Source organism: Streptomyces wedmorensis (assembly GCF_000716445.1).
Taxonomy (GTDB): domain Bacteria; phylum Actinomycetota; class Actinomycetes; order Streptomycetales; family Streptomycetaceae; genus Streptomyces; species Streptomyces wedmorensis.
This window is the reverse complement of sequence record NZ_JNWK01000044.1, coordinates 53,944-110,370: the sequence shown is the minus strand read 5'-3', so window position 1 is coordinate 110,370 and position 56,427 is coordinate 53,944. Positions and strand designations below refer to the sequence as shown.

Genomic DNA, 56,427 nt, shown 5'->3' with positions numbered 1-56,427 from the left:
CCCGGGGACACCTCCCCGGGCGCCCGTCGGCCTGCTCGGGCAGGCCCTGGAGCCCCTAAGGTGGACACATGAACGATCGCATGGTGTGGATCGACTGCGAGATGACCGGGCTCTCGCTGACGGACGACGCACTCATCGAGGTGGCCGCACTGGTCACCGACTCGGAACTGAACGTGCTCGGCGAAGGCGTGGACATCGTGATCCGCCCGCCGGACGCGGCCCTGGAGACCATGCCCGAGATCGTGCGCCAGATGCACACGTCCTCGGGGCTGCTCGACGCGCTCGCCGACGGGACGACTCTCGCCGACGCCGAGGCGCAGGTGCTGGCGTACATCCGCGAGCACGTGAAGGAGCCGGGCAAGGCGCCGCTGTGCGGGAACTCGGTCTCCACGGACCGCGGCTTCCTCGCACGGGACATGCCGGCCCTGGAGAGCCACCTGCACTACCGGATCGTCGATGTGTCCTCGGTCAAGGAGCTGGCCCGCCGCTGGTACCCGAGGGCGTACTTCAACAGTCCGGAGAAGAACGGCAACCACCGGGCGCTCGCCGACATCCGCGAGTCCATCGCCGAGCTGCGCTACTACCGCGAGGCGATCTTCGTCCCGCAGCCCGGCCCGGACTCGGAGACCGCGAAGCGGATCGCGGCCCGGCACGTCCTGCCCGCCGAATAGCCGCCCGCTCGCGCCCTCGAAAACCCGCTCGGGAAAACGCGGGCGCGAGCACCCTCCAGGACCCTGTAGACTTCTTCTCGGCCGGTCAGGGAAACCTTCGGGGAAACCGCCGGTCATGGTGGGTATAGCTCAGCTGGTAGAGCACCTGGTTGTGGTCCAGGATGTCGCGGGTTCGAGTCCCGTTACTCACCCTGAAGGCCGAGGCCCCGGTTCGGAAGAACCGGGGCCTCGGCCGTTTTTCGTGTGCCTCAGGTGCAGGTGAAGGCCGCCGGGGGCGGGTTGGTGCCCGTCCACCGGCCGGTGACGGCGTACGTGACGGAGCACACACCGGGGGCGGGCGGGGTGACCGGGCCGAACTGGCCCCCGGCGACGTCCGCGTACCCGCCGGTGAGCCTTCCCGAGGTGACGGCGGTGCCGAGGTGGACGCCGCGGGCGGCGGCGAGGTCCCGCAGCGGGGTGTCGGCGGCCGAGGCGGCGCCGGCGGGCAGGGTGGTGAGGGCGGCGGCCAGGAGCGCCGCCGCGGTGATCAGGCGACGGAGCACGTCGCGCCTCCGAGGGTGAAGGCGGCGGGTACGGGATTGGTGCCGGTCCAGCTGCCGGTGAAGCCGAAGGACGCGGAGGCGCCGGCGGCGACGGAGCCGTTCCAGGCGGCGTTCTGCGCGGTGACCGCGGTGCCGGTCCGGGCCGGGGTCGCGTTCCACATCTGGCCGATCCGCTGGCCGGCGGGGTAGTCCCAGCCGAGCTTCCAGCCGGTCCAGGCGGTGGTGGAGGTGTTGGTGAGGGTGACGTCCGCCTGGAAGCCGCCCTGCCACTGGTTGACGACCTCGTAGGCGACCTTGCAGGTGCCGGTGGGCGGGGTGCCGGGGTCGGTGCCGCCGTCCCCGCCGCCGGTCTCGGTGGTGTCGCCGTAGACGATGCCGCGTCCGTTGGTGGAGACGTACACCCGGCCGTAGACCCGGGGGTCGCCGGTGATCGCGCCGCCGGTCCAGCCCCACTGGTGGGCGTCGTCGTTGACGCGGACCCAGCTCGCGCCCGCGTCGGTGGAGCGGAAGATGCCGCGGACGCCGCCGATCCGCGCGCTGGTGTAGAGGGCGGGGTACGAGGCTCCCGGGGCGGCCTTGCCGAAGCCGACGGTGTCGGCCTGGTCGACTCCGGCGACGCGGGTGAAGGCGGCGCCGCCGTCGGTGGAGTGCCAGAGGCCGTACGTGGAGGCGGTGGATCCGCCGGCGAGCCAGATGTCTCCCTTCCTGCCGGGGACGGCCTTGAAGCGGGCCGGGCCCTCGGCGGGGAGGCCCGTGGCCTTCGCGGTGAAGCTCGCGCCGCCGTCCGTACTGACGTAGAAGGTGCCGGACTTGAAGCCGTAGAAGGTCAGCGGGTCGACGCGGTCGGACTCGACGGTCGCGCCCGCCGGGATGCCGGTGGAGGCCGTCCAGGCGCCTCCGGTGCCGGTGTGGACGCCGGTGCCGTCCGGACTCCACACGAAGCGGCTGCCGTCGGCGGAGGCGGCGACGGTGCCGCCGCCCGTGACGCCCGAAGGCTCCTGTCCGGCACGCCAGTTCGCACCGTTGTCGGTGGAGAAGGCGACGCGGGGGCCGCCGTCGAGGTGACCGGCCCGTACGACGGTGTCGGGCTCGGTCTCGGCGAAGTCGACGCTGGTGGTGGAGGTGAAGTTGGGTCCGGTGAACATCATCGACGGGACCTTGGTGAGGTCCGTGTGCCGGAAGCCCCCGATGTCGCCGAGGGCGCTGATGAGCGGTGCCCCGGTGGGCGGGGAGGCCAGGTCGAGGACGGCGGTCTCCTCGAGACCCTGGACCATCGGCCTGATGGTGAACTTCCCGCCCGTGTCCCACCGGGCGAGTTCGGTGGTGCCGTAGAGCGTGGCCCCGGTGCCGTACATCATGCGGTTCGAGTCGAAGGGGTCGATCTCCAGGGCCTCGGTCATCCAGCCGAGCTTCGGCGACTTCTCGGGCTGAGCGGGGCTGGCGCCCCAGGTCAGCCAGGGGGCGGAGGAGACGTCCATGGTGTAGCGCTCGGTCCGGTCGGGGTACGAGGTGTAGTCCCAGGCCCTGGTCCAACTCGCCCCGCTGTCGGTGGAGCGGAAGATCTGGGTGTCGGGATACCAGGAGCTGTAGCCGGAGACCATGACGGTGCCGGGGTGCTGCCGGTCGACGGTGAGGCCGCTGAAGCCGTAGTAGGTGTCGGCCTCGGCGGCGGGGCTGATGTTCTGCCACGCGCCGGTGGCGGTGGCGTACCGCCAGACCTGGCCCTTGCCGCCGTCGTACGGGCCCGCCCTGTCGCTGTACGCGAGGTAGAGGTGGCCGTTCGCCGCGTCGAGGACGCCCTTGTGGGCGAGGTGGCCGGTGGGCTGGCCGGGGAGCCGGGTCCAGGTGGCGCCGGCGTCGGTGGAGCGGTAGACGGCGTTGTCCTTGTCGCCGACGCCGGCGTAGATGGTGCGGGTGGCGGTGCCGGCGGTACCGGTGGACTCGTCGAACGTGACCCAGACGACGCCCTGTTCGTCGGAGTTGTAGCCGCTCGTGTCGGTCGGGTCCTGCTGGTGGTTCCCGGGGTTGGTGAAGGAGGTGACCTTCGCCCAGGTGGCGCCGGAGTCGGTGGAGCGCCAGAGGCCGTTGCCGCTGGGCGCGCCGAGGTAGAGGACGCTGTTCCGGTGCGGGTCGATCGCGAGGCGTTCGCCCATGCCGCGGCCCGGCATGTTGCCGCCGAGCTTGAAGGGGAGGTCGGCGCGCTGCCAGGTGGCGCCCCGGTCGGCGGAGCGCAGGACGGCGCCGTTGCCGGGGTCCCAGTCGTTGGTGTACGTGCCGACGGCCGCGTACACCCGGTTCGGGTCGACGCTGTCGGTGGCGAGGGCGACGACCCCGGTGTGGCCCCAGTGGTCCCAGTCGACGGAGTCGAGGAGCGGGGTCCAGGTGGCGGTGGCCTGGTTCCAGCGGTAGGCGCCGCCGATGTCGGTGCGGGCGTAGACGAGGTTCTTCTCGGCCCGGTTGAAGACGATGCCGGGGACGAAGCCGCCGCCGTCGATCCGGACGTTCTTCCAGCTGTACGAGGTGCTCGTGGCGGCGGGGTCGGCGGGTGCCGGTGCCGCCGTGACGTCGGGTGCCGCCGTCCCGAGGAGCCCGGCGGTGAGGGCGAGCCCCGCCAGGAGGTGACGTGTTCTGCGCATGGGGGTCCTGTCGAAGATTGAATGGGAGCGCTCCCACTATTGAGTGGACGTCAGAACACGGTCAAGGTCCCGACGTCGTCGAAGACGTTCGACGATCGTCGGCCGAACGGGTGAGCGGGAGCGGCGAGTTCCGCCCTCCCGGCGAGCTGTCCCCGGCCCCGCGGAAGGCGCCGCACTACGGTCGGGCGCCATGGGGTGGAGACGGAGACGGACGCGCGGCGGGGCGTACGGGCTCGCCCTCGCCCTCCTGCTCGGCCTGGGGCCCGCCGCCGGCTGCGCGATGGACCCGGCCGAGCCGCGCCCGGTCTCCGCGCGCGACCCGGTCGACGGCCGCGGGCGACCGGTCACCCTCACCGTCGGCGTGTTCGGCACCTTCGGCTTCCAGGAGGCCGGCCTCTACGACGCGTACATGCGGCTCCACCCGGACGTCGCCGTCCGGCAGACCTCCCTCACCCGCAACGACGTCTACTACCCGCAGCTGCTCACCCACCTCACCGCCGGCTCCGGCCTCGCCGACGTCCAGGCCGTCGAGGTCGGCAACATCGCCGAGGTGCTCGCCACCCAGGCGGAGCGGCTCGACGAGCTCGGCACGGCCCCCGGCGTCGACCGGCGGGCGTTCCTGCCGTGGAAGTGGGCGCAGGGCACCGCCGCCGACGGCCGCACGCTCGCCCTCGGCACCGACATCGGGCCGCAGGCCGTCTGCTACCGCAAGGACCTCTTCGCGCGGGCCGGACTGCCGACCGAGCGGGACGCCGTCGGGCGGCTGTGGGCCGGTGACTGGCGCAAGTACCTGGCGGCGGGCCTCCGTTACCGCGAGCGGGCCCCGGAGGGCACGGTCTTCACCGACTCCGCGTCCGGGGTCCTGGCGGCGGTCACCGGCAGCGCGGCCCTGCGGTACTACGACGAACGGGGCGACCTGATCGTGGCGGAGAACCCCGCCGTACGGGCGGCCTGGGACCTCGCGGCCGCGTTCGCCCGGCAGGGACTGACCGCCCGGCTCCAGCAGTTCACCCCGGGCTGGGACCAGGCCTTCGCGAACGGGACGTTCGCGACCATCGCCTGTCCCGCCTGGATGCTCGGCTACATCGAGGACAAGGCGGGACCGGCCGGGCGGGGCAGGTGGGACGTGGCCCCGGCGCCCCGGCCGGGCAGCTGGGGCGGCTCCTTCCTCGTCGTGCCGTCCGCCGGGCGGCGGCGCGCCGAGGCGGCCCGGCTCGCGGCCTGGCTGACCGCGCCCGCCCAGCAGGCGACGCTCTTCGCGCGGCGCGGCAGCTTCCCCAGCGCCTCGGCCGCCTACGCCCTCCCGGAGGTCGCGGACGCCCGGCACCCCTACTTCGGCGACGCGCCGGTCGGCGCGATCTTCGCCAGGGCGGCGCTCGGCGTCCCCCGGGCCCCCATCGGGCCGAAGGACGCCCTGGTCTCCCAGACCCTGGCCGACGTCGGGATGCTCCAGGTCGACCAGACGGGCCGCGCGCCGGACTCGGCCTGGCACGCGGCGATGCAGGCGATCGACAACGCGCTGGACCGGTGACCCGGATGACGGACGACGCGCCGGCCGGAGCGGCCGGCATGACGCGGACGAGGACCGCGACGGGACCGGCGGACGGGCCGGACCCCCGCGGCAGGGCCCGCGGCGCCCGCCGTGCGGGCCGCGGTGCCGCGCCCCGACGCGTCCGTACCGGCTCGCGCTGGACTCCGTACGTGCTCGTCGCGCCGTTCTTCGTCTTCTTCGGCGCCTTCGGGGTGTTCCCGCTGGCCGCCACCGCCTGGGCGTCGCTCTACCGGATGGAGCTGACCGCGCCGGACGAGCGGCAGTGGGTGGGGGTGCACAACTACGCGCGCCTCGCCGACGACACGTTCTTCTGGAACGCCCTGGCGAACACGGTCACCATCGGGATCCTCGCCACCGTCCCGCAGCTGCTGCTCGCGCTCGGCGTGGCACACCTGCTCGACGTGCGGCTGCGGGGCCGGGGGGTGTTCCGGGTCGTGGCGCTCGCCCCGTACGCCACGTCGGTGGCGGCGGCGACCCTGGTGTTCGCGCTGTTCTTCGGCCGGGACCACGGGATGGCCAACTGGGCGCTCGGGCTGGCCGGCCTCGACCCGGTGGACTGGCAGAACGGGCCGTGGGCGTCGAAGTTCGCGGTGGCGTCGATCGTGATCTGGCGCTGGACCGGCTACAACGCGCTGATCTATCTGGCGGCGATGCAGACCGTCCCGCCCGAGCTGTACGAGGCGGCGTCCCTCGACGGGGCCTCGCGGTGGCGCCAGTTCCTGCACGTGACGCTGCCGGGGCTGCGGCCGGCGATCGCCTTCACGGTGCTCGTGTCGACGATCGGCGCGACGCAGCTCTTCGGCGAGCCGCTGCTGTTCGGCAGCGGGGCGGGCGCGACGGGCGGCGCGGACCACCAGTTCCAGACGCTGGGCCTCTACCTGTACGAGCAGGGCTGGGTGAACCTCCATCTGGGGCGGGCCGCGGCGATCGCCTGGACCATGCTCCTGATCCTGGTCGTCGTGTTCGGCGCGGTCCGGGTGGCGCGGGCGCTGCTCGCACGCCGGGAGTCCGCACGCGAGGGGCTCGGACACGCGCGGTCCGGACGGTCCGGACGTGACGGGAGGCGGCGATGAGGACGGTGCGGGCCGGCTGGGGTACGTACACCCTGCTCACGCTGTTCGCGGTCGTCTCCCTGTTCCCGCTGGTGTGGACGGCGGTGGCGGCCTCGCGGACGAACACCCGGCTCGCGGCCACCCCGCCGCCCTTCCGGTTCGGGCGCAACCTGCCGCGGAACGTGGAGATCGCGTGGACCGACGCCCGGCTCGGCGAGGCGCTGGCGAACACCGCCGTGGTGGCCGGGACGGTGGCGGCCGGCACGGTGCTGTTCGCCACGCTCGCCGGTTTCGCCTTCGCCAAACTGCGGTTCCGGTTCCGGGGCACGCTGCTCCTGCTCGTGGGCGCGACGATGCTGATCCCGCCCCAGCTGGGGGTGGTCCCGCTCTATCTGCTGATCGCGCGGCTCCGCTGGACGGACGAGCTCCAGGCGGTGGTCCTGCCGTCGCTCGTGTCGGCCTTCGGGGTCTTCTTCATGCGCCAGCACCTGGGGCGGGCGCTGCCGTCCGAACTCCTGGAGGCGGCGCGGATGGACGGAGCGGGAACGGCGCGGACGGTGTGGCACGTGGTGCTGCCGGTGGCGCGGCCGGCGATGGCGGTGCTCGGGATGCTGTCGTTCGTGGCGGCCTGGAACGACTTCTTCTGGCCGGTGCTCGCGCTGACGCAGACCGGGAACCCGACGGTGCAGGTGGCGCTGACGGGTCTGGGGCGGGGGGCGGTGCCCGACCAGTCGGTGGTGATGGCGGGGGCGTTGCTCGGCACGCTGCCGCTGCTCGTGGTGCTCGCGCTGTTCGGACGGCACATCGTGGGCGGGGTGATGCGGGGCGCGGTGAAGGGCTGAGCGATGTCCGCGCCCTCTTCGTCCACGTCCGGTGCGCGCAGTGGCCGCGGCGACCCGCCTTCAGGCGTGAGGCGTTGCGGGGGACGGGTCCGGGCTCGCCGCTTGCGGTGCGCTCGATCGCGTCCACGTCGGCGTCAGTGCTTCAGTGCTTCAGTGCTTCAGTGCTTCAGTGCTTCAGTGCTTCAGTGCTTCAGCAGCAGCTTGAAGGCGACGATGAACAGGCCGAGCACCAGGTTGACCGTGGCGGTGACAGTCACCTCGCGCCATGAGGCTCCGACCCGGCGGGCGGCTGCCGCGGACCACCCGATCTGACCGGCGATCGCGACTCCGAGTGCCAGCCAGAGGGTACCGGCCATGTCCAGGCCCAGGAGCGGACTGACCGCGACCGCCACGGCGGGCGGGATCGCCGCCTTGAGGATCGGCCACTCGTCACGGCAGGCGCGCAGCACGATCCGGCGGCTCGGTGACCGCTGCGCCAGCCGCTCACCGAACAGCGTCGCGTGCACGTGCGCGATCCAGAACACGGCGCCGGTGAGCAGAAGGAGCACGACGAGCTCGATGCGCGGAAACTGGCCCAGGCTGCCGGCACCGACGACGACGGAGGCCGCGAGCATGGACCCGTAGACGGCGCCGGTGTAGTCGGCGTGCTCGCGACGCTCCGCCCTCCGGGCCGCACCGTCCTCGGTTCGGCGCATTCCGGCCTCCAGCAGGTTTCCGACCGCCGACTCCGCGGTGCCATCGACACGACTCCCCTCCAGCATGAAGGCCCACCGGAGAACCCGCCCGCCGCACGACCCGGTCGTTCGGACCCCCGCCAGGGCGGACCACCCGGGCGAGCACGAGCCCGCTCGGCGGGTCCGCCGCGTCGTCGGGCCCGGGCGATCTGCGACGACTACGACGACGAACGGGAGACCTCGCCCGTCTCCTGACGGAGGGCGGAAAGGGGTGCGCGCCCCGGTCGGCGGGTGGGGTGACTCCGACCGGGGCGCGCGGTGTGGGGGGCCTGGGGGGTGTGGGGGGCCTGGGGATGCGGGGCCGGGGGATGCGGGGCCGGGGGCGGCTACTTGTAGGCGGCGAAGGCCTTCGTGAAGGCCAGCGGCTGCTGGAGGATCGAGGAGCAGGTGGCGTCGGCGTAGTTCACGGCCCCCGCGGCGCACTGCTTGTCCCGGGTCGAGGACCACATCGAGAGCCAGCCGATGCCCTTGGACTTCGCGAAGTCGACCAGCTGGGTGGCGTCGTCGACCTTGAAGACCTCGCTCGCCACGTCGTTGACGCCGATCATCGGGGTGACGGCGACGGCCTTCCAGGCGGCCGCGTCGGAGAGCCCGAGGACCCCCTTGATCTGGGCCTGGGTCGCGGTCGCGGCCTGGATCGCGTACGTGCCCATGTCGGCGCTGTACGCCGGCCCGTAGTCCATCGCCATGATGTTGACCGCGTCGACGCGGACCCCGTTCCGCTTGGCGTCGGCGAGCAGGTCCACGCCGGGCTGGGTCAGGCCCTCGGGCATGACCGGCAGGGTGAAGGAGACGTTCAGGCCCGGGTGGGACTTCTGGAGCTGGGCGATCGCCTGGGAGCGGCGGGTGTTGGCGGCGGTGTCCGGGAGGGCCGCGCCCTCGATGTCGAAGTCGACCTTGGTCAGCCGGTACTGGTCGACGACCTTGCCGTACGCGGCGGCGAGCGCCGAGGAGGTCGAGCAGTTCAGGGCCAGCTCGTGACCGGCGGCGCCGCCGAAGGAGACGCGGACGTCACCGCCCTTGGCGCGCAGGGCGCCGATCTGGGCCGCGACCCTGTCGTTCGCCAGGTCGGTGACCCCGCCCCACAGCGGGGCGCAGGCGCCGCCGGAGGTGATGAAGGCGAGGTTGAACTCCTTGACGCCGGTGGCGTCGGCGGTCGCGAGCAGGTCGTACGCGGGGTAGAGCGAGGTGTCGACGTACGGGGCGTACTTCGCGGCCGAGGCGGGGGCACCCGTCGAGGTCGCGGTGGGCGTGGGCGTGGGCGTCACGGTGGCGGTCGCGGTCGGCTTCGGGCTCGCGGTGGCCGTGGCGGTGGGCGTGGGCTTCGCGGTGGCGGTCGCCGACGGGGAGGCGGTCGCGGTGGGCTGCTCGGTGGGGCGGCCGCTGGGGGTGGGGGCCGGGCCGCCGGACGAGCAGGCGGCCTTGTTGATGAGGCAGTTCGCCGGGTCGCCGGCCTCGCCCGCGGCCGCCGTGACGAAGCCGACGGTGACGGACTGGCCGGGTGCCAGCTGCCGGTTCCAGCTCGCGGGCTTCACGGTGACGTGCCGGCCGGAGACGGTGTGCTCGCCGTTCCAGAGGGAGCCGATGGTCGTGCCGGCCGGGAGGTCGAACTCCAGGGTCCAGTCCGACTGGGTGCCGGTCGTCTCGTTGGTGACGACGTACTGGCCGGTGTAGCCGCCGGTCCAGGAGCTGGTCCTGGTGTACGCGGCGCCGACGGCCGCGGCCTGCGCGGTGCCGGTCAGGGCGACGGCCGTGCCGCCGACGACGGCCGCCGCGACGACCGCTCCGAGGACCTTGGTCCTGGTGGTCGACCTGCGCCGGTGCGAACTCGTGCCCATCGCGTGCCTGCCTCTGCGTGCCGGGGGTGGTGGTGGGGTGCGGCAGCACGCTAGCGAGCGGGAACCGGACAAATGGGCGTAGCGGGACGCCGGCCGGGATTCTTACGGTCCGCTTAAGGAAGGCATCGGAACCAGGAAAGGTTCCGTGCCGGGCACGCCCCGCCGGTCAGCCGTCGACGGCCCGCCGGGTCCCCGTGCCGCCGCGCCTGCGCCGCGCCGGGCGGTGCCCGCGGCGGCCCGCGTCGGCGCCGCGGCGGCCGTCGAGCCCGATCCAGACGCGGACCTCGGTGCCGCCGAGGACCGAGTGGCCGATGCGGACGTCGCCGCCGGTGGTCTCCGCCATCCGCCGCACGATGTCGAGGCCGAGGCCCGTGGACCCGGCCCGGGCGCCGCTGTTGCCGCGGGCCAGTGCGGCGGCCGGGTCGGCGATGCCGGGTCCGGCGTCGGAGACCAGGACGATGACGGCGTCGTCGCCGTTGTGCAGGTCGATGGAGAAGGCGGTGCCCTCGGGGGTGTGGCGGAAGACGTTGCCGAGCAGGGCGTCGAGCGCGGCGACGAGTTCGGGGCGGGCGACCGGGATGCGGACCGGACGCTCGACGCCGGCGACCCGCACCCGGCGGCCCTCGTCCTCGGCCAGCGCCGACCAGAAGTCCATCCGTTCGCGCACCACTTCGGCGGCGTCGCAGCCCGCGCCGGGCCCGGTCGCCTGGGTCTGCGGCTTCGCCTCCCGGGCCGTGCGGATGATGATGTCGACCTCTCGCTCCAGCTGCTCGACGGCGGCACGGGTCTGGTCGGCGGCCGGGCCCGAGCCGAGTGAGGCCGCGTTGAGCCGGAGCACGGTCAGCGGGGTGCGGAGCCGGTGGGAGAGGTCGGCGGCCAGTTCGCGTTCGTTGGCGAGGAGTTGGACGACCTGGTCGGCCATCGAGTTGAAGGCGACGGCCGCCGACTTGAGCTCCGGCGGCCCCTCCTCGGGCACCCGCGCGCCGAGCCTGCCCTCGCCGAGGTCGTGGGCGGCGCCGGCGAGCCGCTGGGCGGGCCGGACCATCCGGATGCCGAGGCGGTCGGCGACGGCGACGGAGCCCACGATCAGGGCGGCGCCGACACCGGCCAGGACCAGCCAGGCGGTGGCGACCCCGTTGGTGACCTCGCCCTCGGGGACGAAGAGTTCGACGACGGCGACCTGGCCGCTGCTGAGCGCGGTGGGCTGGAGCAGCGCGAAGCCGCCCGGCACCTCGGCGATCGAGGCCCGGCCGAGGCTGCGGGTCGCCTCGAGCTCCTCGGCGCCGGCCCGCCGGGTGCCGATCTCCAGCGGTTCCGCGCCGGGTTCGGCGGCGGGCACGTGGATCGCGAGCCGTCCGGTGGCCCCGTCCTCGGTGGTCGCGACGGCCTTGTCCAGCTCGTCGCGGTCGGTGGTGATCGCGAGGACGGGGGCGAGCCCGGCGGCCCGCCGCTCGGCGTTGGAGAACGCCCGGTCGCGGGCCATCTCCTTCACGACGAGCCCGAGGGGTACGGCGAAGGCGACGACGACCATCACGGTGACGGCCAGGGACACCTTGACGAGCGCCCATCTCACGGCTGCGGCTCCCGGGGCGGTTCCAGCTTCACGCCCACCCCGCGCAGGGTGTGCAGATAGCGCGGCCGGGCGGCCGTTTCACCCAATTTCCGCCGTAGCCATGACAAATGTACGTCGATGGTCTGGTCGTCCCCGTACGACTGCTGCCACACCTCGGCGAGCAGCTCCTTGCGCGGGACGACCACACCGGGCCGCCCGGCGAGGAAGGCCAGCAGGTCGAACTCGCGCCGCGTCAGGTCCAACGCCGCGCCGTCCAGCTCCGCCTGACGGCGCAGCGGGTCGACGGTGAGCCCGCCGACCCGGATCACCCTCGACGGCGGCAGGTCCCCCGCCGAGGACCGCGCCCGGCGCAGGACGGCCGCCATCCGGGCCGACAGGTGGTCGACCGAGAAGGGCTTCACCAGGTAGTCGTCCGCACCGGCGTGGAGGAGCCGCACGATCTCCGCCTCGTCGTCCCGGGCGGTCGCGATGATCACCGGTACGTCGGTGATCCCGCGCAGCATCTTGAGCGCCTCCGACCCGTCCAGATCGGGCAGACCGAGGTCCAGGATCACGACGTCGAAGCGGAAATGGGCGACCTCGCGCAGCGCCTCCAGAGCCGTGCCGACGCTCCGTACCGTGTGGGAGGCCTCGGTCAGCTGCCGAATGAGGGCCGAGCGCACGAACTGGTCGTCCTCGACCACGAGCACACTTGCCATGGGGCGCACCGTACGCCATTCGGGGGAACGTGAGAGCAATCTCCACCCTCCGGTACGGCCCTTCGCCAGGTGGTGCACTATGTCCCGGTGCGAAGAGGACTCGTTCACGCCCTGGCCTGGTCGCTCGCCACCGGCGCGGCGGTCACCCTGTCCTGGTGGGGAGTGCACACCGTGCTGTCCGGCACCGTCTACGACCCCCCGCGCGCGCTGCCGCTGCCACCCGGCACCAGCGTCGGAACGGCCGCCTCCGGCAGCGACCCGCTGGCCTCGTCGCCCCACGGCCCCGGGCCCGCCGAACCCTCCGGTCCGGCCGCCCCGACGGCCACTCCGAGCGCGAGCCGTACGACCGCCGCCACCCCGTCCGCGACCCCCTCCCGCACCCCGAAGCCGACCACGGCGGCCCCCAGCACGCCCGCCACGGACTCCGGTTCCGACTCAGGCCCGGGGTCCGGGGACGGCGTGAAGAGCTATCCGGTCGACGGCGGCCGGGTCACCTTCGACCTCGGGGAGACCTCGGCCGAGCTGGTCTCGGCGACACCCGCCTCCGGCTGGCAGATGCAGGTGTGGAAGCAGCCCACCTGGATCCGGGTCACCTTCACCAAGGACGGCCGCGAACTGTCGGTCTTCTGCCTCTGGCACGACAGCGCCCCCCGCGTCGAGATCGAGGACCGGCAGGCGTAGCGCGGGCCCGGCGGTCTCCCGGAACCGGCAGGCGTACCGGCCCCGGCGGTCGCACGGGCCCGGCGGTCTCAGCGGAAGACGGACGCGGGCGGTACGGGCGACGGCTTGGCGCTCGCGTCGGTGACCGGCGCCGCTCCCCCGGCGAAGTCGGCGAGCGCCCGCCCGTGCTCCACCCGGCCCGGGTGCGGGTCGGTGGCGACCCGACGGGTCAGCTCGGCCACCGGGAGCGCCGTGTCCGAGGCGAGCAGCACGGCGTTGCCGAAGCGGCGGCCGCGCAGCACCGTCGGGTCGGCGGTCAGCGCCAGCTCCGGGAAGACGGCGGCGGCGGTGGCGATCTGGCCGCGCAGATGGGTCAGCGGCGGGCCGTCGGCCAGGTTCGCCGCGTAGAAGCCACCGGGCCGCAGCACCCGCCGCACCTCGGCGAGGAACTCGGTGCTGGTCAGATGGGCGGGTGTGCGGGCGCCGCTGAACACGTCGGCGATGACGAGGTCCGCCCAGCCGTCCTGGACCTTGGCGAGCCCGGCCCTGGCGTCGGTGGACCGGACGCGGATGCGGGCGCCCGCGTCGAGCGGCAGTTCCCGGCGGACGAGCTGGACCAGGGGTCCGTCGAGCTCCACGATCTGCTGGGTGGAGCGGGGCCGGGTCGCGGCGACGTACCGGGCGAGGGTGAAGGCACCGCCGCCGAGGTGCACGACCTGGAGCGGCCGGTTCGGCGGGGCGGCGAGGTCGGCGATGTGGCCGAGGCGCCGCTGGTACTCGAAGGCGAGGTGGGCCGGGTCGTCCAGGTCGACGTGCGACTGCGGGGCGCCGTCGATGAGCAGCGTCCAGCCGCGCGGACGTTCCCGGTCGGGTATGAGTTCGGCGAGACCGCCGTCGACGGTCTCGACGACGGAGACGGCCGCCGCCGCCCGGTCACGCTGCTTGTTCCTGGCCACGGCCCCATTATCGGGGCACTCGGGACGGACCCGCCCGAGATGGGCCCCGCCGCCGCACGGGGCCGCTCAGCGACAGCCGTCGGCCGCCTCGATCAGCCGCGCCGCCTCGCCGAGCGCCTCGCGCAGGACGACCGGGTCGGTGACCGGGTCGGTGTCGCCGGGGGGCAGCAGCCAGCCGGCCGGCCGTGGGGTGTCGCCCGCGGGCTCGGGCAGCTCCGGCAGCTCGGGAAGGCGCAGGCCGCGCCCCGAGGTCCGCGTACAGGCGCTGCCCGGCATGTCCCAGGCGGCGGCCGTACCGGGCGGCACCAGGAAGCCCAGGGTGTCGCAGGTCCCGTCGTGCACGACGGGACCGACGGCGGGGGCGCTGCCGCGCCGCAGGATGTCGACCGCCTCGAGTCCCTGGCGGACCGGCACCGTGACCAGGTCCCAGGGTTCGGCGGCGGACTGGGGGGCGTCGTCGTCCGGCGCGGACGCGTGCCGCGTGGCCGACTGCGAACCGATCTCCGACATGGGACCCCTCCTCGCTCCTGAGGAGACACGAGCCGTCTCTCCTTTACGGTTCAACGCCCGTGCGCGTCAACGGCTACGGCGCCATGCCGCCGCAAAGGATGGCAGTTCATGGCAGATCGCAGGCGAGATATCCGATTTGTAGCCAAACTCAGCGTACGCATCCGGTCACAGCAGGTACGTTCTTGCCGCCGGACACCCGGCAGCACCAGGAGAGGGCTCGCCATGGCGACGTCACGGGCAGTTCCCAATCTCGCCTTCCGCCGGCTTCGCGGACAGCACTCGCCGGCGGAGTTCGCGGCGGCGGTCCGCCGGGCGGCGCGGGAGATCGGCGAACAGGTCGCGTGCGACGCCCGTTACATCGGGCGCGTGGAAGCGGGGGAGATCCGCTGCCCCAACTACGCGTACGAGCGGGTCTTCCTGCACATGTTCCCCGGACTCGGCCTCGCCGACCTGGGGTTCTCCGCGCGGGAGACGGTGCGCGGCCGGCGGCAGGCCGTCCCGGCCGGGGCAGCGCCTCCCGCCACCATCACCACCCGGAACGATGAGGAGAGCGACGTGCTGCGTCGCGCATTCATGACGAGCGGCTCCGCCACCCTGGCGGCCGCCTCGCTCGGACTCGGCGGCCCCGCCGTCGCGATCCCCGCCCCCCGCGGCACCCACCGGATCGGCGAGGCCGAGGTGCGGGCCGTCGAGGACGCCGTACGGCGGATCCGTCTGCTGGACGACCGGCACGGCGCCGACGGGCTCTACAAGGTCGCCGCCCAGCCGCTGCGCACCGCGTACGCGCTGCTCGACACCGGCACCATGGGCCGCCGCTCCACCGAGGACCGGCTGCACGCGGGCGCGGGCGAGCTCTCCCTCTCCGTCGGCTGGCTGGCGCACGACTCGGGCCGCCACGAGGACGCGCGCTCGCACTACGCCGAGGCGCTCGCCACCGCGCGCGTGGCAGGGAACGCGGCTCTGGAGGCGCACGCGTTCTGCAACACCTCGTTCCTGGCCAGGGACACCGGCCGGTACCGCGAGGCGGTGCGGGCGGCGCAGGCCGGTCTGCGGGCGGCGCAGCCGCTGGACTCGGCGCGGCTGCGGTCGCTGCTGTCGCTGCGGGAGGCGGGCGCGTGGGCGGGACTCGGCGACCGCTCCGCCTGCGAGCAGGCCCTCGGCCGCGCCCACGGCTTCTTCGACCGGGGTCCGGCCGACGGCGACCCCGAGTGGATGTCCTTCTTCGGCGAGCCGGAGCGGGAGGCCCTGGAGGCGCAGTGCTGGTCGGCGCTGGGCGAATGGGGGCGGGCGGCCCGCCACGCCCACCGGGCCACGGTCCTGCAGAATCCGCACTTCGCCCGCAACCTGGCGCTCTATCGGGCCCACCTCGCCAAGGACCTGGCGTACGCCGGGCGTCTCGACGAGGCGGCGGTGGAGGCGCGGCGCGTGGCGGACTCCATGGAGGGCATCGCCTCGGCCCGCATCCGCGGCATGCTCGCCGAGACGAACCGGGTCCTCGCCTCGCGCTGAGGATCCGTACGGACCGGGGCGGACCGGGGCGGACCCGGGCGGACCCGGGCGGACCCTGCGGGCGGGGCCGGCCTGCGGGTCCGGGCGATCGACGTCGGGTGATCGGCGTCGGCCCGGTCCGGGCTCGACAGGGCGCCGGGCGCGCCGGGCGCGCCGGGCGCCCTCCGGTCCTACTCCAGGTGGCCGGTGTCGTTCCAGCGCTCGAGCGCCGGGGCGCCGTACGCCCAGCCGAGGACCGAGAGGCTCGTCGGGTCGAGGCGGATGCGGGACGCGAAGGACACGTCCTCGCCGAGCCAGCGGGCGGCGATGGAGCGCAGGATGTGGCCGTGCGCGAAGACCAGGACGTCCCCGTCGGCGGAGCGGACCCGGTTCACGACCTCGTCGGCGCGGTCCGAGAGCTGCCCGAGGGTCTCGCCGTCGGGGACGCCGTCGCGCCAGATGAACCAGCCGGGCTGGACGGCCTGGATCTCGGGCGGGGTCATCCCCTCGTACGCGCCGTAGTCCCACTCCATGAGGGCGTCCCACGGCTCGGCCCGCTCGCCGAAACCGGCGAGCTCACAGGTCTCGGCGGCCCGCACGAGCGGGCTGGTGCGGACCTCGACGCCCGGCAGTCCCTGCCAGGATCCGCGGTGCAGGCGCTCACCGAGCAGCTTCGCGCCGCGCCGCCCCTCGTCGAGCAGCGGGATGTCGGTCCTGCCGGTGTGCCGGCCGAGAAGTGACCACTCGGTCTGGCCGTGCCGGGCGAGCAGGATGCGCGGTGCCATGGGAAGGACGCTCCAGGGGTTCACGGTGCGGACGTGCCTCTCCCATCATCGCCCAGCCGAATTCCCGGTGACGCCCGGGCAACCCCCCGGGGGCGTCCGGCGTCCCCTCCCCGGGGCGGACATCTTCTGGGGGGACTTCATCCATGGGCAAGCCACGGTGGTGGGCCGAGCTGTCGCTGATCGCCGTCGTGTACGCGGCGTACACCGGCGGGCGGCTCCTCGTGCGCGGCGACGAGGCGGCCGCCGTGGAGAACGGGCTCGCGATCCTGCGGAGGGAGGAGGCGCTCGGGATCGACGCCGAGCACCCGCTGAACAGGCTGTTCACGGACGTCCCGGCGCTGGGGATCCCGGCGGACTTCGCGTACGCCTCCCTGCACTACCTCGTGACCCCGGCGATCCTCGTGTGGCTGTTCCGTCGCCGCCCCGCGCACTACCGGTCCGCCCGCACCTGGCTGATGGTCTCCACCCTCCTCGGCCTGGTCGGCTTCACCCTGCTGCCGACCTGCCCGCCCCGGCTGCTCGACCCGGTGTACGGCTTCACCGACACGATGGCGCACTTCAGTGCGTACGGCTGGTGGGGCGGCGAGGCCAGCGCGCCGCGCGGGCTCGGCGGGATGACGAACCAGTACGCGGCCATGCCCAGCCTGCACGTGGGGTGGGCGCTGTGGTGCGGGGTGATGCTGTGGCGGTACGGGCGGACGCCACTGGCGAAGGCGCTGGGGGTGGCGTATCCGCTGGTCACCGCGCTGGTCGTGATGGGGACCGCCAACCACTACCTGCTCGACGCGGTCGCCGGGGTGGCCGTCATGGGGGCGGGGCTGTTCCTCGCCGCGCACGTGCCGCGGGTCGCCGGGCGGCGGGGCCGGGAACCGGAAGCTCCCCCCGTTGTCAGTGGCGGATGGGAGACTTCCCCGGGTGAGCGCATCCCCGGACAGCGGTCCGTCCCTACCGCCGCAGACGACACGTCGATTGCTCGCTGAGCTGCGCGGACCGGCCGTCGTGCCGCGCCCGCTGGACGCGCGGGCCCTCGCGGCGCTGGCCGCCAACCCCGGCTGCCGGCGGCGGGCCCTCCTCGACGGCGCCGGGGTCGACAAGTCCGTGCTGGCCGCGAAGCTCGGCTCACCGGCCCCCTTCGGCCAGTCGCAGTTCGCGATCGTGCGGGGCAACTCCTTCGAGGCGAAGGTGAAGGCGGACGGCGGCCGTGAACTGCTGCGCCTGATCGGCGCCGAGGAACCGGGCGAGGTCTCCGTGCCCGATCTGGCGGCGGCCGGACCCGAAGGCCGCACGGCCCGCACGGCGCTGGCGCTGCGGGAGGCGACCGGGTCCGGCGGATGGACGCTGCTCGACCATCCGCTGCTCGCCCTGGAGGTGGCGGGCTCGCCGGTCTATCTGGAACCGGACGCCGTGGTGGTCCGCCCGGACGGCGGGTGGACGGTCGTGGAGATCAAGTCGTTCCCGATGATCGACGGTTCGGCCGACGCGGCGAAGGTCGGCGCGGCGGCCCGGCAGGCCGCGGTGTACGTGCTCGCGCTCGAACGGGTGGCGGCGCGCACCGAGGGCGCGCGGGTGGCGCACTCGGTCGTCCTCGTCTGCCCCAAGGACTTCTCGAACGTGCCGACCGCGTCGGTCGTCGACGTGCGCAAGCAGCGGTCGGTCACCCGCCGCCAGCTGGACCGGCTGACCCGGATCGACGAGATCGCCGCCGCCGTGCCGGAGGGCGTCAGCTTCGACGTGGCGGAGCGCTCGCCCGAGGAGCTGGCGGCGTCCGTGGAATGCGTGCCCCACCAGTACGCGCCGGAGTGCCTGGCCGCCTGCGAGCTGGCCTTCCACTGCCGGTCGCGGGCCCGCGAGGCCGGCGCGGTGGAGACCCTGGGCCGTTCGGTACGGGCCGAGCTCGGCGGCCTGACGACGGTCGGCGCGGTCCTCGCGGCGGCGCGCGGCGAGCAGGGCGATCCGGCGGACCCGGCGGTCGCGGCACTGCGCCGGGCGCGGTCACTGCGCGCGGAGGCGCTGGCGACGGCGGGGCTCCCGGGCGGGAAGGCCCTGGCGGGGACGGAGGGCCCGGGATGTCGCTGATCTCCATGCTGGCCCGGATGGAGGCCGTCGAGTCGGGCCGGGCGCAGCCCCTCGCGACCGTGCGGCACCGGCGTCTGTCGGAGCGGCCGCTCGTCCTCGTGCCGCTGACGACCGCCGGCGAGGCGGGCGCCCCGCTGGGCGCGCTCGTCGGCACCGATCCCGAGGAGCCGCGGCTGCTCGTGGTGGCCCAGCCCCGGGACCGGGACCTGCGGTTCGCGTTCCTCGCCGACCTGGCGGAGGAGGTCCTGCCGTACGTCGACTCGTTCACGGACGTCGTCGAGGCGGCGGAGCGCAACGAGGTCGACCCCGAGAGCGGCAAGAAGGTGAAGGTGGAGGTCGAGCTGTGCGCGGACGCGCCGCAGCTGATCGTGCCGAGCCGGGCGGGCATCGAGTACGTACGGCTGCTCGGGCGGTCCACCCGGTTCCGGCGGACGGCCGAGCAGGACCCCGAGACGCCGTTCCCCGCGCCGCCGCGGGTGCCGCTGCTCGGGCGCTGGCTGACCCACTTCGGCGAGCGGGCCCGGGTGCCCGGCTCCTCGCTGCTGCTCGCGGCGACCGACCTGCTCAACCGGCACTGGGCGACCGGCCAGTCCTCCCTCGAGGACCAGCACCTGGGCGCGCTGCTGGCCTGGATCGATCCGACCGAAGGGCAGCCGGGCGCCGAGGCGGCGCTGCGGGCCGAGGTGGGCCGGGACGCCCAGGGCCAGTTGCTGTGCCCGCCGGCCGGGCCCGCGACCGACCCGGCCTTCGACAACCGGCTCCTCGCACCGGCGATCGAGCGGTACGACCGGGCCCGGCAGGCGCTCGGCGCGGCCGAGGACGGCGAGGCCGCCGACCGGGGCCTGGGCGAGCTGCACGCGGCCGAGCGGGAGCTGCGCCGGCTGGTGGCGTCGCAGCTGAAGCCGACCTGGGACGCCGTGTGGCGGGCGGTCGGGCTGCTGCGGGAGCTGCCGGAGGGGTCCCGCGTCGAGGACCGCTGGACCCGCGACCGCTGGTCCTTCACCGGCCACCGCGACCGGGTCACCGCCGGTGAGCCGCCGCAGCCGCGCCGGGACGACGCCGTGACGGCGGCCTCCAAGCTCGCCGCCCGCGAGCAGGCGCAGGGCCAGCTGGAGGCGCAGGAGGCGCTGGACGACCCGCTGGTGCTCGCCGGTCGGCGGCTCGCGGGCGAGGCGTTCACCGCCGAGGTGGTCGAGGTGACGATGGCCTGGACCGAGTCGAAGCGGCCCGCGCCGCGTCCGCTCCTCGCGGTCCGCACGGACGACCGGCCGCACCTCGGCGAGAAGACCAAGGTGTTCCGGTCGCTCGACGGGAAGCCGCAGGCGGCGGAGTTCGTGCGCCACGAGGAGGACGGCTCCCTGGTGCTCCGTGTCCTGGACCGCATGGGCCGGTCGCGGGAGCCCGCGGAGGGTTCCGTGCCGGAGAAGGGCGAGCGGATCTCCTGGACGCTCTTCGAGCACGAGCAGCGCGTCGGCCCGAAGCTGCCCGATCCGGAGGAGACGCCCTGGACCCACGGCGGCCCACCCCGCACGGACGCCGTCGAACTGCCCGACGCCGTGACCCCTGAGGACGTGTTTTGATCCCCGAGGACGTACGTGACCCGCGAGGACCCGCGGTGCGGGTCGAGCCGTTCGACCCCGGTGCCGCCGCGGGCCGGGCTACGGCCGGCATCCTCGCGAACACCCTGCACGGCTCGTCGCGCGGTGTCGTCGTCGACTCGCCGCCGGGGGCCGGGAAGTCGACCCTGGTGGTGCGCGCGGCCCTCGAACTGGCCGCCGCGGGACGCCCCTTGATGGTGGTGGCGCAGACGAACGCGCAGGTGGACGACCTGGTGCTGCGGCTGGCCGCGAAGGAGCCGGGCCTGGAGGTGGGGCGGCTGCACTCGAACGACAGCGACCCGTACGACAAGGCGCTCGACGACCTGGACAACGTACGGAAGTCGGCGAAGGCGGGTGAGCTGGCCGGGCTGCCGGTGGTCCTGTCCACCTCCGCCAAGTGGGCGCACGTGAAGAACGTCGAGCCGTGGGCGCACGCGATCGTCGACGAGGCGTACCAGATGCGCTCGGACGCGCTGCTCGCGGTGGCGGGGCTGTTCGAGCGGGCGCTGTTCGTGGGTGACCCCGGGCAGCTCGACCCGTTCTCGGTGGTGGGTGCGGAGCAGTGGGCGGGGCTGTCGTACGACCCTTCGGCGAGCGCGGTCTCCACGCTCCTGGCGCACAATCCGGAGCTGCCGCAGCACCGGCTGCCGGTGTCGTGGCGGCTGCCGGCCTCGGCGGCGCCGCTGGTCTCGGACGCCTTCTACCCGTTCACTCCGTTCCGCAGCGGCACCGGGCCCGAGGACCGGAAGCTCTCGTTCTCGGTGCCGTCGGACGGGTCGGGGCCCGACCGGGTCCTCGACGAGGCGGCCGAGTCGGGCTGGGGCCTGCTCGAACTGCCGGCCCGGCGCACTCCGCGGACCGACCCGGAGGCGGTCGGCGCGGTCGCCCTGGTCGTGCGCCGGCTGCTCGACCGGGGCGGGGTCGCGGTCTCGGAGCAGTCGGAGCAGCCGGTGGCGCTGACTCCGGACCGGGTCGCGGTCGGGACCGCCCACCGCGATCAGGCGGCGGCGGTCCGGGCGGCGCTGGCCGCGCTCGGCGTGACCGGGGTGACGGTGGACACGGCGAACCGCCTGCAGGGCCGCGAGTACGACGTGACGGTCGTCCTCCACCCGCTGTCCGGCCGTCCGGACGCCACCGCCTTCCATCTGGAGACGGGCCGGCTGTGCGTCCTCGCCTCCCGGCACCGGCATGCCTGTGTGGTGGTCTGCCGCGCGGGCGTCTCGGAGCTCCTCGACGAGCATCCGTCGACGGAACCGGTCCAGCTGGGGGCCGCGGTCTCGTTCCCCGACGGCTGGGAGGCGAACCACGCGGTCCTCTCCCATCTGGCGGAACACCGGGTCAGCTGGACTCCCTGAGCGGGGCGGCCAGGGCGAGGAGTTCGTCGACCGACCACTGGTCGTAGACGTGTTCGCCGTACTTCACGGCGGCGACGCGGCCGTCCGGGGCGATCAGGAAGTCGGCGGGAAGGCCGAGGCGGCCGCCCGGCTGGGAGGTGGCGGGCAGCCGCCCCCGCCCTCGGAACAGCTCCCAGGCGCCGCGGAGCAGGGACCGGAGGATCGCCGGCCAGGCGCGCGGGTCGAGCAGGGCCCTGCGGTGGGCCTCCACCCCGAACTCGGCGTACAGCGCCTTGGCCGGATCCGCGACGACGGCGAACGGGAGATGGGCGACGTGCTCGCGGAGCTCGTCGGCGGGGGAATGGAAGAGGACCACCTCACGGATCCCGGCCCGTTCGATCTCCTCGTGCCGCAGGACCACCGACCGCAGGTGGAGGTTGCAGACCGGGCAGCCCGCGAAGCGGCGGAACTGCACGTGTGTGGGGCGCGCGGGGTCCGGTAGGGACAGCGGGGGGCCGAGGACCGGGGTGAGCGTCCGGGCGGGCACGGAACGCCCGGACTCCCAGCGGCCGCTGCGGAGCGGGCTGCCGGAGTGCTGGGACGTGCGGGACCGGGACGTGCGGGACCGGGGCGTGTGCATGGGGCACCTTCCTCGTGGGACACGGGGTCATGGAGGACAGCGGGGCTGGGAGGCAGGGCAGGGGAGGTCACGGACGCCTTGCGGCGCCTCGCCACTTCGTAGGCGTACGGCGTACCCCTAACAGCGTAGGCGTATGGCGTACGCTGTCAACCGTCATGCCTCGACCCCGCTCCCTCACCCTGGACCGACTGGCCGCCGCGGCCCTCGCCGTCATCGACCGCGACGGGCTCGCCGCCCTCTCCATGCGCACCGTCGCCAAGGAACTCGGCATGAGCCCCATGGGGCTCTACCGCTACGTGAGCGACCGCGAGGAACTGGAAGGGCTCGTGGTCGACCGCGTCCTGGGCTCCGTCGACGCCACCCCGCCCGCCCCTGACACGCCCTGGCGGGAGCGGATCGAGATCATGGTCGGGCGGTTGCGTGACGCCGTGGCCGGCCACCCGGAGGCCGTCCCGCTGACCCTCGCCCACCGGCACCACGCGGCCGCGGGCCTGCGCTGGTCGGAGACCGTGCTCGGCATCCTGACCGAGGCGGGGATCGACGGCCGGCAGCGGGTCGTCGCCTTGCGCGCGCTCCACGGGTACGTCACCGGGGCGATCCAGCTCGAACACCTCGGGCCCCTCGCCGGCGAGGGCACGGCGGTCATCGCCGGGCTGCCCGAGGACCGGTTCCCCCACCTGGCGGAGACGGCGCGGACCGCCGGCGAGGTGGGCCCCGACCAGGAGTTCTTCGGCGGGCTGCGCCTGCTGCTGCGCGGCCTCGACGGCTGACGGCCCCGGCCGGCCCGGGGATCGGAAGCTTTCCGGGGGCGCGCGGCGGAGGGTTCACGCTCTTGCGGGACGCGGGACAATGGAAGACGGCCCGGGATTCCGGGCCGTGCCTGTGCGAGGAGGAGAAGGACGATGGCGGAATCCGCGGAGCGGAGCGGACAGCGGCGGCTTCGGCCGGCCCCGCTGGTCTTCGAGCCTGCCGAGGCGACCGCCGATCCGGAGCACTTCTTCGACCTGGAGTCGATAGAGGACCCCCGGGAGCTCCTGGCCCGTGCGACCGAGCTGACGCTCGCGTTCCGCGCGGCCACGGACCGGGCGACCGAGTTCCAGGCCATCGCCGCGGCCCAGCTGGCGGACCCGCGCCGGTTCGACCGGCTGACTCCCGCGGCCGTCGCCGAGCGGGCCCAGTGGACCGAGGACTACGCGGTCAAGATGATCGAGTTCGGCCGCGACCTGATCCGTACGAACGGCCGCCCCGCGGAGGATCAGGCCTGAGCCCCCGGGGCGCGTGAGCCTCCGGGGCGCGTGAGCCTCCGGAGCACCGTGCGCCCCGGCACCCCCGGCGCCCCCGCGCGGGGGGTCGGCGCGTGTGCGTCCCGCACGCGCCCCCTGGCATATGCGGGGCGCACGATACTCCTCGCGGGGCCTTCGCGTCCGGGATTCCGGGAACCCTCGGAAACCGCCCGGTTACGGCGGGTAGATCTGGACGCATGACGACCTGGCTGCGCGACGAGACCCCGCACGACGTCTTCCGGTTCCTCCGGGAGGGTGACGAGGGACGGCACCAGACGGCCCGGGTGACCGCCGACGGGGCCACGTGGCTCGCCTCGGCCGCCGGGGGGCACGGGGCCGCGCTCACCCGCTGGGAGGCCCGTCCCTCCTCTCCGGCGGCGCTCCCCTGCGGGACGGTCTTCGACGTCGTCAACGTGGACCCGGTCTTCGGGCGCCGGATGCTGGACCGGCTGTGGGAGGAGGGTCCGGGCTCGGGGCCCGTCGCCATGCACCGGGGCCGGATGATGCTGTTCGCCGCGCCGGGAACGGCCCAGCGGCTGCCGGCCCTCCTCGACTGGGAGGAGTGGGGCGAGGCGGTTCCGCGGCCGCTGTGCCACGGCGTGGGGGACGCGGTGACCGTGCCGCCGCTCGTGCCGTCCTCCGACGCCTCCGGGCCCCGCTGGCTGGTCGCCCCGGACACCCGGCACCCGTGGCTGCCGGGACCCGAGGTCGTGCTGTGGGCCTGCGTGCGGGCCGCCCGGGCGGCCTCCGCCGCCGACGTGCGGGTATCGATTTTTCCTCCCGCCGATCCGGATGCTAATGTCTACGACGTCAGCAGGCGCCGCTAGCTCAGTTGGTTAGAGCAGCTGACTCTTAATCAGCGGGTCCGGGGTTCGAGTCCCTGGCGGCGCACAGACGGAAGAAGCCCCTCGCGAAAGCGGGGGGCTTCTTCGTGTTCCGGGCGCGGACGCCGACCGCGGCTCCTCAGCCGACGGCCGGCGGGGTGATCCGTACCGTCCAGCCGCCCGCCTCGGTCCGGTCCGTGACCTCGACGCGGACGCCGGTCCCGGGCACGGTGAGGGTCTCGCCCTCCTCCAGCGGGGCGTCCGCCAGCGGCGGGTAGACCGAGCGGTCCCAGCAGGCCTCGGTGCGCGGGTGCGCGTCGACGACCTCGACCGGGCCGTCGCCGGAGGCCGCGTCGGCCCGCACCCGGTAGACGAGGACGCCTTCGGTGCACGTCTCGGCGTCGTTGCCCTCGGCGCTGCGGGCCTCGACGGCGAGGACGCTGTCGGGGCCGGTGCGGACGACGGCGAGCCGGGTGCCGAGGGTGCCGCCGGCCGAGGGCGGGGCGTCGCTCGGCTCCAGGCTGACGACCCGGGTGCCGGCGCCCTGGACACAGCTCACCTGGGCCCGGGAGAGCCAGCCGAGCTTCCACTTGTGCCAGCCGAACATGTCGGGGGCGAGTCCGAACTGGCTGCCCATGACGTCCCAGTCCCCCACATGGGTGTCCCAGTCGCCCTTGCCGTCCACCGGCCGGTGGTAGAGGTCGGGCAGGTCGAAGACGTGGCCGGTCTCGTGGGCGAGGACGTTGCGGTCGGGCGGGTGCCGCTCGAAGACCGTGACGACCCGCTTGAGTTCGGTGCCGTCGACCTCCAGGGGCCGGTCGAGGTTGACGACCTTGGTGGCGTCCGAGTCCACGCCGGGCGCGTCCGGGTCGGCGACCAGGTAGACGATGTCGTACGCGGAGAAGTCGACGTCCGCGTCGGCGGCGGCGATCGCGTCGCGGAGGTACGCGGCGCGCTTCCCGGCGTCCCAGTCCCGCCGTATGTCGTACTCCCCCGACTCCTTCGGCATCCGGGTCCAGGCGGACCGGGGGTGCGGGTGCAGGGTGAAGCGCCCGTAGGAGGCCCGGTCGAAGAACTCACTGGTGGCGGGGAAGTGGTCGGCGGCGAGTTCGGCCGGCTCGGTGAGCGGGTCGGAGTCCGGGAAGGACAGGAAGATCATGACCGCGTCGAGGCTGCGGGCCGGGCGCGGGTAGGAGTCGTTCCAGGTGTCGAGGCCGAGCGAGTGGTGGGCCGCGGTACGGGGCAGCGCGCAGGGACCGGCCGTCGGCGCGCCGACGGCGGGGCCGGCGACGAGACCGGTGGCGGCCAGGGCGGCGAGCGAGGTGAAGGCCGCCGCTCCGGCACGCAGCCGCGAGCGTTCCACTCCCCCGGGTGGCTGCTGACCCCTCACGTGGACCTCCGGATCGGGAATGCGGGACACCCCACCCACCTTGTGATGATTTGCGAGGTTTCGCACGTTTCCGCTGCCCCGGTCGAGTGAGGGCGCACCGCGCGGTCGACGCAACACGGACGCGCTTCAGCTCACGGAAAGTCACATTCGGTCAGGTCGTCGTCGACCCGTGTCAGACCCGCGCAGAAACGATCGGGCGGCGCACGGGGGTGGGCTTCCCCACACGGGTGCGCGCCCTTCGCACGCGCCCCGGAGCTGGAAGGCTCCCCCGCACGGGCTCTATGATCGGCTCACTCTTCCTTGGCCGACCATCCCGACCACATGTGACCGGCCCGACTGCAGTACGGGAGCGAGCGGTGAACGGAACCCCCGAAGGACCGGTGCACCCAGAGCCGCCGGAGCAGCACGCGGCCGACCGGGCGCTCACGGAGCGTCACGCCCGGTACCCGGACTCCACGGGGCGGGCGGGTCGCACCGACGCCGAACTCCGCGACTGCCGGGCCGCCTTCCAGGTCTCCCGGCTCGCCATGGCGGTCGTCGACGAGGGCGGCACCGTCGTCGCCGCCAACGACTCCTTCGGCACGCTCCTCGGCACCGAACCCGGCGCGCTCCGGGACCAGGCCGCGGCCGACCTCGTCGACCTCGCCTCCGACGGCCGCACCTGGCACGCGTACCGCGAGGTGCTGGGCGGCCGCCGCTCGCGCTTCCGCTGCACCCGGCGCCTCAAGCACCCCGACGGGCGCTCCCTGTGGGCGGAGATCACCGTCGCCCCCGTGCCCGACAGCCGGCGCGTCCTGCTGTCGATCTCCGACATCAGCGACCGGCGCGAGCTCCAGGCACGGCTGCGCCACCTCCAGATGCACGACCCGGTGACCCGGCTGCCCAACCGGGCGCTGTTCTTCGAGCGGCTGTCCGCCGCCCTGGAAGCCGCCGTGCCGGACGCCCCGGAGGAGGACGAGTCGGTCGCCTCCGCCCACCGCCCGGACCGTTCATACGAGTCGTACGGGTATGGCAGAACAGGGCGGATCGGTCTCTGCTACCTCGATCTCGACGGCTTCAAGGCCGTCAACGACACCCTCGGCCACCGGGTCGGAGACCGGCTCCTCGCCGCCGTCGCCGCCCGTCTGACGGAGTGCGCGGACCGCGACGGCTACACCCGCAGCGGCGGCCACCTCGTGGCACGGCTCGGCGGCGACGAGTTCGCGATCCTCGTCGAGGACTCCACCGGCACGGAGCAACTGGCCGATCTGGCGGGCTCGGTGCTCGGCGCGCTCCAGCACCCGTTCGACCTCGCGGGCCAGCGGCTCTCGGTCTCCGCGTCGATCGGCGTGGTCGAGCGCTCCGCGCGCGGGACGACGGCGACCGCGCTGATGCAGGCCGCGGACACCACGCTCTACTGGGCCAAGGCCGACGGCAAGGCCCGCTGGACCCTCTTCGACCCGGAGCGCAACGCGCACCGGATGACCCGGCAGGCGCTCTCCTCCACCCTGCGGCCGGCCGTGGAGCTCGGCGAGTTCGCCCTGGAGTACCAGCCCCTGGTGGACCTGGCGGACGGGGCGGTGCGCGGGGTGGAGGCGCTGGTGCGCTGGAACCACCCGCAGTTCGGCTCCCTCGCGCCGAATCGGTTCATCGGGATCGCCGAGGAGGACGGCTCCATCGTGGAGCTCGGGCGGTGGGTGCTCGACACCGCCTGCCGTCAGGCCCGCCAGTGGCAGAAGGACCATCCGCGCGAGCGCCCGATCTTCGTGAGCGTCAACGTGGCGGTCCGCCAGGTCTGGGACTCCGACCTGGTCGCGGACGTCGCCGGGATCCTCGCCGAGACCGGGCTCGCCCCGCACCTGCTCCAGCTGGAGCTGACCGAGTCCGCCGTGATGGGCTCGGCCGGCCGGCCGCTCCAGGCGCTCCAGGCGCTGAGCGACATGGGCGTGCGGATCGCCATCGACGACTTCGGCACCGGCTACTCGAACCTGGCGTATCTGAGCCGGCTCCCCGTCTCCGTCCTCAAGCTCGACGGCTCCTTCGTCCGGGGCTTCCAGGACGAGGAGCACGCCAACCCGGCGGACGAGCTGATCGTCGAGGCGCTCGTCCACCTCGCGCACCGGCTCGGCCTCACCGTCACCGCCGAGTGCGTCGAGACCTCCGGTCAGGCCGACCGGCTGCGGCGGATCGGCTGCGACACCGGCCAGGGCTGGCTGTACTCGCGCGCGGTGGCCCCGGACCGCATCGCCGAACTCATCGGCTCGGAGCCGCTTCCGGTCTGACCGGGCCCGGGCATGGAACTGCCCCCGGCCGGAGGGACATTCCGGGCGGGGGCAGTGGTCATGCGGGGTTCGGCCGGTCAGGCCGGAGGGAGGTCAGGCGCTCAGCAGGCGCCGAGGTCCTGCCAGACGCCCCACTCACCGGTGGTGCCGGGGGTCTCGTTCTGCGTCCACCACTTGGCCTTCCACTTGCGGCCGTTGTGGGAGACCTCGTTGCCCGCGTTGTAGACCGTGCCGGCCACGTACGCCGGGACCGAGCCGCAGCCCGTGGTGGGCGGGGTCGTCGGCGGCGTGGTGGGCGGGGTGGTCGGCGGCGTGGTGGGCGGGGTGGTCGGCGGCGTCGTGGTGGGCGGGGCGGTGGTGCCGCCGAGCGCGGTGTTGATCTGCTTCAGCAGGGTGGCGTTCTCGTCCAGGCCGAGGAGCGAGTACATCATCGCGCCGGCCAGGCCGCGCTGCTTGGCGTAGTCCACCCGGGCCTGGATGGACCGCTGGTTCAGGCCGGTGAAGAACTCGCCGTCCTTGTAGAAGTACGAGGACTTCGACTGGTCGTCCCAGAAGGTCGTCGACGCGTTGTCGACGATGCCGCCGAGCTCCTTGTAGTGCGCGATGCCGGCCTGCTGGCTGAGCGGGCGGGCGTTGGAGCCGCCGGTGGCGGTCTGGGCGAGGCCGTTGGTGGTGCCGGCCGGGACGCCCTTCCAGCCGCGGTAGTAGAACTCGTAGCCCAGCGTGAGCTTGTTGGCGGGGAAGCCGCCGGTGATGCCGTACGTCGGGTTGCCGTCGATCCAGGAGTCGATGGCGGAGTCGATGCTGTACTTCTCCGTGCCCGGCGCGATCACGTCGGTCGGGTCGTTCGGGGAGGGGTACAGCGGGGACTGGTGGTACGTCGGCCCGTCGCCGTCCCAGGCGCCGTGCATGTCGTACGTCATGATGTTGGCGTAGTCCAAGTACTGGCCGATCTTGTCGGTCTCGATGTACTTGATCTTGTCCTGGCCGGCCGGGAGGGCCGAGGTCAGCAGGTACTTCTTGCCGCCGTTGGCGGCGCCGTACTCGTCGAGCTGCTTGCGGAACTCGGCGAGGAGCAGCGTGAAGTTCTGCTTGTCCTCGGGGCCGTAGTGGTTGCCGAGGTGGCCGCCGGAGGAGCCCGGGTACTCCCAGTCGATGTCGATGCCGTCGAAGATGCCGGCGGCCGTGCCCGCGCCGCCGTAACCGCCCTCGACGGGCAGGTTGCCCTTGATGTACTGGTCGATGCAGGAGGCGACGAACTTCTTGCGGCTCGCGTCCGTCAGGGCCGCGTCGTGGAAGTACTTCGAGTAGGTCCAGCCGCCGAGCGAGATGTTGATCTTCAGGTGGGGGTACTTCGCCTTCAGTTCCTTGAACTGGTTGAAGACGCCCACGATCGGCTGGTCCCACTTGTCGGCGACGCCGTCGACGGAGTCGGCCGCACTGAAGGACTTCTGGTAGTCGGCGTACGAGTCGCCGGCACCGTCACCCGCGTTGGGGTTGTTGTCATCACCCGCGGCCTTGTTGGCCTCGAAACAGGTGAGGTTGGTGGGGTGGATGTTGCCGAACGAGTAATTGATGACGTCCAGCTGGCTCGCGATGCCCCGGGTGTCGAGGTGCTTGGGGTAGAACGCGTTGCCGTAGACGCTCCACTGGTCGTAGTACGCGATGCGCACGTTGCCCGCAGAGGCGGTGGTCGACGTGTCGGCCGCCTGGGCGGAACCGAGGCCGACCGTCGCGGCGAGCGCGCCGGCGGCGAGGGCCGAGCTGAGCAGCGCGGCGATCAAGGGCTTACGGGGGTGCACGTGCGGCCTCCGATGGGGGGAGTACTGGGTGGTGCCGTACAAGAGCTGAGGAAGTGATAGCCGCCGCGTGAACGGCACGTCAATGGTCTGAACCAGATTGAGGACTAGACCAATTTGACGGCGAAAGCCCTTGTCAGAGGGGTGCAGCACAAAAAGAAACCGCCCGCCACCATCGGTGACGAGCGGTTTAAGGTTCACTTAGGGGTGCGGCGGGGGCGGTTCCGGAACGAACCAACCCGCTGCCGGAATCCGGGATTCGGGCCGGATCTACCCCTCCGGAAGCTCCGGCAGCTCCGGCAGCTCCGGCAGGTCGTACGCGTCCGCGATCAGTTCGTAGCTCCGCAACCGGGCGTCCCCTCCGTGCGCGTTGGCCGTGATCATCAGCTCGTCGGCGCCCGTCCGCTTCCGCAGGTCGTCCAGGCCCGTACGGACCTCGTCCGGGGTGCCGTACACGACGTTCGCCAGCCAGCCGTCCACGAACTCCCGCTCCGCGGGGCTGAATCCGTACGCCTCCGCCTCCTCGGGCGTCGGCACCAGACCCGGCCGTCCCGTGCGCAGCCGCAGCATCGCGAGGGCGCCGGAGAGGACCTGGCGGCGGGCCTCCGCCGCCCCGTCGGCCGCGAGCGCCGAGACGCCGATCATCGCGTACGGGGCGTCGAGGACCGCCGAGGGCCGGAACGACTCCCGGTAGAGGTCGAGCGCCGGGATCGTGTTCCGCGCCGAGAAGTGGTGGGCGAAGGCGAAGGGCAGGCCCAGCAGGCCGGCGAGCCGGGCGCTGAAGCCGGACGAACCGAGCAGCCAGACCGGCGGTCGCCCCTCGGGGCCCTGCACCGGCCCGGGCACGGCGTGGATCCGGGCGTACGGGTGCCCGTCCGGGAAGTCGTCGTCCAGGAACCGGGTCAGCTCGGAGAGCTGCTCCGGGAAGTCGTCCGCGCCCTCGTTCAGGGTGTCCGTGCGCCGCAGGGCCGCCGCCGTGGCCCCGTCGGTGCCGGGCGCGCGCCCAAGCCCGAGGTCGATCCGGCCCGGGGCGAAGGCCTCCAGGGTGCCGAACTGCTCGGCGATGACGAGCGGGGCGTGGTTGGGGAGCATGACGCCGCCCGACCCGAGCCGGATGCGGCGGGTGTGGGCGGCGAGGTGGGCGAGGATCACCGCCGGGGAGGAGGAGGCGACTCCCGGCATCGAGTGGTGCTCGGCCACCCAGTGGCGGTGGAAGCCGCGCCGCTCGGCGAGCCGGCTCAGCTCGACGCTGGTCGCCAGCGCCTGGGTCGCGGTCCGCCCGCTGCCGACGGTCACCAGGTCCAGCACGGACAGCGGTACGGGCGCGTTGCCCCGCGCCTCTCCTCGAATAGCGTCGGTCACCGTCGAGACCCTCCTCGGCCCATGTGCGAATCCTTGTCCGGGCGCGCCCCGCGGCACCCGGACGGACACCTCTCCGGATGCGTAGCCGAACGCGTCTCGGATACATCAGGGCTACAACAGGAGGGTGTCTCCGGTTATTCCGGGGGCCACCGAGGGTTCTCGGCCACCCGGAGAGCCGTGGCCGGGTCCGCTTCCCCGTAAAAAATCTCCCGTTCGCCACCGGCCGAACGCGCTCACGAGCACCGTCGCGCACCGCCCTGACCTCAGACTCTCCACGGCACTCATGACGTGGGCATATGCCAGGGTGGCGCGCCCCAGCGTAGGGCCCGGATCGTCCGCATCATTCTCGCCAACAGCCGCCCCGTAAACGGTCCTTGGCGGCTATCGTGGTACGAAAGCTTGCGGTCACAACCTGGTAGGGGGAAACCGTGGCGCTGAAGCCCGAGCCCACCGCGCCGTTCCACTCGGTGCAATACGCCCTGCGCGTCCTCGAGACGGTGTCACGGCACGGTGGCGGAGTGACGGACGTCCAGATCGCGCGCGAGACCGGCCTGCCCGTGGCCCACCTGTCCTCACTGCTCCTCATGCTCCGGCGTGAGGGGTACGTCGAGCAGGTGGCCGACGGCGCGTACGTGATCGGGGACTCCCTCGTCCTCCTCGGCTCCGGCTTGACCCGCCGCGAGGCCCTGGAGGCGAAACTCCAGGAGACCCTGACCGAACTGCGCGACTCCGTCGGTGCCGCGGTCTACATCAGCAGATACATCGACGGCGAAGTGAAGATCACCCAGTTCGCCGACGGCCCTCGCACGCCCAAAGTCAACGAGTGGGTCGACTTCCGCTCGGCCGCGCACGCCAGCACGGTCGGCAAGTGCCTGCTCACCCAGCTCGACCAGAACGGCCGGCGGGACCACCTCTCCCGGCACAAGATCGCCCGGCTGACCTCCAGGACGATCACCAGCGAGCGGATCCTCTTCTCGAAGCTCGACAGCCAGCCGGCGACCGTCCCCGTCCTCGACCTCCAGGAGTACGCGGTCGGCACGGTCTGCGCCGCCGTCCCGCTCACGGCGGGCTCGGCCGTCGGCTGCCTGGCCCTCTCCCTCCCGATCGAGCACGCCCACCGGCTCCGCGCCGCGGCCGACACGCTCAACCGCAGGGCCGCTCCGGTGGTGCTCTCCCTGGCGATCTGAGGACACGGAGAAACCCGGTCCCGCGGGGTGGTCGGAAGCACCCCTCGGGACCAGGTAGTATTTTCTCTGTCAGCAGGCGCCGCTAGCTCAGTTGGTTAGAGCAGCTGACTCTTAATCAGCGGGTCCGGGGTTCGAGTCCCTGGCGGCGCACAGACAGAGAAGGCCCCCTCGCGCAAGCGAGGGGGCCTTCTTGTCGTGCCCGGGGGCCCTGCGCGGGCCCCCGGGCGGGCGTCAGGCGCGGAGGTACGTCAGGACGGCGAGGACGCGGCGGTGGGTGTCCTCGGCCGGAGGCAGGTCCAGCTTCGCCAGGATGTTGCCGATGTGCTTGCCGACCGCGGCCTCGGTCACGACCAGGCGGCGGGCGATCGCCCCGTTGGAGTGGCCCTCCGCGACCAGGCCGAGGACCTCCCGCTCGCGCGGGGTGAGCGCGTCCAGGGGGTCCCGGTGCCGGCGCAGCAGCTGCCGGACGACCTCGGGGTCGACGACCGTGCCGCCGTCCGCGACCCGGGCCAGGGCGTCCAGGAACTCCTCGACCTGCCCCACCCGGTCCTTGAGCAGGTAGCCGACGCCGGTGCCGTCGCCCGTGTCGAGCAGGTCGGCGGCGTAGCTGCGCTGCACGTACTGGCTGAGGACGAGCACCGGCAGACCGGGCCGCCCGGCCCGGAGCGCGACCGCGGCACGCAGCCCCTCGTCCTGGAAGCCGGGCGGCATCCGCACGTCGGTGACGACGACGTCCGGGTCGTGGGCGGCGACCGCCTCGCGCAGCCCGTCCGCGTCGCCGACGGCGGCGACGACCTCGTGGCCGAACCGGGCCAGGAGGCCGATCAGCCCCTCCCGGAGGAGGACGCTGTCCTCGGCGAGGACGACGCGGAGCTTTCGGGCAGTGCGGGACACGGGATCTCCACTCGCAGGACGGTCGGCCCGCCCGGCGGGCTCATGATCGTCAGTGTGCCATCGAGGACGGCGATCCGGTCGGCGAGTCCGGTGAGCCCGCTCCCCCGGGCCGGATCCGCCGCGCCCCGCCCGTCGTCCTCGACGGCCAGCCGCAGCACGCCGTCGGCATGCCGGGCGGTGACCGCCGCCCGGGTCGCCCCGCTGTGCTTGCCGATGTTGGCGAGCGCCTCGCAGACGGCGAAGTACCCGGCGCTCTCCACGCTCGTCGGCAGCCTCGGCAGCTCCACGTCGGTGTCCACCGGCACGGCGGACCGGTCCGCGGCGTCGACGATCGCCGGCCCGAGCCCGTAGTCCGCCAGGACCTGCGGATGGATGCCGTGGATCAGCTCCCGCAGCTCGGTCAGCACCCGCCCCGCCTCCGCGTGGGCCTTCGCCAGCTGCTCGGCCAGCGGGCCGCCGGCCGGGGCGTCAAGACGCGCCAGGCCCAGGGTCATGGTCAGCGCGACCAGGCGCTGCTGCGCCCCGTCGTGCAGGTCCCGCTCGATCCGCCGCCGCTCGGCCTCGAAGGCGTCCACCAGCCGGGCCCGCGACGCGATGACCTCCCCGATGGCGCCGCCCCCGTCGCCCTCCCGGGGCGTGAGCAGGGCCCGGGCCAGGGCCGCGCGGGCCCCCGCGACGGCGGCGAGCGGGTAGGCCAGGACCACGAGCAGGACCGCGCCGAGGAGCGCGGCGGCGAAGGCCTCCGGGTAGGACGTCACCAGGTACGCCTTGACGACCTTCGTCTCCTGGCCGTCCACGGCCAGCCGGACGGGCGCGCCGAGGAGGGCGACGGGCAGGCCGACGCCGACGGCGAGCGCGAGCAGGTCGAGCGGCCACAGCACGGTCGCGAGCAGCAGCCCGTACGCGAGCTCCCGCCAGGTCGCCTGCTCCCCCGCCCTGACCCGCAGCCACGCGGCGAGGCCCGGCGCGGCGGGGACCCGGTGCGGGTCGGGTGCCGGGTCCCGGTCCACCAGCCGCAGCCGGCGGCGTTCGACGCCGCCGAGGGCGGGCCCGGACAGCAGCAGCAGCGGCAGCCCGACCACGAACAGCGAGAACACCCCGAGCACCAGGTACACCAGGCACACCGCGGCTCCGACGATCCCGCCGCTCGCCAGGTATCCCGCGGCCCTCCAGGGCCACGAGCCGAGCGGGAAGCGCGTCCGGGTGAGTGCCTGCCAGCACGTACGGGGTTCCATGGGCGCCAACGCTAGGGCGCGGGCGGGCGCAGCACGATGGCCCTACCGGGCGGACCGGGGGTATGGCTGGGCCCACCCCCCGTTGTGGGCAGGCGTTCCGCAAGGGGCGGGACGGGTGGGCGCAACGGAACGGCGCCCTTGCCGGCGCCAGAGGCTTCAGCGCCTGAACCCGCACCGGATGTGCGCCGTCACTGGAGTGCGGGTCAGGGCACGGAACGCGGAGGCGCCGCCAAGGCGCGCCGTCCCGTGTGCCCACCCGTCCCGCCCTGCGGGACGATTGCCCACACGGCGGTGGGCGCAGGCCTGCCGGGTGGGAGCACGCGCGGCGGTGGGCGCAGGCCTGCCGGGTGGGAGCACGGGCGGGGGTGTCGGCTATGGCGGAGTGCGGCCGTGGGTCGTGTATTCCGTCAGGAGCGCGGACGTCGCCGCCGGCGTCAGGCGCTCGTACGGAGCGCTGGGCGTCGGCCGCCACCAGACCGGGTCCTCGCAGCGGAACGCGGCCCGCCGCAGCGCCACCCGGTGGATCTTGTTGGTGGCGGTGAGGGGAAGCTCGCGCATCACGCGGACGAAGCGCGGCGGCATCTTGGTTCCGAGGTCCGCCTGCGCGGCGAGGAAGGCCGCGAAGGCCGCCGGGTCGAAGGCGGCGCCCTCGCGCAGCGCGATCGCCGCCATGACCTGGTCTCCCGCGACCGGGTCGGGCACGGCGTAGACGGCGACTCCCGCGGCCCGGTCCCAGCGGGCGAGGATGTGCTCGATCATCGCCGCCGCGAGGTTCTCGCTGTCGACCCGCAGCCGGTCGTCGGTGCGGCCCGCGAAGTAGAGGAAGCCGTCGGCGTCCCGGTAGAAGAGGTCGCCCGTCCAGTACCAGCCGCCGCGCAGCCGGGCCGCCTCCGCCTCGGGGTTGCGCCAGTAGCCCTCGAAGGGCGAGCGGCCGCGGTTGACGAGTTCGCCGACGGCCTCGGAGGCGTTGAGGAGCCGGCCGGTGGGCGAGAAGCGGGCCGGGGCGCAGACCTCGCCGGTCTCGGCGTCGATGACGGCGAGGTCGTCGCCCGGCGCCGCCCGGCCGATCGCGCCCGTCGGGGTGTCGGGGGTCCGCTGGATCGCCGCGCCGCCCTCGGAGGAGCCGTACCCCTCCACGAGCGGGACCCCGAAGCGCTCCCGGAAGCGGGCCGCGTCCACCGCCCCCGCCTCGGTGCCGAAGCCGAGGCGGAGCGGGTGCGTGCGGTCGTCGGGGGCGGGCGGGGTGGCGAGCAGGTACTGGACGGCCCGGCCGACGTAGGTGAAGTAGGTGGCGCCGAAGCGGCGTACGTCCGGCAGGAAGCGGGAGGCGGAGAAGCGGGCCCGCAGCGCGACCCCGGCGCCGGCCGTGAGCGCGGGCGCCCAGTCGGCGATGACGGCGTTGCCGTGGAACATCGGCATGCAGACGTAGTGGACGTCGTCCCGGCCGACCCCGAAGTGGGAGACGAGGGAGGCTCCGGCGGCCGCCAGCCGCCCCTGGCTGCACAGGGCGGCCTTGGGCGCCCCCGTCGAGCCGGAGGTGAAGGAGAGCAGGAAGCGGCTGTCGGGGCGTACGGGACCGAGGGTCGCGTCTCCCGGGCGGGCGCCGGCGTAGGGGGCGAGGAGTTCCCGGTAGGCGTCGGTGTCGGTCACCAGGATGCGCACGCCGGGCAGCGGGAGCCCGTCGAGGAGGGGCAGGTGGGTGCGCTGGGTGACCAGGACCCGGCAGGCGGTGTGCCGGATGTCCCGGGCGAGTTCGGCGCCGCGCCGGGTCGGGTTGATCCCGGCGACGGCGGCCCCCGCGAGGGCCGCCGCGCTGAGCCAGAGCGGGTACTCCGGCGTGTTGTCGAGCAGGATGCCGAGGTGCGGCTCGCCCCCCGGCACGGGCGGCATCAGGTCCACGAGCAGTGCGGCCCGCGCGGCGGCGCCGGCGGCGACCTGGTGGTGGGTGAGGGTGTGGTGCTCGTCCCTCAGGCCGATCCGCTGGTCGCCCCACTGGCGTCGTACGAGCTCCGCGACGGTGTCCGCACCCCTCATGGGCCGGACTGTAACTGACGTATCGTCAGAACTGAACGCCCCGGACCCGACGGCCGGCCGGAGCTCCACGGCTTCCGGCCGGCCGACCGGTCAGAACTTGACGTCCGAGCAGGCGTAGAACGCGTTCGCGGTGTCCGCGATCGTCCACACCGCCAGGATCAGGTGACGGCCCGTCTTGCCCGCCGGAATGGTCCCGGAGTGCGAGAGGGTCGCCGGCGGCTGCTGGTTGTTGTAGGGGACGGTCAGGAACGGCTGCGGGTCGAGCGCGGCCCGGGTCAGCTTCTGGGTCGGGTCCCAGCCGTTCCTGGTGATGTAGTACTTGAAGTCGGTGGTGCGGTGCCGGGCCGTGAACTGCCAGCGGAAGCTGTAGCTCTGCCCCGCCGTGAGGCTCGTCGTCGGCCAGGCGCCACCCCGGGGGTCGTCGAGCTGGGCGAACTGCGTGAGCCCGGCCGAACAGATCCTGCCGTCGGCGGGACCGGCGGCGGGGAACCCCTTCGGGCCCTCGACCGACTGCGGCTCCCACTGGATGGGGCCGCAGTTGGTCACGGTGCCGTTGGCGCAGAGCTTCTGGCGGCTGATCGGCGAGTCGGTGTAGCCGTGGCTACCGGCACTGCCGGTACCGAGGAGGGTGACGCCGGCGACGCCGAGCGCCACCACCGCCGCCCCGACTGACTTGTTGCGCATGCTGTCGCTCCAGGAGAACGTGGGGAGTTCCGTTGGGTCGTGCTGCACGCGTGCGGTCTTGCGGGTGACTCAATTTGGTCTGGACCAAGTACCAAGGTATGGACGGAAGTTGAACATGTCCATCCCCTCACGCCCCCTCGGCGGGAGCCGTCCGGCCCGTGTAGAACGCCACCGTCAGGTCCTTGACCAGCGCCTTGCGCTCGTAGTCGTCCAGCTCCACCAGACCACGACTGGTCAGCCGGTGGACCACGTCGTCCACCGCGTCCACCACCGACGTCAGGACGCTGTCCCGGTGCTTCGCGTCGATCGCCGCGATCCGCCGCCGCTGCATCGCCGCCGCGACCTCCGGGGCGTACTCGATCCGCGTCGGCTGCACCGAGAACACGTCCACGCCCACCGGGGCGCACTCCGCCGACAGCATCCGCGTCAGCGCCTCGCCCACCGCCTCCGCGTCCCGGAGCGTCGGCGCGTCCTCGTGGAACACGTCCGCCGGAAGCTGCGACAGCACCCGTGCCATCGCCGCCTCCACCTGCTCCCGCAGGTACTCCTCGTGCCCGTCGACCCCCAGCGCCGCCCGGACGGTGTCCCGAACCCGCCACACCACCAGGACCACCACGTCCAGGGCCGTCCCCTTGGCGTCCACCGCCGACAGCGGCTCGCTCCGCCAGTGCCGGAGCCGTACGTCGACCCTGCGCCGCAGCAACAGCGGGCTCACCCACACCAGCCCCGTCCGCCGCACCGTGCCCCGGTAGTCGCCGAACAGCGTCAGCACCCACGCGTAGCCGACCCGGCCCCGCCCCAGACCGCCCAGCGCGAACAGCGTCACCACCACGCCGAGCGCCAGCAGCGCCCACTGCCCCAGATGGATCCCGTTGTACGGACGCACCGGCAGCCGCAGCATCCGCGCCGCCTCCTCGGGCACGGCCCCCGTCCACCACACCACCCCCGCCGACCCCACGATCGCCAGCGCCCCCGCCACCACCCCGACCCAGCCCGGCAGCACCGGCGCCGGCCGCTCCACCAACCCGGGATCCGCCGTCGGCGCGGGCCTCGCCCCCGCCACGGACTCCGCCTGCCGTGGCTTCCCCACGACCTCCACCCCGGCCTCGGGGCGCGACTCCCTCTTCCGCCTCCCCGGCTTGTCCCGCCCGCCCTGCCCTGCCGGCGGCGCGACCGACCCCTGCACCTTCGACGGAGCCGGAATGGCGGGCCTCCCCCCGTTCTTCGCCGACGCCGAGCCCTTCGCCGGCACGGGCCTGACCATCGCCACGGTGTCCGGCCCGCCGTCGTCACCCATCGCCCCCGCGACCACGCCCTCCGGCTCGTCCCTGAACAGCAGGTGCACCGGAATCGACCCCGTCGTCTCCGCCCCGATCACGTTCTTCCGCCGCGCCACCCGCACCACGGCCGCCACCGGCACGGCCACGACACCCACCTTCGCACCGGCGATCCACCCGAAGTCGGGCAGACGGTCGTCGAGGGGGGCCGGGGAGTGGGGAGCGGGAGCGATGCCGGTGTCGGTGTCGCCGCCGGACTTGGCGGCGATGGGGGTGCTGCCGCTCGCCTTGGCGGCGATGGAGGTGATGCCGCCGGACTTGGCCGCGATAGGGGTGCTGCCGCCCGCCTTGGCGGCGATGGAGGTGATGCCGCCGGACTTGGCCGCGATAGGGGTGCTGCCGCTCGCCTTGGCGGCGATGGAGGTGATGCCGCCGGACTTGGCGGCGATGGGGGTGCTGCCGCTTGCCTTCGTGAGGGTGTGGGGCTTGGTGACGGTGATGGCGGTGCCTGTGGTGGGGTCCATGGTGGTACCTGCCACCGGGATCGCCGGCGAGCCGCCGGTCCGCACGGCAGCGGACGCGAACGCCTCTGCCGTCTTGCGCCCGGACCCTCCGGTACCCGGCCCGGCGACCGGCCCGGGCGCCGTACCGCCCATCCGCCCGGCCGCGCCGGACACCACCGGCGCCGTGACGGGCCCAGCCGCCTCGGCGGCGGCCTTCGGCCCCTCCGGCGCACGGAAGGCAGTCCCCGTCTCCGAGACCCGCCGGGCAGCAAGTCCCTCTCGCGCCGCGGCTCCGGGGAGCGGCGAGCCCGCGGTCCCCGGAGCGGGCGGACGGTCCTCGGCCCGCGGAGCCGCCGTCGTCGCTGCCATCGCCACCGTGGTGCCCGCGGTCCCGGCGACACCGGACGCCGGGACCCCTGCCTCCGTGACGCCCTGAGGGACGAGCGCGGCCACCGACGCCGCAGCGCCCGTCCCGACGCCCTGAGACACAGAGGCAGGGGTAGAGGTGGAGGAAGGGGCAAGTGCAGACACGGACGGCGACGGCGCGGGCGCGGTCTCGGCGGCGCCGACGGGCGCGGGGGTCACGGCCGTAGCGGGGGCGTCGGGTGTGGGAGTCGCGGCCGCGGGGGTGCTGTGGGGTGTCGAGGCGGCGGGTCCGGCGGCATCGCCGGACGGCGGGGACACGGCCCCGCCCGCGGCCTCGGCCTCGGCCCCGGCACTGGCACTGGCACTGGCACTGGCACTGGCACCGATACCGACACCGACATCGGCATCCGCATCGGCACTGGGCCGAGCCGCAGGCCCGGCAGGAGCATGGGGCGTCGGAGGTGGGGAGGTGCGGGGGAGGGCGCCGTCGGTGAGGCGTCTCGCGGTGCGGGCCGCGTCACGGGAGGCGGCCGCGCCGGAGTCCGCGGGGTTCGGGGTCGATGCGGTCATTCGGGGTCCACCTCATGTTCTCGGGGTCATCGGAACAATCGCCGCCAGGTCTCCGGGCCCGGGTAGCCGTCGGCCGCTCCGCCGCGCCAGCCCTGTGCCCGCTGGAACGCCTCGACGTTGCGGCGGTCCGCCTCCGTCCAGCGCGGACCGGGTCCCGACAGGTAGTGCTTGCCGAAGCCCCGCTTCACCAGTTGTTTGCCCAGCTTCTCCACATATGCGTTGGATTGGCCCGGACGGAAGTAGCCACGCCCGGGAAACCCCGTCGCATTCGCGCTCGGGCCGCTCGAACCACCCGATCCGCCGATGCTCCTGCCCCCGCCGGTCACGAGGAGCTTCCACGTCTCGGGGCCGGGAAGGCCGTCCGCCTCCTTGCCCTTCCACCCCTGCGCCAGCTGGAACGCCTGGGTCGCGCGGCGGTCCGCCGCGCCCCACTTCGGGCCGGGTCCCTTGCTGTAGTACTTCTTGCCGCCGCGGTCGACGAGGAGCTTCCCGAGCTGGGTGACGTACGCGTTGTTGGCACCCGGACCGAACTTCGCGGCGCCGGGGTACGGCGTCGGCGTCGCGGTCGGTCCTCCGCCGGTCGTACCGCTGCCGCCGCTGACCACGCCCTTGTAGCGGTAGGCGACGTACCGGTCGGAGTTCTCCCAGTACGCCATGGGCGTCGCCTGCTTCCGCGTGCGCGGCTTGGTCTGCTCGTACGCGATGTAGGAGGTGTGGGTGTAGTCGGTCCAGCCGCCGAAGATCGTGACGTGCGAGCCGCGGGTCGGGTTGGCCGGGTTGTGGAAGAGGAGGATGTCGCCGGGCTGGAGCTCGGTGCGGTCGATCCGGTCGGCGAAGCGGTCGAGGCTGCCGGTCCACTCGTTGCTGCGGAGGTTCCAGGCCATCGAGATGTAGCCGGAGCAGTCCTGGCGGTAGCCGTCCGACCAGTACTTCTCCATGGAGTAGGGGACCTGCGCGGTCACCCACAGCTTGGCGCGGTTGATGATGTCGGCCCGGGTCGTCTGCCGCAGCGAGCCCGTCGGGATCTGGCTGGTCGCCGGCGTCGCGTTCGGGTTCGGGTTCGGGCCCGACGCCTGGTCGGCGGGCGGGTTCGGGGCCGAGGACCCGGGACCCGGCGCTCCGTGCAGCGGCCCTCGCCCGCCCTGCGGGTTCTCGGGTCCCGGCCAGGGAGTGGTGTCGGGTCCCGCCGCCTCCCTCAGGACCGCGGAGTCGACGGCCGTCGCGTCGACCGCGGAGTCGACGGCCGTCGCGTCGGATTCCGCCGCGCCGGCCGCACCGGACGCGGCGGTCCCCGCGCCCGCCGGGGTGAACGGTCCCACCGGCGCGACGGGCTCCCCCGGGCGCGGGAGGGCGGACGCCGCACCGGCCCCGCCCCCGCCCAGGACCACTCCGGCCGCCGTCACCAGCACCAGGGCGCGGCGGGCGCCGTGCGCGGCGGGATGGCCGCCCGACCGGACGGGCAGGCCCAGTGCGAGGTCACGACGGTGCCGGGCGCAGCCCGGGCAGCCGCAGTCGGCCGCGGGTTCGAACTCCTCGAAGACCGGCACGCTCATGCGATTCCCCTCCACACTCGTCAAGATCTTTTGACCCTTGTTTTGGGCGCCAGTGTCTCAACTGTCTGGACAAATCGCATTTTGACGGATCGAAGGCCTGATACGACCATCCGACAGGCCGGAGGCGACCGGTATTGGTCAGGAGCACGCCTCCAGGTCAGGTAGAGTTCTCTTTGTCAGCAGGCGCCGCTAGCTCAGTTGGTTAGAGCAGCTGACTCTTAATCAGCGGGTCCGGGGTTCGAGTCCCTGGCGGCGCACGCGAGACCGGGGCCCCTCACCGATGGTGAGGGGCCCCGGTCGTTCTCCCGATCTACGCGAACTGGCGGGCGTTGCGGGCCAGTTCCAAGGCGTACGCGTCGAACCACTCCCCCGCCCCGGGACCACCCCGGCACTCTCCGTCCGACTCGCCGGGGCGCTTGATCCACAGGAACGCCGCCACCAGCGGGTCCCCGGTCGTCCGCGTGGGCGGGGCGCCGAGAGCGCGACCGGGCGGATTGCACCAGGTCTGGGCGGGGTCGCCCTCCGTGTACGGGCCGTTTCCGTTCCTGCTGGTGTCGATCACGAAGGGCTTGCCGCCCACCAGGGCCGAGAGCCGCCCGCCGTACGCGACGCTCACCTCGGTCGTCCAGAAGTTCGCGCCATTGACAGCGAAGCCGTCCGCCTCGGCGATCCCGGCCTCCCCCAGCGGCAGCCGCAGATCCGCCGGCTCGCCCCAGCCCGCGTTGCCCGCGTCCGGGTAGACCGCGGTGGCCGGCTGCCGCTTCAGCCGGCGCACCGCCGCCTTCAGCAGCTCGTACCGCTCCCCGTGGAGCCGCGCGTCCGTGCACCCGTCGACCACGTGCATCACGGCATCCGGCTCCAGGACCACCGTGGCCCGCCGCGACCCGATCCCCCGCGCCACCGCGTCCACCCACGTCCGGTACGCGCCCGCGTTCGCGGCGCCGCCCGCCGAATACCCCCGCAATCCCTGTTCGGAATGTCGTACAGCACCAGCACCGCCTCGCGGCCCGCCGCCGTCGCCGCCCCCGTCAACGCCCTCGCCTCCTCCTCCGGCCTCCCCTCCCCTCCCCCACCCACTCCCCCTGCGGCCGCGCCGCGATCCGCCCCACAAGCTCCGCCTCCCCCACCCGGCCCGCCGCCCGACGCGCCTCGGCCGCGCGATGCGCCTTCCCGTCGGGATTCACCCAATAGGGTGCGGGGCCCGCCGCCGGTGCGGTAGCGGCGGCGCCGAGCGGGAGCAGGGTGGCGACGGGGAGGGTGAGGCGGGTGGTGGCCGCGCGGCACCCGTACGAACCTGCGGACATTCCGGCCCCTCGATCACCGACTCGGACATCCGCCCGCCCTGGCACCCCTACCCGTCGCGAGCGGCGCCCCACCCCGATGCGGGCCCTCGTTCCGCCTGGGCGGAGCCCCTCGCACCGCCCCTCGTTGTGGGCAATCGTTCCGCTGGGGCGGAACGGGTGGGCACAACGGACGGCGCCCCTTGCCGGGCCCAGGCTTCCGCGCCCGAACCCGCACCCGGAGTGCGACGCCGTACCGGTGCGGGTCCAGGCATCAGGGGCGGAGGCGCCGCCAAGCGCGCCGTCCCGTGTGCCCACCCGTCCCGCCCCAGCGGGACGATTGCCCACACGGAGGTGCGGCGGGCGGGCGCAGGCCCACGACGGCGCGGGCAAGCGGGCGGCAGGCCCGCCCCGGGGGGCAACGGGCGCGGGCCCACACGGGGGGGGTGCGGTGGGCGAAGGCCCACGCGAGCGCGGGCCCTACGGGGCGGGGCCCCGCGGTGGGAGGCGAAGGGCCGCACAAGGTGGGGGCGGGGGCCCGGATGAGTCGCGGGGCAGACGGGTGCGGGAGGGGCGCAGGGGGTGCGGGTCCGGGAGGGGCGCGGGGGTGCGGGTGTGGGGTCAGGGGCCGGTCAGGTAGGCGGAGATTATTACGTTGGCGGTGTAGGTGTGGGTGGTGGGGTCGAAGGTGCCGCCGCAGGTGATGAGGCGGAGTTCGGAGCGGCGGGGGTCGCGGGAGCCGTACGCCGCGGCGGGGTCGAAACGGTCGCGGGGGAAGACCCGGACGTCGTCGATGGTGAATTCCGCGAGGGAGCCGTCGGCGCGGGTGACGAGGACCTTGGCGCCGGGGCGGGCCGCGCTGAGGCCGTAGAAGACGGCGGGCCGGGTGTCGGTGTCGACGTGGCCGACGAGGAGGGCCGCGCCGGCGGCACCGGGGCGGGTGCCGGGGCCGTACCAGCCGACGGTGTGCGGCATCTCGAAGGGCGGCGGGTCGATGGCGCCGGTGCTGTCGAGGCCGCGGGGGACGACGGGCGCGGTGATGCCGAGGGAGGGGATCTCGACGCGGCGGGGTTCGACGGCGGGCAGGGGGTCGCGGGCCGGTGGGAGGGCCGCGCCGAGGGGGCGGCCGACGGCCGCGATGTCGCCGGTGGTCGGTGCGGAGAGGCCGCCGGGGCCCTCGGTGACTCCGCGGCCCCAGAGCCAGAGGCCGAGCAGCAGGAGGGCCCAGGCCACGCCGGTGACGAGTCGCCCGTTGCCCGCCGGGCGGGTTCCGGACGACACGGTCACTGCTCGCCGGAACCGGAACCGGTACCGGTACCCGCACCGGAGCCCGCGGCGCGCCGGCGGGAGCTGCGGAAGGCGACGGCGACGGCGGCGACGGCGGCCATGCCGAGGCCGAGGAGGGTGTACGGGGTGCCGAGGCCGCCGTCGCCGGCTGTCTGGGCGACGCCGGGGGCGGCCGGGGCGGCGAAGGCGGCGGTGCCGCCGCCGCCGGCGCGGACCGGGGCGACCGGGGTCGCGTGGTGGGTGGGCTGGTGGGTGGGCTGGTGGGTGGGCCGGTGGGTGGGCTGGTCGTGGCGGACCCGCACGGTGCCGACGTCCGGGTGGTCGTGGCCGTCGCAGGTGACGCTGACCTTGTAGGTGCCGTCTTCGAGGCCGGACCTGATGGTGGTGTCGCCGAAGAGCGGGTTCTTGCCGCCGTCGCGGCCGGTGAGCTCGGCGTCGGCGACGAACGCCTGGGACTTCGCGGCACCGGTGGTGCCCTTGCAGCCGTGGACGCGTACGTCGACGTCGGCGCCGGGCGAGGCGGTGGACGGGGTGACGGTGACCTTCACCCCGTCGTGGGCGTACGCGCTGCCGGCCGCGGGTGCCAGCACGAGTACCAGCGCCGCTCCTGCGGCACGGAGAGCAAGCGGACCTGAACGCATCGTGACCTCCTGGTACTGGCAGGGTCACCCGGATCGGCGCTCTTCGCATCCGCAGGGCGGCGGCGCGGGGTCCGTCAGACGCGGTCGACGATGTCCGCGATCGAGTCGACGATCTTCGACGGGCGGAACGGGAAGCGGTCGATCTCCGCCTGCGTGGTCAGGCCGGTGAGCACGAGGAAGGTCTGCATGCCCGCTTCCAGGCCGGCCAGGATGTCGGTGTCCATCCGGTCGCCGATCATGGCGCTGGACTCGGAGTGGGCGCCGATGGCGTTGAGTCCGGTGCGCATCATGAGGGGGTTCGGCTTGCCCGCGAAGTACGGCTCCTTGCCGGTGGCCTTCGTGATGAGGGCGGCGACGGAGCCGGTGGCGGGGAGGGGGCCTTCGAGGGACGGGCCGGTCTCGTCGGGGTTGGTGCAGATGAAGCGGGCGCCGGCGTTGATGAGGCGGACGGCCTTGGTCATCGCCTCGAAGGAGTACGTGCGGGTCTCGCCGAGGACCACGTAGTCCGGGGCGTGGTCGGTGAGGACGTAGCCGATGTCGTGCAGCGCGGTGGTGAGGCCGGCCTCGCCGATGACGTACGCGGTGCCGCCGGGGCGCTGGTCGTCGAGGAACTTGGCGGTGGCGAGGGCCGAGGTCCAGATGTTCTCGACGGGGACTTCGAGGCCCATCCGCATGAGGCGGGCGTGCAGGTCTCGGGCCGTGTACATCGAGTTGTTGGTGAGGACCAGGAAGGGCTTCCCGGTCTCCCGCAGCTTCTTGATGAACGCGTCGGCGCCGGGGATCGGCACGCCCTCGTGGATGAGGACGCCGTCCATGTCGGTCAGCCAGGATTCGATCGGCTTGCGCTCTGCCATGGGTGCGGGACTCCTGCCGTACAGACGTGCGGTGTGCTGGGGGCGCCGCGACAGCGCTGTGGCGACGCCCCCCAGGGTAGTCAGGAAGCGCTGATCTTGACCCCGTCGATCGTCCAGTACCAGTTGTTGGCGCCGGTGTAGCGGAAGCGGAAGCTCACGCTGGAGGCGCCGGCGGGGACGGCGACGGTGAGGGACTGCGGCTGCGAGACGACGTCGGAGGTGTAGCTGCGGACGACCGTCGGGGTGCCGCCGTTGAAACTGGCCAGGACCTGGGCGGTCTGGGCGCCTTCCTGGCGGTACAGGGTGGTGAAGTCGAGGGTCACCGTGGACGCGCCGGAGACGCTGTGGGCCGGTGTGACCAGGGTCGAGTCGTACGTGCCGGAGAAGGCCTTGTCGGCCCACTCGTCGGAGTCGGCGACGGCGAAGACGCCGCGGGCGCGGACGTTGAGTTCGCGGGACTGGTCGCGCTGGGCGCGGGACCAGAACTCGTCGGTGGCGAAGGACCAGCCGCGCCACTCGGTCATGCCGCCGGTGCCCATGGCGTTGTTGATGACGGACCAGCCGCTGGGCGCGGTGCGGGTGAAGCCGAGGACTCCGGTGGGGATGCCGGTCTCGTCGACGCGGCCGGTGAGGGTCCCGTAGAGGGCGTCGAAGGGGTCGGTGGAGCGGAGCTGGATCGGCTTGCCGTCGAGGCCCCAGGAGGGGTCGGGGACGATGCCGAGCTGCTGGAAGACGGTGGCGGCGACGTCGACGAGCCGGGTGTCGATGGGGCGGGCGCCGGCGGCGATGCCCGGCCCCTGGGCGAGGACGAAGGTGCGCCGTTCCTCGATGGTGGAGCCGCCGTGGCCGCCGCCGTCGGTGTGGCCGTGGTCGGTGGCGACGATGACCGTCCACCGTTCGGTGGCGTAGGCGGGGCGGGCCTGGATCGCGGCGAGCAGCCGGCCGAGGTAGCCGTCCTGTACGTCGATGGCTTCGAGGTACTTGGGGCTGGCGGCGCCGTAGCCGTGGCCTATCTCGTCGGTCTCGCCGAAGTAGACGAAGAGGACGTCGGGGTTCTGGTTGCGCAGGACGTCCTCGGTGATGTCGGTGATGAGGAGGTCGTTGACGGCGTAGTTGTTGTCGTAGACGAGTTTGGCGTCGGCGCCGGGGGTGACGGTGCCGTGGGTGTCGAGTTCGGGCCAGTCGACGGCGGCGAAGAGGGAGAGGTCGGGCCGCACCTGGTTCAGGCGGGCCAGGAAGCCGGGGTAGCGGCCGTAGTTCTTGCCGGTGAAGGTGTTGTCCTTCACGCCGTGCTTGTCGGGCCAGACGCCGGTGGAGATCGTCGACCAGCCGGGGCCGGAGGACGTGGCGGCCATCGGGTTGGCGTAGAGCAGGGAGCGGCCATAGGTGCCGTTGGCCATCAGGGACTTGAGGGTGGGCGCCTTGGCCGCGTCGATCCGGTCGTACCGCAGGCCGTCCATGCCGACGACGAGCACCTTGTCCATGCTGGTGCCGTTCGGGAGCGTCGGGGCGGCGACGGCCGCCTGGGCCGCGGGGGCGGCCGCGAGTCCGGTCGCGGCGACGGCCGCGGTGGCGCCGGCGGCGGCGAGGACGGTGCGGCGGGGGATGCCGGTGATCGGCATGTCGGAGTCCTCCGTAAGGGGTGACGGGGGTACGGACACACGCCAACGCCCTTGATTTCTCAAGGGCGTTGGTCCGTACCCGTTATCTTTCCGCAATACGGCGGGGTGTTCCAGGGGCCGTACGGTGAACTCTCAGCTTCCGGTCGCGGACTTCCACGCGTCGACGTACGTCGTGAGGTTCTTGTCGATGTCGGACCAGTCCGGTTCGAAGATCTCGACGCCGTCCATGAGCTTGGCGAGTGCGATGGCGTTGGCGTCGGTCGGCTTGACGTCCTTGCGGGCCGGGAAGCCGCCGCCGATGGCGCTGACCTCGCGCTGGGCCGCCTCGCTCAGCATGAAGTCGAGGAGCTTCTGGCCGTTCTCGGTGTGCGGGGCCTCGTTCACCAGGCCGGCGGCGTAGGGCAGGGCGAAGGTGGTGGGCTTGCCGCCGTCCTTGGCGGGGAACCAGATGCCGAGGTTCGGCATGGACTTGGACTGGGCGAAGTTCATCTGGACGTCGCCGTTGGCGACGAGGAGTTCGCCCTTGTCGGTCTTGGGGGCGAGCTTGGAGGTGGAGGAGGACGGGCCGACGTTGTTGGCCTGGAGCTTCTTCAGGTAGGCCATGGCCGGCTCCTGGCCGCCGAAGTCGTGCATGGCCTTGATCAGGACGGCGGTGCCGTCGCCTGCGACGCCCGGGGTGGAGTACTGGAGTCTGTCCTTGTACTTGGCGTCGAGGAGTTCCTCCCACGTCTTCGGCGCGGTCGGCAGCTCCTTCTTGTTGTGGACGAAGCCGAAGTAGTTGTTGACGACGGAGATCCACTTGCCGTCGGCGGCCTTGTCGCCGCCGTCGACCTGGTCGGCACCCTTCGGGGTGTACGCCTTGAGCAGGCCCTTGGCGTCGGCCTGCTGGATGAAGGGCGGCAGCGTCACGAGGACGTCGGCCTGGGTGTTGCTCTTCTCGCGGACGGCGCGCTGCACCATCTCGCCGGAGCCGCCCTCGACGTACTTGACCTTGATGCCGGTCTGCTTCTCGAAGTCGGCGAAGACCTTGTCGTACCAGCCGTCGCCCGCCTCGCCCTTGAGGCCGTCGGCGCTGTAGACGGTCACGATCTTCTCGTCGGAGGCGGCGGATGAGCCTCCGCAGGCGGTCAGGGTGGAGGCGAGGGCGAGGGCGCCGGTGACGGCGGCGATCGGCTTGGCGTACGTAAGCATGACGTTGTTCTCTCCTGGGTCTCAGCGGTACGAGGCTTTGGTGCGGATGCGGGAGACGGCGAGCAGGGCCAGCAGGGTCGCGGTCATGAGGACCACGGCGAGCGCCGAGCCGGTGAACAGGGAGCCCCGGTCGGTGGCGGTGAAGATGAGGACCGGCAGCGGCGTCCAGTCCGGCGGGTAGAGCATCATCGTGGCGCTCAACTCGCCCATGGACAGGGCGAAGCAGAGCCCGGCGGCCGCGTTCAGGGACGGCAGCAGGAGCGGCAGCTTCACCCGGAGCAGCACGTACGCGGGGCGGGCGCCGAGGCTGGCCGCCGCCTGCTCGTACATCGGGTCGAGGCGGAGGAGGGCGGCCGAGACCGACTGGTACGCGAAGGCCGTGACGAGCACGGTGTGCGCGAGGATCACGATCCACCGCGTGCCGTTGAGGAGCACCGGCGGCTGCGAGAACGCGACGAGGACGGCGAGCCCGACGACCACGGACGGCACGGCGACCGGCAGCATGAACAGGGCGTCGAGCACCCGCCTGCCGCGTTTCCGGAGCGCGGCCGCGGCGAGCGCGGCCCAGGTGCCGACGGTCAGCGCGACCACGCTCGCGGTGACGGCCGTGACCAGGCTGGTGGTCAGCGCCTGGAGGGACTCCCCGCGTACGGCCGCGGTGTAGTGGGCGGTGGTGGGGCCGGAGGGGAAGGCGCCGGACCAGTGGGTGGAGAACGAGGCGGCGACGATGACGAGCAGGGGCAGGGCGAAGAGCGGGACGAAGAGGACCGCGAAGCCGGCCCACGCCGTCCATCTGCCCGTACGGCTATGCACCAGCACGGCGGCTGACCCCCCGGTAGAGGACGTAGAGCCCCACGGACAGGGCGACGTTGACGACGGCGACCACGCACGCGGCGGCGTAGTCCGATTCGAGGATCGCCTTCCCGTAGACGAGCATCGGGAGCGTGGTGACGCCCTTCGCTCCGGTGAAGAGGACGATCCCGAACTCGTTGAGGCACATGACGAGGACGAGGCTCCCGCCGGCCGCGAGCGCGGGCAGCGCCTCGGGCAGGATCACCTGCCGGACGATCCGCAGCGGGCGGGCGCCCAGTGACGACGCCACCTCCAGCTGCGCGGTCTCCAGCTGCGAGAACGCGGCCAGCAGCGGCCGCATCACGAACGGCGTGAAGTACGTGATCTCCGCGAGCAGCACGCCCCACGGCGTGCTCAGGAACCGGAAGGGCCCCGTCGCGTCGCCGGTGGCGTCCGTCCACAGCCCGTTCGCCATCCCCACCGTCCCGTACAGGAACAGCAGTGCGAGCGTGATCAGGAACGACGGGAAGGACAGGAAGACGTCGATGAACTTCGACACCGCCTTCGCGCCGGGGAACGGCACGAACGCGATCACCACGGCGAGCACGAAGCCGAGCACCAGGCACCCCGCGGTGGACGCGACGGCCAGCCACACCGTGGTGACCAGCGCGTCCCGGAACGACTCGGACCCGAGCACGTCGGCGTACGCACCGGGCGCGAGCGACTCGCGCACGACGAGCGCGAGGGGGTAGAGGAAGACCACGGCGAGCACGGCGACGGGCGGCAGCGCCCAGACCCACGAGGGGAGGGACCGGCCGGCGTCGTCCTTCGCCCCCGTCGTGGGCATACGTTCCGCGGGAGCGGGAGCGGGAGGGGCGGGCGCGACACCGGTCGCCGGGGGCCGTTCACCGAGCCCGATGCCGCGGCTACCCATCGGTGACCCCCGCGCCCAGCAGCACCCCGTCCTCGGGCGCGAAGTGCAGCGTCACCTCGGCTCCCAGCGCCGGCGTCTCCCGCAGCTCCCGCACGTCCGCCTTCACCCGGTGTCCGCCGACATCGACGTACAGCCGGTGGGTGGAGCCGCGCCACTGGACCTCGGAGATCCGGCCGCTGAGGGCGTTCGGCCCCGGGCCGAGGCCGACGAGGTGCGGCCGGACGCAGAGGGTCGCGCCGGCGCCGGGCGCGGCCTCGGACGCGGCCACCTCCAGGCGTGTGCCTTCGAAGGCGACGCCGTCCGTGGTGACGGTCACCGGCAGCAGGTTCGCGTTGCCGACGAACGACGCCGTGAACTCCGTACGGGGGCGGCGGTAGAGGTCCTGCGGGGTGCCGCAGTCCTGGAGCCGGGCCTTGTCCATGACGGCGATCCGGTCGGCGAGGGTGAGGGCCTCGACCTGGTCGTGGGTGACGTACAGGATCGACACGTCCGGCAGCTCGCGGTGCAGTCGGGCGAGTTCGGCGAGCATGCCGGAGCGGAGCTGGGCGTCGAGCGCGGAGAGCGGTTCGTCGAGGAGGAGCACCCGGGGGCGGATGGCGAGGGCGCGGGCGATGGCGACGCGCTGCTGCTGGCCGCCGGAGAGCTCCCGGGGGTAGCGCCGGGCGTAGGCCGCCATGCCGGTCATCTCCAGGGCCTCGGTGACGCGACCCGGGATCTCGGCCTTCGGCGCCTTCTGCGCCTTCAGGCCGAAGGCGACGTTGGCGTCGACCCGCAGGTGGGGGAAGAGGGCGTACTGCTGGACGACCATGCCGATGCCCCGGCGGTACGGCGGGAGGGCGGTGACGTCGCGGTCGCCGATGAGGACACGCCCGGAGGCGGGCCGGACGAAGCCGGCGACGGTGCGCAGGGCGGTGGTCTTGCCGGAGCCGGAGGGGCCGAGGAGGGCCATGACCTCGCCGGGCTCGACGGTCAGGTCGAGGGAGTCGAGGACGGTGGTGTTCCCGTAGGTGACGGTGACGCCGTCGAAGCGGATGCCGCTGGTCATGCCTCGGACTCCCGTATCAGCTCGGGCAGTCCGGCGATCGAGGCGAGGACGTGTGTGGCGCCGTGCTCCGCGAGCGCCGCCTCGCCGTGGGCGCCGGTGAGGACGCCCGCCACGATCCCGGCGCCCGAGCGGGCCCCGCTGAGCATGTCGTACGAGGTGTCGCCCGCGACGACGGTCTGCCGGACGTCGTCCACGGCTCCGGTGCGGAGGAGGGCCGCGAGGACCATGTCCGGGTACGGGCGGCCCCGGCCGCCGGCGTCGGCCGGGCAGAGGGTCAGCTCGACCAGGTCGCGCCAGCCGAGGGCGTCGAGGATGGCGTCCTGGGTGACCCGGGCGAAGCCGGTGGTGAGGACGACGGTCCGGCCCTGGTCCTTCAGGGCGGCGATCGCCTCGGCCGCGCCGGGGACCGGGGAGACGAGGCCGTCGGCGACCAGCTCTCCGTACGCCTCCTCGAAGGCGAGGTTGGCCTGCCGGGCGCGGGTCTCGTCGCCGCCGAAGAGGTGGCGGAAGACGGAGATCTTGGACTCGCCCATGGTGGCGCGGACGTAGTCGATCATCGTGGCCGGGTCTTCGCCGAGGCGCTCGGCCGCGGCCGCGAAGGCCTGCTCGACGAGGCCGCCGTCGGCGACGGTCGTGCCGGCCATGTCCAGGACGACGAGGTTCATCGGGTTCTTCGGGTTCGTGTTCATCAAGGTCACCAGCCCAGTTCGTTCGCGGTCGTCTCGGCGATGGCGGGCGAGCAGGTCATGCCCCGGCCGCCGGGTCCGGTCACCAGCCACACACCGTCGCGGACCCGCTGGCGGTGCACGACCCGGCTGGTGTCGACGCACTGCGCGTACACCCCGGCCCAGCGGCGCCGGATCTTCGGCAGCGGGCGGCCGAGGAAGGACTCGACGACGCGGATGAGGTGCTCGTAGGGGTCTTCGAGGGTGTCGAAGGCGAAGGGGTGCTCGTATTCGTGGGTGTCGCCGATGGTCAGCCCGCCGTCGAGCCGCTGCACCATGAGGAGCTGCATCTTGTGGGCGGCGGCGGTCGGGTCCTGCGGCTGCCCGGCGGCGAGGGCGTCGAGGGCCTCGGAGGCGTACGCCGGGTAGTAGCGGAAGGAGTCGGCGTCGGCGACGGAGGTCGTGAGGGGCTCGCCGAGGGGTTCGGTCTGCATCATCTGGAGCCGGACGCGGCGGACGGGTATCGCTCCGGCGACCTCGCGGACGAGGCCGGAGAGCCAGGCGCCGGTGCACAGGACGACGGCGTCGCCGGTGTGGACGTCCCCGTGGTCGTCGCGGACCGCGTTCTCACCCACGACGTCCCGGACCTCGCGACCGGGCAGGAACGTGTACTTCCCCGTGGCCAGGAGGGCCTCTCGGAGGGCGAGCTGGGCGAGGCGGGGTTCGACGGCGGCGTCGCGCTCGCACCACAGCGCGGCCTCGAACGCCCCGCGCAGTGCGGGGTTGACCGCCCGGGCCTCGTCGGCCGTGAGCAGTTTGTAGCCACGGGCGGCGGCGTCGGGGCGGGCCAGGGCGGCCTCGGCGACGGCGAGTTCGAGTGCGTTCCGCACGGGGGTGAGGGAGCCGATGGCCCGGAAGCCGAGCCCGGGGACGCGGGCGCCGATGCCCTCCCACAGCTCGCGGGCGCGCAGGGCGGTGTCGAGCTCCTCCCCGCCCGCGCGCCCGCTCACCCAGATCTGGCCGAAGTTGCGGAGGGACGCCCCGCGTGCCTCCGCCTCGCGCTCGATGTGTACGACCTCGTGGCCGCGTTCCACTGCGTGCCAGGCGTGCATGGTTCCCACCACGCCGGCTCCTACGACGATCACCTTCATGCCGAAAACGGTCGCGCCGATGTGTGGACCGGACGAATCCGGGCGGCAACAGAACGGTGAACAGACCGCCAAGCTTGGACCAGACCCGTTACCTATACGTAATCAACGGCGCTCCGCGACCTGCCGTTTCGTCACCCTTGCCGCCCCAGATGGGCGGTGAAGCTGAAGCGGTCGCCCCGGTAGAGCGTGCGGACCCGCTCCAGCGGCCGGCCCTCGGTGTCCCGGGAGACCCGGTGGAGCAGCAGCATCGGCAGGGCGGGCGGGGTGCCGATCAGGAGGGCCTCGCGCGGGGTGGCGAGCACCGTCTCGATGCGCTCGTCCGCGTCGCCGAACGAGATGCCCAGGCGGTCGTGGAGATAGGCGTAGAACGAGGAGTCCGGGTCGAACTCGGCGTCCAGGTGCGGGACGCGGGCCTCGGAGACGTACGTGCTCTCCAGGCCGACCCGCTCGTCGTCGGCGAGCAGCACCCGCTCCATGTGCCAGACGGGCGCGCCGCGTTCGGCACCGACCTCGGGGGCGAGCGCCTCCGGGCAGGGGAAGCGGTCGAGCGAGATCAGGCTGCGGCCGGGCCGGCGGCCCTGGCGGCGCACGCCCTCCGTGTAACTGGCCAGCGACAGGGGCTGTTCGAGCTTGGGTCCCGCGACGACCGTGCCCCGGCCCTGGCGGCGCAGCCGCCCCTCCAGGAGGAGTTCGCGCAGCGCCTGCCGGACGGTCTCGCGGGACACCTCGTACCGGACGGCGAGGTCGCGCTCGGTGGGCAGCAGCCCGCCCTCGCCCAACTCGTCGACGAGCAGCGTCAGTCTCGCCTTGACCGCGTAGTACTTGGGGACACGGCCGTGCTCGGGGACACCGGAACGGACGGGGGCTCCTGGCGTGGTCTGGTAGTTCACGGGATGGATGGTCGCAGACGGGCGTGAACGGGAAGGTGTACGGAGGGTGGCTCAGCGGTGCCGGGCGCGCCGGGCGGCCCGGACGAGCACCGCACCGAGGAGGACCAGGGCCGCGGCGAACGGGGCGAGGACCAGCACGTCACGGTCGGAGCCCCGTCCCGTACGGGCGAGTTCAGGGCGCTCCCCGGGATCGCCGGGGGCCGTCGGGTCCTTGGCCCCGGGGGCCGTCGGGTCCTTGGCCCCGGGGGCCGTGGCCGGCGGCTTCGTCTCCTTCCCCGGCACCTCGGAGGGGCCGGATGTGTCAGGTCCGGTGGGAACGGCCGGGCCGACGGTCAGCCGGTAGTCGCCCGACTCGCCGATCCAGTCGCCGTCTTCGCCGCGGCGCTGGACGACCGCCGCGTTGACGACGACCTCGTCGGGGGCCGCGTCCGCGCCGAAGGCCAGCCGCACGGGGACGGTGAGGGTCTCGCCCGCGGGCACCGTGAAGCCGCCGAAGTCGGTGAACGCGCCCACGCTCTCCGCCTCCTCGGTGGCCTCGAAGGCCACCGGCCGCCAGCGCGCGGACCCGGCGTCGTAGAACTCGAAGCGGATCTGGGCGGGCCGGAGGGTGCGCGCGCCGTCCGCGAGCACGAGCACGGGGTGGATGTCCGAGCACGACCCGTCCGTGGTGTTGGTCAGGTCGAGCCGCCACTCCTGGAAGGGCCCGCCGGCCGGGTAGTCGGCCGGCCCGCCGTGGATCCGCGTGCCGATCGGGAAGCCCGTGTCGGGGGCGGCGCCGCAGGTGGGGGCTGCGGGCGGGTCCGGGGCGGGGGCTCCGACCGCCGGAGTCGCCAGGGTGAGCAGGACCGCCGTGGTGGCCGCCGCGGTCGTGGCTCGCGGGGTGCGCGGCCGGCGACTCCGGTACTGGGGGGCTGTGGCCATGTGCGGGGCCTTTGCTGCTCGCGGGGCGGGCGTGCGGGTCGGCCGCGACGCTGCCATGCCGGGGCGGGCGGAGCGGGCAGCGACACCGCGCGCACCCCTGGACGGCCCGAATGTTCCGCCCGATCAGCCTATTGTCCGAAGATCGGCCCGAGGGTGAGCCACACGGCCCCCTCCGCCACGGCACCGGGCGCGCCGACACCCGTGCCGGACGCCGCCGCCGTGGTGCCGGAATCCGCCGCCGTGCCGGACTCCGCCGCCGCTTCGGTGCCCGCACCGGCCGTCGTCCCCGCGCCCTTCGTCCCCGCGCCCCTCGTCCCCGCGCCCTTCGTCCCCGCGCCCCTCGTTCCCGCGCCCCTCGTTCCCGCGCCCCTCGTTCCCGCGCCCCTCGTTCCCGCGCCCGCACCGGCCGTCGTTCCCGCGCCCGTGTCCGTCACGACCGACACCGGGGCCGTGAGGCCCAGCCCGGTCAGGACCTCCCGGACCCCCTCCGCGAACACGTCGGGGGCGGCGAGGACCACGCGGCCGCCGAGGAGGACCTGGTCGATGTCGAGGAGGCGTACGAGGTTGGCGGCGCCCGCGCCGAGGATGCGGGCGGCCTCGGGGAGTTCGCCGCGCGCCACGGCCGCCAGGCAGAGGACCTCCAGGCAGCCGCGCCCGCCGCAGCCGCACGGGGGCCCGTCGAGCTGGACGGTCTGGTGGCCGAGCTCGCCCGCGCCGGTCCTGTCCCCGCGCAGCGGCGCGCCGCCGAGGACGAGGCCCGCGCCGAGACCCGTACCGAGGTGGACGTACGCGAAGGACCCGGGCGCGGCGGGGCGCAGGGCGAGGCCGAGGGCGGCGGCGTTGGTGTCCTTGTCGAGCACGACGGGCAGGCCCAGGCGCCGGGCCAGCTCCTCGCGCACGGGCTGCCCGTCCCACTCGGGGAAGCCCGTCACCCGGCCGGGCACCCCGGCGCGGTGATCCAGCGGCCCGGGCATGGCGACCCCGGCGCCGAGCACGGTCCCGCCGGGCGGGACGGCGTCGAGGAGCGCCCTCACCTCGGCGGTGACGGCGTCCAGGACCGGGCCGGCCCCCGCCCCGAGGTCCAGGGGGCGGCGGCGCAGGGTCACGGCCGTGCCGGAGAGGTCGGTCAGGAGGGTGGTCAGTTCGTCGCGGTCGAGGTGGACGCCGACGGCGTACGCGGCGGTCGGCACCAGGCGCAGGACCGTGCGGGGCTTGCCGCCGGTGGAGGCGCGGTGGCCGGCCTCGGCGGCGAGGCCCTCGGCCCGGAGCCGGGCGGTGATCTTGCTGACGGCCTGGGGGGTGAGTCCGGTCCGTTCGGCCAGCTCCAGGCGGCTGATCCCCGCTTCTCCCGCCGTGCGCAGCAGGTCGAGCACGAGCGCGGCGTTGTGGCTGCGCAGGGCCGGCACGTTGACTCCCACCAGGTATTTCCTCACGCCCCCATTGTCGCTGCCGCTTGCACTTTGGCAACAGCGTTGCTTAAGTGAGACGCATGACTGGCACCGCCCCCCGTACCCCGCTCCGCGTCGGACTCGTCGGCTACGGCCTCGCGGGATCCGTCTTCCACGCGCCGCTGATCGCCGCCTCCGAGGACCTCGCCCTCGCCGCCGTCACCACCGGCAACCCCGAACGGGCCGCCGAGGCCCGGGCCGCGTACCCCGGCGTCCGGGTCGCCGCCCGCCCCGAGGAGCTGTGGGAGCAGGGCGCGGACGCCCTCGACCTGCTCGTCGTCGCCTCGCCGAACAGGACG

At 73.7% G+C, this 56,427-nt stretch carries 48 protein-coding genes, 4 tRNA genes and 1 pseudogene (1 of these 53 only partly in view); 20 read left to right on the top strand and 33 right to left on the bottom strand.

Features of this window, described 5'->3' with window-relative positions:
• Positions 1–68: 68 nt before the first annotated feature.
• Together orn and OO54_RS29580 are read left to right on the top strand one after the other, a co-directional pair.
• The gene (gene orn, locus OO54_RS29585) at positions 69–671 is read left to right on the top strand and encodes an oligoribonuclease (protein WP_033208401.1); all 603 of its coding nucleotides are present in this window, start codon (positions 69–71) and stop codon (positions 669–671) included.
• 118 nt (positions 672–789) lie between these two features.
• Positions 790–862 (top strand) — tRNA-His (locus OO54_RS29580).
• 57 nt (positions 863–919) lie between these two features.
• On the opposite strand, the gene OO54_RS29575 is transcribed toward OO54_RS29580, so the two are convergent.
• Positions 920–1,213: a hypothetical protein gene (locus OO54_RS29575; protein ID WP_033208398.1), complete on the bottom strand. Its 294-nt coding sequence runs from the start codon at positions 1,211–1,213 to the stop codon at positions 920–922.
• A complete protein-coding gene (locus tag OO54_RS29570) occupies positions 1,198–3,849 on the bottom strand; it encodes a cellulose binding domain-containing protein (protein ID WP_033208396.1) in 2,652 nt (883 codons plus the stop codon). Before OO54_RS29570 ends, OO54_RS29575 begins: the two co-directional genes overlap by 16 nt.
• A 190-nt stretch (positions 3,850–4,039) precedes the next feature.
• Between OO54_RS29570 and OO54_RS29565 the strand changes: the two genes are divergently transcribed.
• Genes OO54_RS29565 through OO54_RS29555 form a run of 3 tightly spaced genes read left to right on the top strand, consistent with a single transcriptional unit; the run spans position 4,040 to position 7,295 of the window.
• Positions 4,040–5,380 carry an extracellular solute-binding protein gene (locus tag OO54_RS29565; RefSeq protein WP_051787268.1) on the top strand — a complete coding sequence of 447 codons (1,341 nt, stop codon included), beginning with the start codon at positions 4,040–4,042 and terminating at the stop codon, positions 5,378–5,380.
• Positions 5,381–5,418: 38 nt separating this feature from the next.
• The gene (locus tag OO54_RS29560) at positions 5,419–6,474 is read left to right on the top strand and encodes a carbohydrate ABC transporter permease (RefSeq protein ID WP_051787272.1); all 1,056 of its coding nucleotides are present in this window, start codon (positions 5,419–5,421) and stop codon (positions 6,472–6,474) included.
• Positions 6,471–7,295: a carbohydrate ABC transporter permease gene (locus OO54_RS29555; RefSeq protein WP_033208393.1), complete on the top strand. Its 825-nt coding sequence runs from the start codon at positions 6,471–6,473 to the stop codon at positions 7,293–7,295. Before OO54_RS29560 ends, OO54_RS29555 begins: the two co-directional genes overlap by 4 nt.
• 182 nt (positions 7,296–7,477) lie before the next feature.
• Here OO54_RS29555 and OO54_RS29550 read toward each other — a convergent pair whose 3' ends face one another.
• The 4 genes from OO54_RS29550 to OO54_RS29535 form a co-directional block, all read right to left on the bottom strand.
• A complete protein-coding gene (locus OO54_RS29550) occupies positions 7,478–7,990 on the bottom strand; it encodes a hypothetical protein (RefSeq protein WP_033208390.1) in 513 nt (170 codons plus the stop codon).
• Positions 7,991–8,355: 365 nt separating this feature from the next.
• The gene (locus OO54_RS29545) at positions 8,356–9,867 is read right to left on the bottom strand and encodes a glycoside hydrolase family 18 protein (protein WP_033208387.1); all 1,512 of its coding nucleotides are present in this window, start codon (positions 9,865–9,867) and stop codon (positions 8,356–8,358) included.
• Positions 9,868–10,033: 166 nt separating this feature from the next.
• Positions 10,034–11,440 carry a sensor histidine kinase gene (locus tag OO54_RS29540; protein WP_033208384.1) on the bottom strand — a complete coding sequence of 469 codons (1,407 nt, stop codon included), beginning with the start codon at positions 11,438–11,440 and terminating at the stop codon, positions 10,034–10,036.
• Positions 11,437–12,138: a response regulator transcription factor gene (locus OO54_RS29535; RefSeq protein ID WP_033208381.1), complete on the bottom strand. Its 702-nt coding sequence runs from the start codon at positions 12,136–12,138 to the stop codon at positions 11,437–11,439. The genes OO54_RS29540 and OO54_RS29535 overlap by 4 nt, the downstream gene beginning before the upstream one ends.
• Positions 12,139–12,225: 87 nt before the next feature.
• On the opposite strand from OO54_RS29535, the gene OO54_RS29530 reads away from it, so the two are divergent.
• Positions 12,226–12,819 (top strand): hypothetical protein, encoded by a 594-nt coding sequence (locus tag OO54_RS29530; protein ID WP_033208379.1) that lies wholly within the window; start codon positions 12,226–12,228, stop codon positions 12,817–12,819.
• 68 nt (positions 12,820–12,887) lie between these two features.
• Here the strand turns inward: OO54_RS29530 and OO54_RS29525 are convergent, their stop codons facing one another.
• On the bottom strand, positions 12,888–13,754 hold the full coding sequence (locus tag OO54_RS29525; RefSeq protein ID WP_033208376.1) for a spermidine synthase: 867 nt from the start codon (positions 13,752–13,754) through the stop codon (positions 12,888–12,890).
• A 66-nt stretch (positions 13,755–13,820) separates the two neighbouring features.
• A complete protein-coding gene (locus tag OO54_RS29520; protein WP_033208375.1) occupies positions 13,821–14,264 on the bottom strand; it encodes a hypothetical protein in 444 nt (147 codons plus the stop codon).
• A 222-nt stretch (positions 14,265–14,486) separates the two neighbouring features.
• Between OO54_RS29520 and OO54_RS29515 the strand changes: the two genes are divergently transcribed.
• Entirely contained in the window at positions 14,487–15,773 is a 1,287-nt protein-coding gene (locus tag OO54_RS29515; protein ID WP_033208372.1) for an NsdA family TPR-like regulatory protein, read from the top strand.
• Between the two features lie 170 nt (positions 15,774–15,943).
• Here OO54_RS29515 and OO54_RS29510 read toward each other — a convergent pair whose 3' ends face one another.
• Entirely contained in the window at positions 15,944–16,537 is a 594-nt protein-coding gene (locus OO54_RS29510) for a histidine phosphatase family protein (RefSeq protein ID WP_033208371.1), read from the bottom strand.
• A 143-nt stretch (positions 16,538–16,680) separates the two neighbouring features.
• Here OO54_RS29510 and OO54_RS29505 point away from each other — a divergent pair, with 143 nt between their 5' ends.
• From OO54_RS29505 to OO54_RS29490, 4 genes are read left to right on the top strand one after another with little or no spacing between them, the layout of a single operon-like run.
• Complete coding sequence (locus tag OO54_RS29505) at positions 16,681–17,517, top strand: phosphatase PAP2 family protein (protein WP_033208370.1); 837 nt, start codon at positions 16,681–16,683, stop codon at positions 17,515–17,517.
• Positions 17,453–18,613, top strand: a complete 1,161-nt coding sequence (locus tag OO54_RS29500; protein WP_033208369.1) for a hypothetical protein — start codon at positions 17,453–17,455, stop codon at positions 18,611–18,613. The genes OO54_RS29505 and OO54_RS29500 overlap by 65 nt, the downstream gene beginning before the upstream one ends.
• Positions 18,604–20,193, top strand: a complete 1,590-nt coding sequence (locus tag OO54_RS29495) for a hypothetical protein (protein ID WP_033208368.1) — start codon at positions 18,604–18,606, stop codon at positions 20,191–20,193. Before OO54_RS29500 ends, OO54_RS29495 begins: the two co-directional genes overlap by 10 nt.
• 35 nt (positions 20,194–20,228) lie before the next feature.
• Positions 20,229–21,566 (top strand): AAA family ATPase, encoded by a 1,338-nt coding sequence (locus OO54_RS29490; RefSeq protein WP_033208367.1) that lies wholly within the window; start codon positions 20,229–20,231, stop codon positions 21,564–21,566.
• Here the strand turns inward: OO54_RS29490 and OO54_RS29485 are convergent.
• Positions 21,550–22,185 (bottom strand): peroxiredoxin-like family protein, encoded by a 636-nt coding sequence (locus OO54_RS29485; protein WP_234439483.1) that lies wholly within the window; start codon positions 22,183–22,185, stop codon positions 21,550–21,552. The two genes, OO54_RS29490 and OO54_RS29485, sit on opposite strands and share 17 nt — an antisense overlap.
• Positions 22,186–22,340: 155 nt before the next feature.
• Here OO54_RS29485 and OO54_RS29480 point away from each other — a divergent pair, with 155 nt between their 5' ends.
• The 4 genes from OO54_RS29480 to OO54_RS29470 all read left to right on the top strand — a co-directional run bounded on the left by OO54_RS29480 (position 22,341) and on the right by OO54_RS29470 (position 24,359).
• On the top strand, positions 22,341–22,955 hold the full coding sequence (locus tag OO54_RS29480) for a TetR/AcrR family transcriptional regulator (protein ID WP_033208366.1): 615 nt from the start codon (positions 22,341–22,343) through the stop codon (positions 22,953–22,955).
• A 132-nt stretch (positions 22,956–23,087) separates the two neighbouring features.
• Positions 23,088–23,450 (top strand): hypothetical protein, encoded by a 363-nt coding sequence (locus tag OO54_RS29475; protein WP_017237133.1) that lies wholly within the window; start codon positions 23,088–23,090, stop codon positions 23,448–23,450.
• A 215-nt stretch (positions 23,451–23,665) separates the two neighbouring features.
• On the top strand, positions 23,666–24,295 hold the full coding sequence (locus OO54_RS43085; protein WP_063738340.1) for a hypothetical protein: 630 nt from the start codon (positions 23,666–23,668) through the stop codon (positions 24,293–24,295).
• A tRNA-Lys gene (locus OO54_RS29470) sits at positions 24,286–24,359 on the top strand. Before OO54_RS43085 ends, OO54_RS29470 begins: the two co-directional genes overlap by 10 nt.
• Before the next feature lie 72 nt (positions 24,360–24,431).
• On the opposite strand, the gene OO54_RS29465 is transcribed toward OO54_RS29470, so the two are convergent.
• Entirely contained in the window at positions 24,432–25,712 is a 1,281-nt protein-coding gene (locus OO54_RS29465; protein WP_418953272.1) for a M6 family metalloprotease domain-containing protein, read from the bottom strand.
• A 326-nt stretch (positions 25,713–26,038) separates the two neighbouring features.
• Here OO54_RS29465 and OO54_RS29460 point away from each other — a divergent pair, with 326 nt between their 5' ends.
• Complete coding sequence (locus OO54_RS29460) at positions 26,039–27,943, top strand: putative bifunctional diguanylate cyclase/phosphodiesterase (RefSeq protein ID WP_033208365.1); 1,905 nt, start codon at positions 26,039–26,041, stop codon at positions 27,941–27,943.
• A 101-nt stretch (positions 27,944–28,044) separates the two neighbouring features.
• Here OO54_RS29460 and OO54_RS29455 read toward each other — a convergent pair whose 3' ends face one another.
• Complete coding sequence (locus tag OO54_RS29455) at positions 28,045–29,745, bottom strand: glycosyl hydrolase family 18 protein (RefSeq protein ID WP_033208363.1); 1,701 nt, start codon at positions 29,743–29,745, stop codon at positions 28,045–28,047.
• A 267-nt stretch (positions 29,746–30,012) separates the two neighbouring features.
• Positions 30,013–31,104, bottom strand: a complete 1,092-nt coding sequence (locus tag OO54_RS29450) for an LLM class flavin-dependent oxidoreductase (protein WP_033208361.1) — start codon at positions 31,102–31,104, stop codon at positions 30,013–30,015.
• Between the two features lie 428 nt (positions 31,105–31,532).
• Between OO54_RS29450 and OO54_RS29445 the strand changes: the two genes are divergently transcribed.
• Both OO54_RS29445 and OO54_RS29440 read left to right on the top strand, forming a co-directional pair.
• The gene (locus OO54_RS29445; RefSeq protein ID WP_033208359.1) at positions 31,533–32,291 is read left to right on the top strand and encodes an IclR family transcriptional regulator; all 759 of its coding nucleotides are present in this window, start codon (positions 31,533–31,535) and stop codon (positions 32,289–32,291) included.
• Positions 32,292–32,367: 76 nt separating this feature from the next.
• Positions 32,368–32,441 (top strand) — tRNA-Lys (locus tag OO54_RS29440).
• A gap of 81 nt (positions 32,442–32,522) precedes the next feature.
• Here the strand turns inward: OO54_RS29440 and OO54_RS29435 are convergent.
• The 6 genes from OO54_RS29435 to OO54_RS29410 form a co-directional block, all read right to left on the bottom strand.
• The gene (locus OO54_RS29435; RefSeq protein WP_017237126.1) at positions 32,523–33,185 is read right to left on the bottom strand and encodes a response regulator; all 663 of its coding nucleotides are present in this window, start codon (positions 33,183–33,185) and stop codon (positions 32,523–32,525) included.
• Positions 33,116–34,420 (bottom strand): sensor histidine kinase, encoded by a 1,305-nt coding sequence (locus OO54_RS29430; protein WP_033208356.1) that lies wholly within the window; start codon positions 34,418–34,420, stop codon positions 33,116–33,118. Before OO54_RS29430 ends, OO54_RS29435 begins: the two co-directional genes overlap by 70 nt.
• A gap of 372 nt (positions 34,421–34,792) precedes the next feature.
• A complete protein-coding gene (locus OO54_RS29425; RefSeq protein WP_033208353.1) occupies positions 34,793–36,454 on the bottom strand; it encodes an AMP-binding protein in 1,662 nt (553 codons plus the stop codon).
• 90 nt (positions 36,455–36,544) lie between these two features.
• Complete coding sequence (locus tag OO54_RS29420; RefSeq protein WP_033208352.1) at positions 36,545–37,138, bottom strand: lytic polysaccharide monooxygenase auxiliary activity family 9 protein; 594 nt, start codon at positions 37,136–37,138, stop codon at positions 36,545–36,547.
• 127 nt (positions 37,139–37,265) lie between these two features.
• Positions 37,266–39,095 carry an SPFH domain-containing protein gene (locus OO54_RS29415; protein ID WP_033208447.1) on the bottom strand — a complete coding sequence of 610 codons (1,830 nt, stop codon included), beginning with the start codon at positions 39,093–39,095 and terminating at the stop codon, positions 37,266–37,268.
• 785 nt (positions 39,096–39,880) lie between these two features.
• The gene (locus tag OO54_RS29410) at positions 39,881–41,407 is read right to left on the bottom strand and encodes a peptidoglycan-binding protein (RefSeq protein ID WP_033208349.1); all 1,527 of its coding nucleotides are present in this window, start codon (positions 41,405–41,407) and stop codon (positions 39,881–39,883) included.
• Between the two features lie 183 nt (positions 41,408–41,590).
• Here OO54_RS29410 and OO54_RS29405 point away from each other — a divergent pair.
• A tRNA-Lys gene (locus OO54_RS29405) sits at positions 41,591–41,664 on the top strand.
• A 53-nt stretch (positions 41,665–41,717) separates the two neighbouring features.
• Here OO54_RS29405 and OO54_RS41800 read toward each other — a convergent pair.
• The 14 genes and pseudogenes from OO54_RS41800 to OO54_RS29335 all read right to left on the bottom strand — a co-directional run bounded on the left by OO54_RS41800 (position 41,718) and on the right by OO54_RS29335 (position 56,113).
• Positions 41,718–42,711, bottom strand: a pseudogene (locus tag OO54_RS41800) (glycoside hydrolase family 6 protein).
• Between the two features lie 597 nt (positions 42,712–43,308).
• Complete coding sequence (locus tag OO54_RS29395) at positions 43,309–43,968, bottom strand: class F sortase (protein ID WP_033208347.1); 660 nt, start codon at positions 43,966–43,968, stop codon at positions 43,309–43,311.
• A gap of 2 nt (positions 43,969–43,970) precedes the next feature.
• Positions 43,971–44,615 carry a hypothetical protein gene (locus tag OO54_RS29390; RefSeq protein ID WP_033208345.1) on the bottom strand — a complete coding sequence of 215 codons (645 nt, stop codon included), beginning with the start codon at positions 44,613–44,615 and terminating at the stop codon, positions 43,971–43,973.
• 74 nt (positions 44,616–44,689) lie between these two features.
• Positions 44,690–45,469 (bottom strand): HAD-IIA family hydrolase, encoded by a 780-nt coding sequence (locus tag OO54_RS29385; RefSeq protein WP_017237117.1) that lies wholly within the window; start codon positions 45,467–45,469, stop codon positions 44,690–44,692.
• 80 nt (positions 45,470–45,549) lie between these two features.
• The gene (locus OO54_RS29380) at positions 45,550–47,091 is read right to left on the bottom strand and encodes an alkaline phosphatase family protein (protein ID WP_033208344.1); all 1,542 of its coding nucleotides are present in this window, start codon (positions 47,089–47,091) and stop codon (positions 45,550–45,552) included.
• Between the two features lie 132 nt (positions 47,092–47,223).
• Positions 47,224–48,282, bottom strand: a complete 1,059-nt coding sequence (locus OO54_RS29375; protein WP_033208343.1) for a 2-aminoethylphosphonate ABC transporter substrate-binding protein — start codon at positions 48,280–48,282, stop codon at positions 47,224–47,226.
• 21 nt (positions 48,283–48,303) lie between these two features.
• The gene (locus OO54_RS29370; RefSeq protein ID WP_033208341.1) at positions 48,304–49,101 is read right to left on the bottom strand and encodes an ABC transporter permease; all 798 of its coding nucleotides are present in this window, start codon (positions 49,099–49,101) and stop codon (positions 48,304–48,306) included.
• The gene (locus OO54_RS29365) at positions 49,088–49,921 is read right to left on the bottom strand and encodes a 2-aminoethylphosphonate ABC transporter permease subunit (protein WP_033208339.1); all 834 of its coding nucleotides are present in this window, start codon (positions 49,919–49,921) and stop codon (positions 49,088–49,090) included. Before OO54_RS29365 ends, OO54_RS29370 begins: the two co-directional genes overlap by 14 nt.
• A gap of 79 nt (positions 49,922–50,000) precedes the next feature.
• Entirely contained in the window at positions 50,001–51,053 is a 1,053-nt protein-coding gene (locus tag OO54_RS29360; RefSeq protein ID WP_033208337.1) for an ABC transporter ATP-binding protein, read from the bottom strand.
• Complete coding sequence (locus tag OO54_RS29355; RefSeq protein WP_033208445.1) at positions 51,050–51,742, bottom strand: phosphonatase-like hydrolase; 693 nt, start codon at positions 51,740–51,742, stop codon at positions 51,050–51,052. Before OO54_RS29355 ends, OO54_RS29360 begins: the two co-directional genes overlap by 4 nt.
• 5 nt (positions 51,743–51,747) lie before the next feature.
• A complete protein-coding gene (locus OO54_RS29350; protein ID WP_033208335.1) occupies positions 51,748–52,869 on the bottom strand; it encodes a TIGR03364 family FAD-dependent oxidoreductase in 1,122 nt (373 codons plus the stop codon).
• A 131-nt stretch (positions 52,870–53,000) separates the two neighbouring features.
• Complete coding sequence (locus OO54_RS29345) at positions 53,001–53,759, bottom strand: GntR family transcriptional regulator (protein ID WP_033208332.1); 759 nt, start codon at positions 53,757–53,759, stop codon at positions 53,001–53,003.
• A gap of 51 nt (positions 53,760–53,810) precedes the next feature.
• Positions 53,811–54,680, bottom strand: a complete 870-nt coding sequence (locus OO54_RS29340; RefSeq protein WP_033208330.1) for a hypothetical protein — start codon at positions 54,678–54,680, stop codon at positions 53,811–53,813.
• A 128-nt stretch (positions 54,681–54,808) separates the two neighbouring features.
• Complete coding sequence (locus tag OO54_RS29335) at positions 54,809–56,113, bottom strand: ROK family transcriptional regulator (protein ID WP_234439572.1); 1,305 nt, start codon at positions 56,111–56,113, stop codon at positions 54,809–54,811.
• A 56-nt stretch (positions 56,114–56,169) separates the two neighbouring features.
• On the opposite strand from OO54_RS29335, the gene OO54_RS29330 reads away from it, so the two are divergent.
• On the top strand, positions 56,170–56,427 hold the beginning of the coding sequence (locus tag OO54_RS29330) for a Gfo/Idh/MocA family oxidoreductase (RefSeq protein ID WP_033208328.1). It continues 831 nt past the right edge of the window; 258 of the gene's 1,089 nt are visible here — the first part of the coding sequence; the start codon lies at positions 56,170–56,172; its stop codon lies off the right edge, out of view.

Bases quoted from the DNA above. Each gene is read 5' to 3' on its own strand.
- OO54_RS29510 (WP_033208371.1), bottom strand. From the start codon at position 16,537: ATGGCACCGCGCATCCTGCTCGCCCGGCACGGCCAGACCGAGTGGTCA.
- OO54_RS29360 (WP_033208337.1), bottom strand. From the start codon at position 51,053: ATGACCAGCGGCATCCGCTTCGACGGCGTCACCGTCACCTACGGGAAC.
- OO54_RS29350 (WP_033208335.1), bottom strand. From the start codon at position 52,869: ATGAAGGTGATCGTCGTAGGAGCCGGCGTGGTGGGAACCATGCACGCC.
- OO54_RS29545 (WP_033208387.1), bottom strand. From the start codon at position 9,867: ATGGGCACGAGTTCGCACCGGCGCAGGTCGACCACCAGGACCAAGGTC.
- OO54_RS29355 (WP_033208445.1), bottom strand. From the start codon at position 51,742: ATGAACACGAACCCGAAGAACCCGATGAACCTCGTCGTCCTGGACATG.
- OO54_RS29520 (WP_033208375.1), bottom strand. From the start codon at position 14,264: ATGTCGGAGATCGGTTCGCAGTCGGCCACGCGGCACGCGTCCGCGCCG.
- OO54_RS29495 (WP_033208368.1), top strand. From the start codon at position 18,604: ATGTCGCTGATCTCCATGCTGGCCCGGATGGAGGCCGTCGAGTCGGGC.
- OO54_RS29570 (WP_033208396.1), bottom strand. From the start codon at position 3,849: ATGCGCAGAACACGTCACCTCCTGGCGGGGCTCGCCCTCACCGCCGGG.
- OO54_RS29425 (WP_033208353.1), bottom strand. From the start codon at position 36,454: ATGAGGGGTGCGGACACCGTCGCGGAGCTCGTACGACGCCAGTGGGGC.
- OO54_RS29340 (WP_033208330.1), bottom strand. From the start codon at position 54,680: ATGGCCACAGCCCCCCAGTACCGGAGTCGCCGGCCGCGCACCCCGCGA.
- OO54_RS29375 (WP_033208343.1), bottom strand. From the start codon at position 48,282: ATGCTTACGTACGCCAAGCCGATCGCCGCCGTCACCGGCGCCCTCGCC.
- OO54_RS29390 (WP_033208345.1), bottom strand. From the start codon at position 44,615: ATGCGTTCAGGTCCGCTTGCTCTCCGTGCCGCAGGAGCGGCGCTGGTA.
- orn (WP_033208401.1), top strand. From the start codon at position 69: ATGAACGATCGCATGGTGTGGATCGACTGCGAGATGACCGGGCTCTCG.
- OO54_RS29475 (WP_017237133.1), top strand. From the start codon at position 23,088: ATGGCGGAATCCGCGGAGCGGAGCGGACAGCGGCGGCTTCGGCCGGCC.
- OO54_RS29430 (WP_033208356.1), bottom strand. From the start codon at position 34,420: ATGGAACCCCGTACGTGCTGGCAGGCACTCACCCGGACGCGCTTCCCG.
- OO54_RS29380 (WP_033208344.1), bottom strand. From the start codon at position 47,091: ATGCCGATCACCGGCATCCCCCGCCGCACCGTCCTCGCCGCCGCCGGC.
- OO54_RS29535 (WP_033208381.1), bottom strand. From the start codon at position 12,138: ATGGCAAGTGTGCTCGTGGTCGAGGACGACCAGTTCGTGCGCTCGGCC.
- OO54_RS29485 (WP_234439483.1), bottom strand. From the start codon at position 22,185: ATGCACACGCCCCGGTCCCGCACGTCCCGGTCCCGCACGTCCCAGCAC.
- OO54_RS29410 (WP_033208349.1), bottom strand. From the start codon at position 41,407: ATGAGCGTGCCGGTCTTCGAGGAGTTCGAACCCGCGGCCGACTGCGGC.
- OO54_RS29550 (WP_033208390.1), bottom strand. From the start codon at position 7,990: ATGCGCCGAACCGAGGACGGTGCGGCCCGGAGGGCGGAGCGTCGCGAG.
- OO54_RS29480 (WP_033208366.1), top strand. From the start codon at position 22,341: ATGCCTCGACCCCGCTCCCTCACCCTGGACCGACTGGCCGCCGCGGCC.
- OO54_RS29555 (WP_033208393.1), top strand. From the start codon at position 6,471: ATGAGGACGGTGCGGGCCGGCTGGGGTACGTACACCCTGCTCACGCTG.
- OO54_RS43085 (WP_063738340.1), top strand. From the start codon at position 23,666: ATGACGACCTGGCTGCGCGACGAGACCCCGCACGACGTCTTCCGGTTC.
- OO54_RS29385 (WP_017237117.1), bottom strand. From the start codon at position 45,469: ATGGCAGAGCGCAAGCCGATCGAATCCTGGCTGACCGACATGGACGGC.
- OO54_RS29565 (WP_051787268.1), top strand. From the start codon at position 4,040: ATGGGGTGGAGACGGAGACGGACGCGCGGCGGGGCGTACGGGCTCGCC.
- OO54_RS29365 (WP_033208339.1), bottom strand. From the start codon at position 49,921: ATGCCCACGACGGGGGCGAAGGACGACGCCGGCCGGTCCCTCCCCTCG.
- OO54_RS29515 (WP_033208372.1), top strand. From the start codon at position 14,487: ATGGCGACGTCACGGGCAGTTCCCAATCTCGCCTTCCGCCGGCTTCGC.
- OO54_RS29420 (WP_033208352.1), bottom strand. From the start codon at position 37,138: ATGCGCAACAAGTCAGTCGGGGCGGCGGTGGTGGCGCTCGGCGTCGCC.
- OO54_RS29560 (WP_051787272.1), top strand. From the start codon at position 5,419: ATGACGCGGACGAGGACCGCGACGGGACCGGCGGACGGGCCGGACCCC.
- OO54_RS29505 (WP_033208370.1), top strand. From the start codon at position 16,681: ATGGGCAAGCCACGGTGGTGGGCCGAGCTGTCGCTGATCGCCGTCGTG.